This window comes from Streptomyces sp. NPDC058092 (assembly GCF_042884935.1).
GTDB lineage: Bacteria > Actinomycetota > Actinomycetes > Streptomycetales > Streptomycetaceae > Streptomyces.
Map to the genome: position 1 here is coordinate 115,344 of NZ_JBHVSY010000014.1, position 57,287 is coordinate 172,630.

Annotated in this window: 47 protein-coding genes and 4 pseudogenes (2 of these 51 cut by a window edge); 27 read left to right on the forward strand and 24 right to left on the reverse strand. The window is 69.7% G+C overall.

All coding sequences use genetic code 11. From position 1 onward, the window contains the following. From ACFVV1_RS23485 to ACFVV1_RS23500, 4 genes are all read right to left on the reverse strand, one after another. Positions 1-587, reverse strand: the 5' portion of a protein-coding gene (locus tag ACFVV1_RS23485) for a hypothetical protein (RefSeq protein ID WP_389992362.1). 223 nt of this gene lie to the left of the window's left edge; the window shows 587 of its 810 coding nt (coding positions 1-587); the start codon lies at positions 585-587; the stop codon falls past the left edge of the window. A 398-nt stretch (positions 588-985) separates the two neighbouring features. Next, positions 986-1,546: a cysteine hydrolase family protein gene (locus tag ACFVV1_RS23490; protein WP_389992365.1), complete on the reverse strand. Its 561-nt coding sequence runs from the start codon at positions 1,544-1,546 to the stop codon at positions 986-988. Continuing rightward, positions 1,543-1,761 (reverse strand): alpha/beta fold hydrolase, encoded by a 219-nt coding sequence (locus ACFVV1_RS23495; protein WP_389992368.1) that lies wholly within the window; start codon positions 1,759-1,761, stop codon positions 1,543-1,545. The genes ACFVV1_RS23490 and ACFVV1_RS23495 overlap by 4 nt, the downstream gene beginning before the upstream one ends. A gap of 150 nt (positions 1,762-1,911) precedes the next feature. Further along, positions 1,912-2,595: a hypothetical protein gene (locus ACFVV1_RS23500; protein ID WP_389992371.1), complete on the reverse strand. Its 684-nt coding sequence runs from the start codon at positions 2,593-2,595 to the stop codon at positions 1,912-1,914. 215 nt (positions 2,596-2,810) lie between these two features. On the opposite strand from ACFVV1_RS23500, the gene ACFVV1_RS23505 reads away from it, so the two are divergent. Together ACFVV1_RS23505 and ACFVV1_RS23510 are read left to right on the forward strand one after the other, a co-directional pair. Continuing rightward, positions 2,811-3,122: a hypothetical protein gene (locus ACFVV1_RS23505; protein ID WP_389992374.1), complete on the forward strand. Its 312-nt coding sequence runs from the start codon at positions 2,811-2,813 to the stop codon at positions 3,120-3,122. A 268-nt stretch (positions 3,123-3,390) separates the two neighbouring features. Then, a complete protein-coding gene (locus ACFVV1_RS23510; RefSeq protein ID WP_389992377.1) occupies positions 3,391-7,200 on the forward strand; it encodes a S8 family serine peptidase in 3,810 nt (1,269 codons plus the stop codon). A 65-nt stretch (positions 7,201-7,265) separates the two neighbouring features. Here the strand turns inward: ACFVV1_RS23510 and ACFVV1_RS23515 are convergent, their stop codons facing one another. Then, the gene (locus ACFVV1_RS23515) at positions 7,266-8,282 is read right to left on the reverse strand and encodes a helix-turn-helix domain-containing protein (protein WP_389992380.1); all 1,017 of its coding nucleotides are present in this window, start codon (positions 8,280-8,282) and stop codon (positions 7,266-7,268) included. Between the two features lie 263 nt (positions 8,283-8,545). Here ACFVV1_RS23515 and ACFVV1_RS23520 point away from each other — a divergent pair, with 263 nt between their 5' ends. Beyond that, a complete protein-coding gene (locus ACFVV1_RS23520; RefSeq protein WP_389992383.1) occupies positions 8,546-12,247 on the forward strand; it encodes a S8 family serine peptidase in 3,702 nt (1,233 codons plus the stop codon). Between the two features lie 306 nt (positions 12,248-12,553). Here the strand turns inward: ACFVV1_RS23520 and ACFVV1_RS23525 are convergent, their stop codons facing one another. Beyond that, on the reverse strand, positions 12,554-12,751 hold the full coding sequence (locus ACFVV1_RS23525) for a hypothetical protein (protein ID WP_389992569.1): 198 nt from the start codon (positions 12,749-12,751) through the stop codon (positions 12,554-12,556). Positions 12,752-12,857: 106 nt separating this feature from the next. Here ACFVV1_RS23525 and ggt point away from each other — a divergent pair, with 106 nt between their 5' ends. Beyond that, positions 12,858-14,666, forward strand: a complete 1,809-nt coding sequence (gene ggt / locus ACFVV1_RS23530; protein WP_389992386.1) for a gamma-glutamyltransferase — start codon at positions 12,858-12,860, stop codon at positions 14,664-14,666. A gap of 74 nt (positions 14,667-14,740) precedes the next feature. Then, a pseudogene (locus ACFVV1_RS23535) lies at positions 14,741-15,172 on the forward strand (glycoside hydrolase family 75 protein); the annotation flags it as partial. 21 nt (positions 15,173-15,193) lie between these two features. On the opposite strand, the gene map reads toward ACFVV1_RS23535, so the two are convergent. Continuing rightward, positions 15,194-15,961, reverse strand: coding sequence for a type I methionyl aminopeptidase (gene map / locus ACFVV1_RS23540; RefSeq protein WP_389992389.1), 768 nt, complete (start codon positions 15,959-15,961; stop codon positions 15,194-15,196). 41 nt (positions 15,962-16,002) lie between these two features. Between map and ACFVV1_RS23545 the strand changes: the two genes are divergently transcribed. Beyond that, positions 16,003-16,272 carry a helix-turn-helix domain-containing protein gene (locus ACFVV1_RS23545; protein WP_266749864.1) on the forward strand — a complete coding sequence of 90 codons (270 nt, stop codon included), beginning with the start codon at positions 16,003-16,005 and terminating at the stop codon, positions 16,270-16,272. Between the two features lie 64 nt (positions 16,273-16,336). After that, a complete protein-coding gene (locus ACFVV1_RS23550; RefSeq protein WP_389992393.1) occupies positions 16,337-16,768 on the forward strand; it encodes a Tn3 family transposase in 432 nt (143 codons plus the stop codon). Here the strand turns inward: ACFVV1_RS23550 and ACFVV1_RS23555 are convergent. Beyond that, positions 16,723-17,691, reverse strand: a complete 969-nt coding sequence (locus tag ACFVV1_RS23555; RefSeq protein WP_389992396.1) for a LysR family transcriptional regulator — start codon at positions 17,689-17,691, stop codon at positions 16,723-16,725. The two genes, ACFVV1_RS23550 and ACFVV1_RS23555, sit on opposite strands and share 46 nt — an antisense overlap. A 356-nt stretch (positions 17,692-18,047) precedes the next feature. On the opposite strand from ACFVV1_RS23555, the gene dnaE reads away from it, so the two are divergent. The 3 genes and pseudogenes from dnaE to ACFVV1_RS23570 form a co-directional block, all read left to right on the forward strand. Beyond that, a complete protein-coding gene (gene dnaE / locus ACFVV1_RS23560) occupies positions 18,048-21,644 on the forward strand; it encodes a DNA polymerase III subunit alpha (RefSeq protein WP_389992399.1) in 3,597 nt (1,198 codons plus the stop codon). Beyond that, positions 21,644-22,000, forward strand: a complete 357-nt coding sequence (locus ACFVV1_RS23565; RefSeq protein ID WP_389992547.1) for a DUF6300 family protein — start codon at positions 21,644-21,646, stop codon at positions 21,998-22,000. Before dnaE ends, ACFVV1_RS23565 begins: the two co-directional genes overlap by 1 nt. A gap of 75 nt (positions 22,001-22,075) precedes the next feature. After that, positions 22,076-22,456: pseudogene (locus tag ACFVV1_RS23570) on the forward strand (hypothetical protein); the annotation flags it as partial. A 113-nt stretch (positions 22,457-22,569) separates the two neighbouring features. Here ACFVV1_RS23570 and ACFVV1_RS23575 read toward each other — a convergent pair. Next, complete coding sequence (locus ACFVV1_RS23575; RefSeq protein WP_389992402.1) at positions 22,570-23,697, reverse strand: Rieske 2Fe-2S domain-containing protein; 1,128 nt, start codon at positions 23,695-23,697, stop codon at positions 22,570-22,572. 316 nt (positions 23,698-24,013) lie between these two features. Between ACFVV1_RS23575 and ACFVV1_RS23580 the strand changes: the two genes are divergently transcribed. The 3 genes from ACFVV1_RS23580 to ACFVV1_RS23590 all read left to right on the forward strand — a co-directional run bounded on the left by ACFVV1_RS23580 (position 24,014) and on the right by ACFVV1_RS23590 (position 27,176). Beyond that, on the forward strand, positions 24,014-24,724 hold the full coding sequence (locus tag ACFVV1_RS23580; protein WP_389992405.1) for an alpha/beta fold hydrolase: 711 nt from the start codon (positions 24,014-24,016) through the stop codon (positions 24,722-24,724). Positions 24,725-25,053: 329 nt separating this feature from the next. Beyond that, a complete protein-coding gene (locus tag ACFVV1_RS23585; protein ID WP_389992408.1) occupies positions 25,054-25,896 on the forward strand; it encodes a nitrilase-related carbon-nitrogen hydrolase in 843 nt (280 codons plus the stop codon). Continuing rightward, positions 25,893-27,176, forward strand: coding sequence for an aspartate aminotransferase family protein (locus ACFVV1_RS23590; RefSeq protein WP_389992410.1), 1,284 nt, complete (start codon positions 25,893-25,895; stop codon positions 27,174-27,176). Before ACFVV1_RS23585 ends, ACFVV1_RS23590 begins: the two co-directional genes overlap by 4 nt. Before the next feature lie 68 nt (positions 27,177-27,244). On the opposite strand, the gene ACFVV1_RS23595 is transcribed toward ACFVV1_RS23590, so the two are convergent. After that, positions 27,245-27,508 carry a hypothetical protein gene (locus ACFVV1_RS23595; protein WP_389992413.1) on the reverse strand — a complete coding sequence of 88 codons (264 nt, stop codon included), beginning with the start codon at positions 27,506-27,508 and terminating at the stop codon, positions 27,245-27,247. A gap of 302 nt (positions 27,509-27,810) precedes the next feature. On the opposite strand from ACFVV1_RS23595, the gene ACFVV1_RS23600 reads away from it, so the two are divergent. Then, positions 27,811-27,960, forward strand: a complete 150-nt coding sequence (locus ACFVV1_RS23600) for a hypothetical protein (protein WP_389992416.1) — start codon at positions 27,811-27,813, stop codon at positions 27,958-27,960. Between the two features lie 207 nt (positions 27,961-28,167). Further along, entirely contained in the window at positions 28,168-29,568 is a 1,401-nt protein-coding gene (hydA, locus tag ACFVV1_RS23605; RefSeq protein WP_389992418.1) for a dihydropyrimidinase, read from the forward strand. An 804-nt stretch (positions 29,569-30,372) separates the two neighbouring features. On the opposite strand, the gene ACFVV1_RS23610 is transcribed toward hydA, so the two are convergent. The 5 genes and pseudogenes from ACFVV1_RS23610 to fxsT all read right to left on the reverse strand — a co-directional run bounded on the left by ACFVV1_RS23610 (position 30,373) and on the right by fxsT (position 35,294). Beyond that, positions 30,373-31,521, reverse strand: a complete 1,149-nt coding sequence (locus tag ACFVV1_RS23610; RefSeq protein ID WP_389992550.1) for a vanadium-dependent haloperoxidase — start codon at positions 31,519-31,521, stop codon at positions 30,373-30,375. Positions 31,522-32,157: 636 nt separating this feature from the next. Then, positions 32,158-32,394, reverse strand: a complete 237-nt coding sequence (locus ACFVV1_RS23615; protein ID WP_389992420.1) for a hypothetical protein — start codon at positions 32,392-32,394, stop codon at positions 32,158-32,160. Positions 32,395-32,424: 30 nt separating this feature from the next. After that, positions 32,425-32,592, reverse strand: a pseudogene (locus ACFVV1_RS23620) (hypothetical protein); the annotation flags it as partial. Positions 32,593-32,625: 33 nt separating this feature from the next. Then, positions 32,626-32,910 carry a hypothetical protein gene (locus tag ACFVV1_RS23625; RefSeq protein ID WP_389992423.1) on the reverse strand — a complete coding sequence of 95 codons (285 nt, stop codon included), beginning with the start codon at positions 32,908-32,910 and terminating at the stop codon, positions 32,626-32,628. Positions 32,911-33,017: 107 nt separating this feature from the next. Then, positions 33,018-35,294, reverse strand: a complete 2,277-nt coding sequence (gene fxsT, locus ACFVV1_RS23630) for an FxSxx-COOH system tetratricopeptide repeat protein (RefSeq protein ID WP_389992426.1) — start codon at positions 35,292-35,294, stop codon at positions 33,018-33,020. A gap of 539 nt (positions 35,295-35,833) precedes the next feature. Here fxsT and ACFVV1_RS23635 point away from each other — a divergent pair. From ACFVV1_RS23635 to ACFVV1_RS23650, 4 genes are all read left to right on the forward strand, one after another. Continuing rightward, the gene (locus ACFVV1_RS23635; protein ID WP_176740187.1) at positions 35,834-36,304 is read left to right on the forward strand and encodes an RICIN domain-containing protein; all 471 of its coding nucleotides are present in this window, start codon (positions 35,834-35,836) and stop codon (positions 36,302-36,304) included. A gap of 295 nt (positions 36,305-36,599) precedes the next feature. Continuing rightward, the gene (locus ACFVV1_RS23640; protein ID WP_389992429.1) at positions 36,600-37,103 is read left to right on the forward strand and encodes a hypothetical protein; all 504 of its coding nucleotides are present in this window, start codon (positions 36,600-36,602) and stop codon (positions 37,101-37,103) included. Next, a complete protein-coding gene (locus tag ACFVV1_RS23645) occupies positions 37,100-38,338 on the forward strand; it encodes an MFS transporter (protein ID WP_389992432.1) in 1,239 nt (412 codons plus the stop codon). Before ACFVV1_RS23640 ends, ACFVV1_RS23645 begins: the two co-directional genes overlap by 4 nt. Positions 38,339-38,621: 283 nt before the next feature. Further along, a complete protein-coding gene (locus ACFVV1_RS23650) occupies positions 38,622-38,885 on the forward strand; it encodes a hypothetical protein (protein WP_389992572.1) in 264 nt (87 codons plus the stop codon). On the opposite strand, the gene ACFVV1_RS23655 is transcribed toward ACFVV1_RS23650, so the two are convergent. The 6 genes from ACFVV1_RS23655 to ACFVV1_RS23680 form a co-directional block, all read right to left on the reverse strand. Then, on the reverse strand, positions 38,839-39,237 hold the full coding sequence (locus ACFVV1_RS23655) for a DUF397 domain-containing protein (protein WP_389992552.1): 399 nt from the start codon (positions 39,235-39,237) through the stop codon (positions 38,839-38,841). The two genes, ACFVV1_RS23650 and ACFVV1_RS23655, sit on opposite strands and share 47 nt — an antisense overlap. A 20-nt stretch (positions 39,238-39,257) precedes the next feature. Next, positions 39,258-39,800, reverse strand: coding sequence for a hypothetical protein (locus tag ACFVV1_RS23660; protein WP_389992434.1), 543 nt, complete (start codon positions 39,798-39,800; stop codon positions 39,258-39,260). Between the two features lie 64 nt (positions 39,801-39,864). Further along, positions 39,865-41,295, reverse strand: a complete 1,431-nt coding sequence (locus ACFVV1_RS23665; protein ID WP_389992437.1) for a serine/threonine-protein kinase — start codon at positions 41,293-41,295, stop codon at positions 39,865-39,867. Positions 41,296-42,347: 1,052 nt separating this feature from the next. Further along, on the reverse strand, positions 42,348-42,590 hold the full coding sequence (locus tag ACFVV1_RS23670; RefSeq protein ID WP_389992440.1) for a hypothetical protein: 243 nt from the start codon (positions 42,588-42,590) through the stop codon (positions 42,348-42,350). A 170-nt stretch (positions 42,591-42,760) separates the two neighbouring features. Continuing rightward, positions 42,761-42,991, reverse strand: a complete 231-nt coding sequence (locus ACFVV1_RS23675; RefSeq protein ID WP_389992443.1) for a MazG nucleotide pyrophosphohydrolase domain-containing protein — start codon at positions 42,989-42,991, stop codon at positions 42,761-42,763. Beyond that, positions 42,958-43,524 carry a restriction endonuclease gene (locus ACFVV1_RS23680; RefSeq protein ID WP_389992446.1) on the reverse strand — a complete coding sequence of 189 codons (567 nt, stop codon included), beginning with the start codon at positions 43,522-43,524 and terminating at the stop codon, positions 42,958-42,960. The genes ACFVV1_RS23675 and ACFVV1_RS23680 overlap by 34 nt, the downstream gene beginning before the upstream one ends. An 817-nt stretch (positions 43,525-44,341) precedes the next feature. Between ACFVV1_RS23680 and ACFVV1_RS23685 the strand changes: the two are divergent. The 3 genes and pseudogenes from ACFVV1_RS23685 to ACFVV1_RS23695 form a co-directional block, all read left to right on the forward strand. Further along, positions 44,342-45,283: pseudogene (locus tag ACFVV1_RS23685) on the forward strand (amidohydrolase family protein); the annotation flags it as partial. A 10-nt stretch (positions 45,284-45,293) separates the two neighbouring features. Then, entirely contained in the window at positions 45,294-46,295 is a 1,002-nt protein-coding gene (locus ACFVV1_RS23690) for a TIGR03842 family LLM class F420-dependent oxidoreductase (protein ID WP_389992449.1), read from the forward strand. Positions 46,296-46,437: 142 nt separating this feature from the next. Then, entirely contained in the window at positions 46,438-47,997 is a 1,560-nt protein-coding gene (locus tag ACFVV1_RS23695) for an NCS1 family nucleobase:cation symporter-1 (RefSeq protein ID WP_389992452.1), read from the forward strand. On the opposite strand, the gene ACFVV1_RS23700 is transcribed toward ACFVV1_RS23695, so the two are convergent. Beyond that, positions 47,960-48,736, reverse strand: a complete 777-nt coding sequence (locus tag ACFVV1_RS23700) for a hypothetical protein (RefSeq protein ID WP_389992455.1) — start codon at positions 48,734-48,736, stop codon at positions 47,960-47,962. The two genes, ACFVV1_RS23695 and ACFVV1_RS23700, sit on opposite strands and share 38 nt — an antisense overlap. A gap of 208 nt (positions 48,737-48,944) precedes the next feature. Here ACFVV1_RS23700 and ACFVV1_RS23705 point away from each other — a divergent pair, with 208 nt between their 5' ends. Continuing rightward, positions 48,945-49,298, forward strand: a complete 354-nt coding sequence (locus ACFVV1_RS23705) for a hypothetical protein (RefSeq protein ID WP_389992554.1) — start codon at positions 48,945-48,947, stop codon at positions 49,296-49,298. Positions 49,299-49,468: 170 nt separating this feature from the next. Then, complete coding sequence (locus ACFVV1_RS23710; protein WP_389992458.1) at positions 49,469-50,944, forward strand: amidase; 1,476 nt, start codon at positions 49,469-49,471, stop codon at positions 50,942-50,944. Here the strand turns inward: ACFVV1_RS23710 and ACFVV1_RS23715 are convergent. Further along, positions 50,922-51,731 carry a class I SAM-dependent methyltransferase gene (locus ACFVV1_RS23715; RefSeq protein ID WP_389992461.1) on the reverse strand — a complete coding sequence of 270 codons (810 nt, stop codon included), beginning with the start codon at positions 51,729-51,731 and terminating at the stop codon, positions 50,922-50,924. The two genes, ACFVV1_RS23710 and ACFVV1_RS23715, sit on opposite strands and share 23 nt — an antisense overlap. Further along, complete coding sequence (locus tag ACFVV1_RS23720) at positions 51,728-52,711, reverse strand: carboxymuconolactone decarboxylase family protein (protein ID WP_389992463.1); 984 nt, start codon at positions 52,709-52,711, stop codon at positions 51,728-51,730. The genes ACFVV1_RS23715 and ACFVV1_RS23720 overlap by 4 nt, the downstream gene beginning before the upstream one ends. Before the next feature lie 168 nt (positions 52,712-52,879). Here ACFVV1_RS23720 and ACFVV1_RS23725 point away from each other — a divergent pair, with 168 nt between their 5' ends. From ACFVV1_RS23725 to ACFVV1_RS23735, 3 genes are all read left to right on the forward strand, one after another. Further along, entirely contained in the window at positions 52,880-54,028 is a 1,149-nt protein-coding gene (locus ACFVV1_RS23725) for a sensor histidine kinase (protein ID WP_389992466.1), read from the forward strand. Then, on the forward strand, positions 54,025-54,714 hold the full coding sequence (locus ACFVV1_RS23730) for a response regulator (RefSeq protein ID WP_389992469.1): 690 nt from the start codon (positions 54,025-54,027) through the stop codon (positions 54,712-54,714). Before ACFVV1_RS23725 ends, ACFVV1_RS23730 begins: the two co-directional genes overlap by 4 nt. Positions 54,715-54,821: 107 nt before the next feature. After that, on the forward strand, positions 54,822-57,287 hold the 5' portion of the coding sequence (locus tag ACFVV1_RS23735; RefSeq protein ID WP_389992557.1) for a SpoIIE family protein phosphatase. 78 nt of this gene lie beyond the right edge of the window; 2,466 of the gene's 2,544 nt are visible here — the first part of the coding sequence; the start codon lies at positions 54,822-54,824; its stop codon lies beyond the right edge, outside the window.

Here is a 57,287-nt window from a genome sequence, read left to right on the forward strand (position 1 = left end):
TAGGAGCCGGTGCGCAGCACGAACGCAGCGACCCATACCGGGCCGTGAACGCTGTCCAGGAGGGGCTGGAAGGTGCGTGGTGACAGAAAGCTGGCTCCGCCGGTGACGGTGATCAGGCGGGTGTGGTGTGCGGCCTGGCGCAGGGCCGGGCTGGCCGGTGCGGTCTCCAGGTTTTCGGCGAACGCCTCGTCCAGCAGGCCCACGGCGCGAGCGTAGGAGACGGCGTGGGGGGCGGCATCGAGCCCGATGACGCGGACCGCATCAGGGCGTCGATGAGCCGCGTAGAACGCCCTGTCCCACTCGATCAGCTCGGTGTTGCTCAGAGCGGTGGCGTGCGGGGATGTGTAGTGGGCGTACAGGTCGTTCCACGTGAGGTGGTGGTTGAGCAGCGCGGCGTTGAAGCCGTACGAGCAGCAGATGTCCAGCACCGTCGCCGGGCCCGACGCGTCCTTCGAGGAACTGCACATGCTGAGCATGCGCCGGAAGATGCCCTGCCCATGGTGGGGGGTCTGGTACTCCCAGGGGCCCAACGCACGGAAGTATGCGCGTGGGTCCGGCTGGTTGTACGTGTCGTGGAACGGGGTCATGCCTCCGGCAGCTGACGCGGCCCCACCTGGGGAGTTGCCGACCGCGGGAAGTCCTGAGCCGTTCGACTGTGCAGGGGTCATCTGATTCCTCCGTGGATACTCCGCCCTTCGGGGCGGAGAGGAAGCGGACTCCTGCGGAGCAGGGCAAGGGCTGCGATTCGCCGCCAGGGCGGATCACGGTGCTCTGACCCGCAGATTTGGCGCCAGCCAGCCGGCTCGCACGCCGCGACGATCGCCCGTTCGGCCAGCGCCGCTGCCCCGCCCGGCTCGTCGAAGGCGGTATCGCTGCCTACACGGATTCTCCTTGCCGTGACGGAGCGTCATGGCAAGGTCATGCCCGAAGCAGCAGCGATGCGCCGACGTGCGCCACCACACATCAGTCCCTCCCTCATCTGCCGCTAACGGGGTGTGGTGGCATTGAGCCAGTCGTCGACGGTGACGACGTCCGCCCACTGCGGGAACAGCTTCTCGGTGAGGAACCGGTGAACCTCGGTGTCGGTGTCCAGGCAGGCGTCGGCGAGGACGCTGAGGTCGAAGTCCAGGTCGTTGGCCTGGCACAGGGTGTGCAGCACCACGGCGCTGGTGGCGATGCCGGTGAGGACGAGGCTGTCGATGCCGCGCGCCCTGAGCACCACGTCGAGGTCGCTGCCCGAGAACGCGCTCGCCCGTCTCTTGGTGACCACCACCTCGCCCGGCCGGGGCGCGACCTCGGGGTGGATTTCGGTGCCGGGGTCGCCCTCGATATGGAGCCCGGCTCGCGCGACGGCGGTGAGTGCCTTGTTGTGCGGGCCGACTTCCGGAAAGCCCGGGCGTAATGCGATGACCACGTAGATGACAGGAATGTCTGCCGCCCGGGCACCATCGATCGCCCTGCGCAGGCGCGGTAGGTATCCGGAGCCGTCGTCGGCAATGTCCACGACGGCTCGCTGGACGTCCATCACGAGAAGGGCGCTGCTCATACGGTCTCCAGGAACGACGTCAGTTCGGCGCTGAAGCGGGCCGGGTTCTCCATGTTCGGGTAGTGCGCGGCCGCCGGTACCGTGGCAGTGTGCCCGCAGGGGACGAGTTTCGCCAGGCGGCCTGCCATGGAGCGGTGGTCCGGTGCGTCCAGGGCGCCGTTGATCGCGCACACGGGGACGGCGATCCCCGGCGCGCGCTCCCAGGTGGCCGTCACCGGTATCCGATGGTCCGCTTCGCTGGGTGCGTGCTTGCCGAGCGCGGATCTGTTCGTGGGCGGATTGGACGTGGGTGTCCTGCGGTGTCCCCCGTCACCGGACAGCAGCCGGCATGGGCTCCTCCCTGGGTGCCCTCGCCGTTTCGCGTCTCAGAGCTGCGGGACCGGCAGCAGGACGAGCGGAAGCGCTCCGGCTTCCACCGCGGCACGGTCGATCGCGAGGCCGCAGTAGTCGCCTACGCCGGCGAACACGCAGGCCGGGATGTCGCGGTGGTGCTCCTCGAAGTACCGCGACGCCTCCTCCTGGGTGTGCACGCCGTCGTAGGCGGTGGGGAAGACGGCCCCGGCAGCATGCAGGGCGGTGTCGAGCTTCGAGTTCCGGCTGGTGCTCTCGGCGAACTCGGCCTGCCAGGTGCGGCCGTCGTCGCCCGGGGCATGCAGGATCCGGGAGGGGCCCGGTCCGAGATTCAGGGTGAGACAGATGATCTCCTCGCCGACGAGGGGATCCATCTCCGGTACCTCGCGGTAGCCGAGGGACCAGGTGGCGGCCCATGCGTCCTCCAGGACGTACAGCCAGCCGCCGCATGTGCCGTACATGGCGCGGCTGAAGTACCCCATGTCTGGGGGTATGGCGAGCTCGTGGCGCTCCTTGTACAGGTCCCCGCATTCGAGCTGCTCACGATCTGCGCCGAGCCGGACGAGGAACTCTTCCGTGTCCACGCCGCTGGCAGCCGTCAGGGAAATGCCGCGGAGCATCCCCGGCATACGGCCTTTCGCGTCCTTGTAGGCGTGCTCGCCGATCCACCGTAGACCTGAACCGTGTTGATCGCTCATTCGATCAATCTATAAGCAGTCGCCCACGTCAGGTCTTGCGGTGCCGTCCCCGGCCCGGAGCCATCGGCGACCGGCCGGGAACAGGCGCGGAGGCCCTGGAGTCTTGCCGCTGCCTCATCCCGTCTCGCGAATTGCGTTGGCCAGGCCGACGCAGTGCGGGTGTGCAGAACTCAGCACCTTCGGATGCATTCCGAGAGCCCCACCTTGAGTCCTCGATGGTCTTGGTTCGGGCGGTCAGGGCCTGGACGCGCGAGGGCCCCGGCAACGGGCTGATGGTCTCGGTCGATGCCCACACCGACTTCCACCGGTTCAACCGGGCCGGCTGGAACCATCCGCTGCCGGCCGGACTCATCGACGTCGGCGGCTGCCCGGTGCTCGGCCTCGGCTGGGACCCAGGCGACCACTCCGTGCGCCACAACGGCGAGCGGGGCACCGGCCAGGTCTATCCCGGCACGCTCGAATCCCGGGCAGGCGAGACCGTACTGCGCTGGACCATCCCGCCGTACACCCCGGACGAGGACGACTGACGTGAACCGACGGCGGCGATATTCAGCGGCAGTTCAGCCACTCCACTGATCCGACCACTGGAACTCAAGCCCCATCCGGGGCCCAATCAGCCGCTACGCGCGCACCGTTCCGGCCGCGGTTCCCCAAAGGGCCAACCCAGCTCCCCTTGTCGTAGAGACGACATGTCGCAATCACGGCACCCGCAACAGGTGACACACGGGCCTCGGAAGCCGGAGTCTTGATCCGAACCACGCGCTCCACGCCCGCACCTTCTCGAAGAGGCCCCCGATGCACTTACGGCTCCGCCCCGCCGCGCTCATAGCCGCAGGTGCCCTCATCGCCGGCCTGGCCCCTGTCCTGGCCCCCTCCTCCCACGCGGCCGCCGCCACCGCCCGCCCGGCGGCCTCCGCCTCCCGGACCTCCACCGTCACCCTCGTGACCGGAGACCGGGTGCACCTGGAGCGCTTCCCCGACGGCCGCCAGGCCGTCTCCGTCGAGCCGGGCGGGGAAGGCGCGGGGGGCAGCTACGAGCAGGTGGAGATCGACGGCGACCTCTACGTACTCCCCGGCCGGGCACTGCCGTATCTGGCCACCGGCGCACTCGACCGCCAGCTGTTCAACATCACCGGCCTGGTGGAGCAGGGCTACGACGACGCCCGCACCAAGAGCATCCCGCTGATCGCCCGCTACCGCTCCGGCGTCCGGCTCGACTCCGCCGAGGAGCCTGTCGGTTCCGAGGCGGTACGCACGCTCGGCAGCCTGCGGGGCCGCGCGCTGAAGGCCGAGAAGCGACAGGCCCACCGCTTCTGGGAAGCCGTCGGCACCGAAGCCCCTAAGACTTCGCAGACCTCGAAGACTCCGAAGACCCCGCAGCTCGGCGCCGGTATCGACCGCCTCTGGCTCGATGCGAGGGTCCGCACCTCCCTGGACAAGAGCGTCCCGCAGATCGGCGCCCCCGAGGCCTGGAGCGCGGGATACGACGGGACGGGCGTCACCGTCGCCGTCCTGGACACCGGCGTCGACGACGCCCACCCCGACCTCGCCGGCCGGATCGCCGGGACCCGCAACTTCACCGACAGCCCCACCACCCAGGACGCCTTCGGCCACGGCACCCACGTCGCCTCCACCGTCGCCGGCACCGGCGCCGCCTCCCAGGGCTCCCGCAAGGGCGTCGCGCCCGGCGCGAAGCTGCTGATCGGCAAGGTCCTCGGCGACAACGGCATCGGTTCCCTCTCCTCCGTCCTCGACGGCATGGAATGGGCCGCCTCCTCGGGCGCCGACGTCGTCAACATGAGCCTGGGCAGCGACACGGCCGGCGACGGTACGGACCCGCTCAGCCTCGGCCTCGACGAGCTGACCGAGACCACCGGCACGCTCTTCGTCGCCTCGGCCGGCAACAGCGGCCCCGGCGAGTACACCGTGGGCACCCCCGGCGCCGCGGACGAGGCACTGACCGTGGGAGCGGTGGACGGCGAGGAGCACCTCGCCGAGTTCTCCAGCCGCGGCCCGCGCACCGACGAGGCGCAGAAGCCCGACATCACCGCCCCCGGCGTCGGTATCGTCGCCGCCCGCGCGGCGGGCACCTCGATGGGCGAGCCGGTCGACGACGCGTACACCGCCTCCTCCGGAACGTCGATGGCGGCCCCCCACGTCGCTGGCGCCGCGGCGATCCTGGCCGCGCAGCATCCCGACTGGCAGGCACGGCAGTTGAAGGACGCCCTGATCAGCACTTCCCGCCTCTCCCCGGACTACACCGTCTATGAGCAGGGCGGCGGCCGGGTGGACCTGGCACGGGCGGTGAAGCAGCCCGTACACGCCACCGGCACCGTCGGCTTCGGCGAACTCACCCCCGACTCCGGCCCGCAGAGCGCGCGGCTCACCTACACCAACACCGGCCCCACCCCGCTCACCCTGAACCTCACCGCCGAGCTGCGTGACGCCGCCGGCCACCCGGCACCCGCCGGCGCGGTGCGCCTGCCCGACGGCGCGACGGTCACCGTCCCCGCCGGCGGCCAGGCCCACATCGACGTCACCCTCGACGCGAAGTCCCTGCCCGCCGGCCGCTACGGCGGCAGCCTCACCGCGACGAGCGGCGACGGGAAGGCCGTCGCGCATACCGTGCTGGCGGCGGCGAAGGGAGCCCCCAGGCACAAGCTCACCCTGACCGCCGTCGACCGCGCCGGCCGCCCCGCCTGGGTCACCCCGCTGGTGCTCGTCGGCCCCCACTCCCGCGACGACGTCGTCACCGCCCTGCGGCCGGGGGAGACCCTCACCGTGACGGTGCCCGAGGGGTCCTACTTCCTGCACGGCGTGATCTCCGACCGCGTCGAGAACGGCAGCGTGGAAAGTGTCGTCGTCGACCCCGAGCTGACGGTCGACCGCGACAGGCACGTGGTCCTCGACGCCCGCAAGGCCGTCCAGGTCCGGATCGAGACACCCAGACCGGCCGTCCAGGAAGCCGTCGTCAGCTTCTACACCCACCGCGCCGTCGGCGGGCGCAGCATCTCCAACGGCCACATGGACTTCAGCGCCGACGCCCGCCGCCTCTACGTCACCCCGACGAAGGAAGTCACCGACGGCGTCTTCGAGTTCAACTCCCGCTGGCAGTTGACCGCCCCGCAGCTGACCGCCCGCGCGCTGCGGGCAGGCCGCGCGATCGACCTCGAAGGCGGCCTGCTGGACAACTCGCCCACGGTGGACGGCCGCCGCAGCATGCGCCTGCTCGACGCGGGCACCGGCCGCCCCGAGGACTACGCGGCACTGCGCGCACGCGGCGTGGACCCGGCCGGCGCCGCGGTACTCGTGGACGCCACGGAGGCCCGCTACGAGGAGCAGGCCGCCGCGGCCTCGGCCGCCGGAGCGTCCACCGTCGTTCTGACCGAAGGGGAGGGCGGCGTCGCCTGGACGCACTGGAACCCCCGGGGCGAACGCCTGCCCCTCCCCGCCGTCCTGACCCGCTACGACATCGGGGAGCGGCTGCGCGAGCGACTGCGCTCCGGGACCACCGCACTGGAGCTGCACGGCATCCCCGACAGCCCCTACCTGTACGACGTGATGCAGGTTTCCCGCCGGCGGGTGCCCGAGCGGGTGGTGCACCGGGTGACGGCCGCCAACACCGCTACGATCACTTCGCGTTACCACCACACGGGCGGCGTCCCGTATGCCACGGAGCAGCGCTTCGGCTGGCGCCCCTGGATGAACTCCGCGATCAATCAGTACCGGCGCCACGTGGCCACCCCGCTGACCCGCACCGAGTACGTGAGCTCCGGCGACACCCTCTGGCTCCACCGCGTGCACCACCGCCTCACCTGGGACGACAGCAGCCCCCTGACCGCCGGCATGCTCCAGCCGACGCGGACCTACCGGCCCGGCGAGCGGCTGACGGAGAGCTGGTTCGCCCCCGTTGTACGCCCCGCCATCCCGCGCGGCGTCAAGGGCACGGCCTCCTACCGCAAGGAGGACGAACTGATCGTGCGCATACCGGAGTTCGCCGACGCCACCGCAGGCCACTACAGCAGGCCCGACGGCGGCGACTGGGACGACACCCCCGCCGACGAGGTGCGAGCCGCCCTCTACCGCGACGGGAAGCTCCTCGCCGAAGCACCCACCGCCTGGGAGGACTTCCCGGCAGCCGGCACGGACGGCCGCTACCGCCTGGACCTGGACGTCAAGCGCACCACCCCCGAGTGGTCGCTGTCGACCGCCACCCGCACCAGCTGGTCGTTCACAGCCCCGCGCCCACCCGCGGGCGAGACCCCGCTGCTGCCCCTGCTGCAACTCGACTACGACATCCCCACCGACCTCACCGGCACCGCACCGCGACGCGCCCGCACCCTCGACTTCGGGGTGAAGGCACGCCACCAGGACGGCCTCACCGGCCCGAAGGCGGCGGGCATGGAGGTCTCCGTCTCCTACGACGACGGCGTCCACTGGAGCCCGGCGACGACCACCCCCGAGGGCAACGGGAGTTACGACGTACGGGCCCGCCGCCCGGCCGACTCCCGGACCGACGGCTACGTGTCCCTGCGCGTACGCGCCTGGGACGACCGGGGCAACGAGGTGACACAGGAAGTACGCCGTGCGTTCGCCACGAACTGAGCGGCACACCAATCGTGTTCATGTTCGCCAAAACGATGTGTCTGCCCAGCAGTTGGGAACCCTTCTCACGACAGCCACCCCCGCCGCGCCGCCTGCCACACCAACTGCGTCCGCGTCGCGGCGCCGGCGCGCTGCATCAGCACCTGGATCCGGCGCTGCACCGTGCGCTGGCTGACCCGTAGCTGCGAGGCGATCGCCTTGTCCGCGACCCCGGCGACGACCAGGGACAGCAGATACCGCTCGTCGTCGGCGACGTTCGCACCGGGCCGCGGACTGCCGCCGAAGTCGGCCAGCTCACCGGAGTCCGTGACGTGCAGCGGCGACGCCGCCGCCCACTGGCTCTCGAACAGCGCGATCAGCGCGTCGAGCAGGCTGCTGCCGTGTACCACGGCGGCCGTCGGCTCACCCAGCGAACCACCCGAACCGCCGTGCATCAGCGGGCAGATGGCGATCGAACCGTCCGCGATCACCATCCGCACCGGCAGCGTCCCGGTAGCCCGCGCCTGCTCACCCGCGCGGATGCTCCGGGCAACGTTGTCGACCATGCCGGGCTCCTCCAGCAGCGCGCGCTCGTAGACAGCCTCGTACCGCACCCCACGGGCGAGCAGCTCCCACTCCTCGTCGTTCTCCGCCGCAGGCATGGCCACATGGCCGGCCTTGCAGAGCCACCGCATCTCACTGGCCCCGTACGCCATATGACGCAGCCGCTGCCGGATCACACTCGCCCCCGTGATCACCTCGACAAGCTGCCCCGCGTCATGCCGCCGCCCCCCGGCCCGGTACTCCTCGGTGAGCTGCTCCACCCCCCGCCGCGCCAACTCCAGCGCCTCATGCCCACGCAGCAGCAGCGGACGCAGCGCCGCATCGGGCGCCACCGGCACATAGCGCACCGCTCCCCCCGCCGGCGAAACGGCCACCCGCCCCACCAGCCCCTTGTCGTGGAGCGAAGCCAACAGCCTGTGTGCCTGCACCACTTCGAGCCCCAGCTGCTCCGCGATCACCGCGGCATCAGCCTCACGCACCCCGACGAGGAAGCGGTACACCCGCTCCTCCCCCGCCCCGATCCCCGCAGCCTCCAGCATGTGTCCGCCTCTCACGACGCCCCCACCCACCCCAACCGATGTACCACCCACCGGACACAGCGTGATCTAACCACACCCGCACTCAGGGACGATGTCCGCACTATCACGCACGACGACCATCCGACTTCGATACGCGCAAAGTGGCGGCGAGCGGACATGTCACTTCTTCGTCAGGCGCGGCCGTAGCGTCGGTGCCCCCTCCTGCCGAGGCTTGACCCGCCGGTCGCGGAATCCTCCCTGCCGGCGGAAGGAGAGCGTTCAGCATGCGTTTCAGGCGAAGAGCCGCACTGCTCAGCTTCACCTTGGCGACCACCATGGCCACCACCGTGGCCGGCGGCGGCCTGGTGTACGGTGCCACCCCCGCACCGAAGACCGGAGTGGACGCGGTAACCACCCCGTCCCAAGCAGAAGTCCGCACCGCGAAGGTCACCCTCGTCACCGGAGACCAGGTGACGGTGGCCACGAGGGCGGGCAAGACCCTCGCCGTCAACATCACCCCGTACCACCGCAGTGCGGCCGAGCTGCGGACGTACACCGTCGGTACCGATGTGTACGTGATCCCGCGCGACGCCGAAGCACTGGTGCACAACGGCCAGGTGGACGGCCGGCTGTTCAACGTCACCCAGCTCATCGCCCAGGGGTACGACGATGCCCACCACGCGTCGACCCCGATGATCGTGCGCTACGCGTCCGGCGCCACGGACACCGCACCCGGCGGAGCCCGCCTCACACGGAAACTCCCCGGCGTACGCGGAGCCGCCGTCAGCGCCGACAAGCGCAAGGGCGCCACGTTCTGGGAGGCCGTCGACGACGACAGCGCCCGCGCAGGAACCCGCAAGGCCCGCCTGTCGGGCGGCGTCCAGCGCCTCTGGCTGGACGGGAAGGTCAAGGCGCTCCTCGACAGGAGCGTCCCGCAGATCGGCGCCCCGGAGGCGTGGAAGGACGGTTTCGACGGCACCGGCGTGAAGGTCGCGGTGCTGGACACCGGTGTCGACGCCACCCACCCCGACCTCGCCGACCGCATCGTGGAAAGCCGCAGCTTCGTCCCTGGCGAGACGGCGCGCGACGGCCACGGCCACGGCACCCACGTCGCCTCCACCATCGTGGGAAGCGGAGCCGCCTCCGGCGGGAAGTACCGGGGCGTGGCACCGGGCGCCGGGCTGATCGTGGGCAAGGTGCTCGACGACGGCGGCAGCGGCTCGGAATCCTCGATCATCGACGGGATGGACTGGGCCGCGCACTCGGGGGCGAAGGTCATCTCCATGAGTCTGGGCGGCGGGGAAGGCGCCGACGGCACCGACCCCATGGCGATGGCGGTCAACGAACTGACGGCGCAGACCGGCGTGCTGTTCACCATCGCGGCGGGCAACAGTGGCCCCGCGGCGACGTCCGTCGGCTCACCCGGAGCCGCCGACGCGGCCCTGACGGTCGGCGCCGTGGACTCCACCGACGCGGTCACCGACTTCTCCAGCCGGGGCCCACGAGGCGGTAACGGCGGGCTCAAGCCGGAGATCACCGCGCCGGGCTCGCGGATCGCCGCCGCCCGCGCCGCCGGCACGACGATGGGCACACCGGTGGACGGCTCGTACACCACCGCGAGTGGCACCTCCATGGCCACGCCGCACGTGGCCGGCGCCGCCGCGATCCTCGCGCAGCGCCACCCCGACTGGACGGCGGCCCGTTTGAAGAGCCAGCTGATCAGTACGGCCAAGACCACCGCAGCCACCTCCGTCTACGCCCAGGGCGCCGGCCGCGTGGACGTGGCACGCGCACTCCGGCAGCCCGTATCGGCCAGCGGCACGGCCGACTTCGGACTGCGGGACTGGGACGCCACCGCCCCGGTCGGGAAGAAGATCGAGTACGTCAACGACGGCGACCAGCCGGTCACCCTCGCCCTGAAGGTCGAGAACGCGGGCGAGGAACTGCCGGCCGGAGTGCTCAGCCTGGGAGCCGACTCGGTGACCGTGCCGGCGCACGGCACCGCCGAGGTCGACCTCACCCTCGACACCGTCGGCGTGACGACCGGATCCCACGGCGCGCACGTCACCGCGGTCTCCGCCGACGGGCGGACGGCGGCGGTGACGGCGGTCGGCTTCGGCCGGGACGTACAGCGCTTCGACGTCACGCTGAAGGTGCTCGACCGCGACGGCAAGCCGACGAGCGGCATCGCCGCGGTCACCGCCTGGCAGTTGGGCCGCTACGGACTGCCCGAGACGTACCCGGTCGCAGCGGACGGGACCGTCGTGGTGCGGGTACCGCGCGGCGAGCACGCCTTCATCTCGGAGATCTTCCACTACACCTCCGACTGGAGCCGGCTGGAGGAGTACACCTACGCCGCCCAGCCGGGCACGATGATCGACTCCGATCGGACCTTCACCCTGGACGGCGCCAAGGCCGGCCCGGTCACCATGACCACCTCCCGGCCGACGGAGACCAACCGCGCCCGCATCGGTCTGAACTTCCAGGCCGTGGACGGCGACCTCATCCACGACCGCGAGATGTGGCTGGACGGCGAGACGGCCGTGTACTCCATCCCGTCGCAGACCGCGAACGAGCGCTTCGAATCGCGCACCGGCTGGTCGCTCGGCGCACCCGCACTCGACGCCCGCCTCGTCGGGCACGGCAACCGGACCCTGGACGCGGCCTACCTCGAGGGCTGGACGGGCTCCGCACGTATCGACGGCACCCGCGTCCTGCGCGTGGCGAAGGCCGGCGAGGACGTCCGGGGCAAGCTCGCCCTGGTGAAGCGGAGCGCCGAGCGCACGGTGGGAGAGCAGGTCGACGACGCCGCGAGCGCCGGTGCGCTCGCCATCCTCATCTACAACGACATCCCCGAGAACTGGCTCGCAGGCAACTGGGGCCGTACGGCCACCAAGATCCCGACGATGACCCTCTCCGGTACCCAGGGCGAAGAGCTGGCGGCCCTGGACAACGCCATGATCAGGATCTCCGGTACGGCGGTGAGCCCGTACTCCTACGAGCTGCTGAAGTACCGCAAGGGCGGCATCCCCGCCGACCAGCGCTACCGGGTACGCGACGAGGAACTGGCCACCGTGGACTCCTCGTTCCACGCCTCGACGCCGGCCACCGAAGGCGGATACGCCCGGCTGACGCGCTCGCCGATGCAGCCGACGGCGTACTTCGGCTTCGACCGGGTGGTCCTGCCGCGCTCCCGGACCGAGTACGTCTCCGCGGACGTGCCCACCTGGGAAGCGGTGGAGGCAGGTCCCGTGTGGACGTCGGACAGCTCCTGGAAGATGACGAACACCTCGACGCTCAAGGCCGGACAGCGCGTGCACCGCGACTGGAACAAGGCCGTGGTCCGCACCGCGCTGCCGGACGGACAGTCCAACTCGGCCGTCCGGCTGGGCGATGTCGGTGTGGTGATGTCGGGCGGTCTGCTCGACACCGCGTCGGACCTGTCCTTCTCCGCCGAAGCCGGCAGCGACAAGGCGCTGTCCACCGTCTACCGGGACGGCGAGCTCCTCGGCAGCATCCGTTCGGCGCCCGTCGCCTTCCCGATGACGGCACAGCGCGCCGAATACCGCGTGGTCACCGACGTGCAGCGGGACGCCCCCGGCTGGACGACCTCCACCAAGGTGCGCACCGACTGGCGCTTCCACTCCGAGCGGAAGGAAGGAATGACCCTGCTCCCCGTCCTGTCGGTCGACTACCGACTCGACGTCGACCAGGCCAACAGCGCCCGGCCGCACTCCAGCACCCGCATCGGACTGGGCGTGCGCCATCCCAAGGGCCTGAACGGTCTGAAGCTCGCCGGGGCGAAGCTGTGGGCCTCGTACGACGACGGCACCAACTGGCGGCAGGTCCGCCTCGACGGCGGCCTCGACGGCACGATCGACAACCCCGCGAACGCGGGCTTCGTGTCGCTGCGCGTGCAGGCCACCGATGCCGATGGCAACACCATCGAGCAGACGGTGACCCGCGCCTACCAGATCCGCCGCTGACCGATGCCGGGGCGCCTGCACCGCAGGCGCCCCGGCGTGCGCGTCCACCCAGCGACGGTGACATGGGCGGGCCACACGTGGTATCCGGCCACTGCTGGGCGACCCGATGCGTCGAACCCACGCGGCGCGCCCAGCAGGGGGATCAGCATCATTCAGGTGCCGACCGAGGGCCCCGGCCTCCGATCCGCCCGTATCGGCTCCGGGCGTGCCCCTCAACGGGACATGACCACCCAGGACGTGTGCCCCGGTGCGGAGCCGGAGCCCTGCATACGCCCCACTCACCACCCCGGTCGTCGACATCGGCCGTCAGCAGCCGGAGCGCCCTGCTACGCCGTTGCGCGCAGAGCTCGGCGGCGCCGGGGCCTGCGTGGTCCGGGTGCTGGTCCCGGACGAGCAGGCGCAGGGCGTCGTCGCGATGACGGAGGTGCGGGTGATCCAGCCCGGCGCGGCGCTGATGCCGGCGGCTATCACGCCCAGCACGATGTTGCGTACGTCGTCGGTCATGGGCGGGCATGTCAGCGGGCGATCGGCGCCGGGTTCACGGTTGGTCCTGACGGGGCGGGGGGTGCGGCGTTACCCTGCGGCGGACAATCCTTCACTGGAGGTGCGCATGCGACGTCCCGTCGCGCGGTATGTGTCGTTGCCGGTCGTTCTCGCCGCTGTCGTCACGATGGGGGCAGCGGCCCCGTCCTCGTCCGCACCACCGTCCCAGCCACCGCCCAAGTCGCCTGTGGCGGCGGGGTACGGAGGGGCGGTCGCCAGCGTCGACGCGGATGCGTCGGCCGCCGGCATCGAGGTCCTCCGCAAGGGCGGCAACGCGGTGGACGCGGCGGTGGCGACCGCGGCGGCGCTCGGGGTGACCGAGCCCTACTCGTCAGGTCTCGGGGGTGGCGGCTATTTCGTCCACTACGACGCCAGGACGCACACCGTGGAGACGCTCGACGGCCGCGAGACCGCGCCGCGCAGTGCGGACTCCTCGCTGTTCCTGGAGAACGGCAAGCCGCTCGCCTTCGAGGACGCCGTCACCAGCGGACTGGGTGTGGGCACCCCGGGTACCCCGGCCACCTGGGCCACCGCGCTCGACACCTGGGGCAGCAAATCGCTGCGGCAGGTGCTGAAACCGGCCGAGCGGCTCGCCAGGGACGGCTTCGTCGTCGACAGCACGTTCCGCTCGCAGACCGAGGGGAACCAGGCCAGGTTCGCCGACTTCCCGGCGAGCCGGAAACTCTTCCTGCCGGGTGGCCAACTGCCAGTGGTCGGCTCGGTGTTCAAGAACCCCGATCTGGCGCGTACGTACGAACAGGTGGGCCGCGAGGGCATCGACGGGCTGTACAAGGGCGAGCTGGCCGACGATGTCGTACGGACCGTACGCAACCCGCCCGTGGACCCGAAGGCCGGCCGGGTCGTACATCCCGGCGACCTCACGGCCAAGGACCTGCGGTCCTACCGGGTGCTGCGGCAGGCACCGACGAAGGTCGGCTACCGCGGCCTCGACGTGTACGGCATGGCACCCTCCTCGTCCGGCGGCACGAGCGTCGGTGAGGCGCTCAACATCCTTGAGTCCACGGACCTTTCGAAGCTGAGCGAGGCGCAGTACCTGCACCGCTACATCGAGGCGAGCCGGATCGCGTTCGCGGACCGCGGGCGGTGGGTCGGCGACCCGGCGTTCGAGGACGTACCGACGCAGGGGCTGCTCAGCCAGCGGTTCGCCGACTCGCGGGAGTGCCTGATCAAGGACGACGCGGTGCTGACGAGCCCGCTGGCGCCGGGGGACCCCAGCCACCCGGCCGACTGCGCGGCCGGTGGCACGGCCGCCCCGACGACGTACGAGGGGGAGAACACCACCCATCTGACGACCGCCGACAAGTGGGGCAACGTCGTCGCGTACACCCTCACGATCGAGCAGACGGGCGGCAGCGGCATCACCGTGCCGGGGCGCGGCTATCTGCTCAACAACGAGCTGACGGACTTCTCGTTCGCGCCCGCCAGCCCGGCGGTCCACGACCCGAACCTGCCCGGTCCGGGCAAGCGCCCGCGCTCGTCCATCTCGCCGACGATCGTGCTGAAGCACGGTGAGCCGGTGCTGGCCCTCGGGTCGCCGGGTGGTGCCACGATCATCACGACCGTGCTGCAGTCGCTCATCGGCACGGTCGACCGCGGGCTGCCCCTGGTCGACGCCATCGCGGCGCCGCGCGCCAGCCAGCGCAACTCGGCGACCACGGAACTCGAACCGGGGCTGTGGAACAGCCCGGTGCGGGCGCAACTGGAGTCGCTGGGGCATGCCTTCAAGCTGAACCCGGAGATCGGCGCGGCGACAGGTGTGCAGCGGCTGCCGGACGGACGGTGGCTGGCGGCCGCCGAGAAGGTGCGCCGGGGCGGGGGCTCCGCGATGGTCGTGAAGCCGAGCGGCCGTCCCTGAAGTTCGGTCAATAATCGTCTGTACGGGGATGGTTCCTCGCGATGTTTAGCGAGGAACCATCCCCGCGGTCCGGCAACGAGAACACCGGCCCGTGGTTCCAGGACGACACGGCGTTCCACACCGCCGGCGACAAGCCGCTGAACGCCGGGAAGCTGCCGTACGTCGTCGTGCCGAGCAGCAGCATCCGGAACTACAGCAACGCGGGGATCAAGGGCAGTGGCGTCGTCGCCGTCATCTACAACAACAAGGTCGGGTACGCCGTCGTCGGCGACACCGGCCCGAACAAGATCATCGGTGAGGTCTCGTACGCCACCGCCGAGGCGCGCGGCATCGATCCCGACCCGGAGACCGGCGGCGCCGAATCCGGCGTCACCTACATCCTGTTCAAGAACTCCAAGGCGTCTGCATCCTGTTTCAAGAACTCCAAGGCGTCGCCGATCGAGAGCCGCAGCGCCGCCGTCACCGCCGGTGAAGCGCTCGCCAAGCAGTTCATACAGAACAACTAGGCATGGCTGAACGGGGGTTGATCACAACGCGGTCAGGATCCGCGGACCGTCGTCGGTGATCGCCACCGTGTGCTCGGCGTGCGCGGCCCGGCTGCCGTCGGACGTACGCAGCGTCCAGCCGTCCCGGTCCGGATGGAACGCGTCCTTGCCGCTGCCGATCAGCATCGGCTCGATCGCCAGCACCATCCCGTGCCGCAACGGCATGCCGCGACCCGGTCGTCCCTCGTTGGGGACGGCCGGGTCCTCGTGCATCGACCGGCCCACGCCGTGGCCGCCGAACCCCTCCGGAATGCCGTAACCGGCCCTGCGGCACACCGTGCCGATCGCATGCGCGATGTCGCCGATCCGATTCCCGACGACCGCCGCCGCGATTCCCGCCTCCAGTGCCGCGAACGCCGTGTCGATCAGCCGGGTGTCCGCCGGCCGGGCGCGCCCGACGGTGAAACTGATCGCCGAATCGCCCGCCCAGCCGCCGAGCGTCGCGCCCGCGTCGATGCTCACCAGATCGCCGTCGCGCAGCCGCTGATCGGTCGGGATGCCGTGCACGATCGCGTCGTTGACCGACGCGCAGATCACGGCGGGGAACGGAGTGGGAGCGAAATGCGGCCGGTAGTTCAGGAACGGCGATCCGGCGCCCGCCTCGCGGAGAACCCCACGGGCCACCTCGTCGAGTTCGCGCAACGAGACGCCGACCGCCGCCGCTTCCTGTACGGCCGTCAGCAGCTGCGCCACGATCCGGCCGGTCTCGCGCATCGCTTCGATGGATGTGTCTGTCTTGAGTTGCACCATGCCAATTACTATACCGGTCGAGGCGGTATTAGAATGACGGCATGGTACGAACGCCCCTGACCCCGGAAGAGCGCCGCCGCGGCGAACGCCTCGGAGCGCTGCTCCGCGAGGCGCGCGGCGGGCGCAGCATGGTCGAGATCGCGGCGAGCGCCGGAATCTCCGCCGAGACGCTCCGCAAGATCGAGACGGGCCGCGCCCCGACCCCCGCGTTCTTCACCGTCGCGGCGCTGGCCGGGGCGCTCGGACTCTCGATGGACGAACTGCTCACGCGTTGCGCCCCGGAGCCGGATGCGGTGCCGCTGGCCGGGTAGGGGCGCGGGGTTCCACGCAAATCCGTTCGCGTCGGCCCTCGCCGCCCAGCCCGAGGTGCTGATCGTGCGGTACTGGGGCGACGGGCTGCGGTTCGTGGTGCCGGTGCGGAACATCAGCTCGGCTCCTTCGCCGAAGTGCTTCGGGTTCAAGCGCGGCATCATCCGGCTCAATGCCGTCAACGACCGGGTCGCAGGGATCGGACAGATGGCGGTGCCCGGCACCCCGCGCGACTCTCTGCACATCCTGGATGCGCTGAACATCCTGGATGCGCTGATGAATGGTGGCGGGGTGAAGCCGGAGATGCCGGCTACCGGCAACGCCTCGTACTCGACATCGTGTTCGGCGTCTTCAAGATCCTGGGCTACACGTTCAGCCCCCGGTTCAAAGATCTGGACGCGCCGGAGGTTCTGGCGGGCGACGATGCCCGACATCTCCCCTGGCCCGTCGGCTTATGGCGTTGTCGTCGCCGGGCCGGCTCGGCGGTCGGAGTGCTGAGCCCACTTCGGTGTCCAGGTCTTGCCGTCGGGGCGGCCGGGGTATGTGGAGGTGAGGTGGGTGCGGAGTGCGGTGAGGGCGGGGTGCGGGTTGTCGGTGTGCCAGAGCAGTGAGTGCGGGTAGACCGGGGTCGGGTCGTGCAGGGGGATGCGCCGCAGGTCGTGGGCAGCGGGCCAGACGAGAGGGGTCTGCTCGCTGACGAAGGTGGCAAGCGTTGAGGAGTTCGCAATCGTGTCGAGGAGGGGCTCGATACCGAAGTCGGGGCCGATCGAGTCGATGGTGAGCCCGAACGCGGCGGCGAGTTCGTCGTAGTAGGCGGCCCACTCGGTTCCGGACGCGTTGCCGGGCATCCAGATCCGGCGCCCGGCGAGCCGGGCGGGTGTGACCTCGCGGGCGGCAGCGAACTCGTGGGCCGGTCCGGTGAACAGATGAAGGGGCTCGTCGAAGACTGGAGTGGCCTCGATGTCATCGGGGAGCTGCCGCCCGGGCATGGTGACGGCGCGGAAGGTCGCGTCGATCGTTCCGGACCGGATGGCGGCGATGGCCGCGTCGGAGTCGAAGAGGGTCACGACATCGAGATCGACATCAGGATGCGCGCGGTGGAAGTCACGCAGCAGACCTGCCAGCGAGAGCTGTCGGCCGATCACGTCGACGCGCAGCGGGCGGCTGCCTGGCCGTACGGAAGCGGCTGCCCGCTCCTCGGCTTGAAGGAGAGCGCGGGCGTGGGGGAGGAGCGCCTGCCCGTCGATGGTGAGCCGGGCTCCGCGCGCAGTGCGGCTGAAAAGCTGCACACCGAGGTCCTTCTCCAACGCGGCGATGCGCTTGGAGACGGCCTGTGGGGTGATCGACAAGTTGGTGGCGGCTTCTTGGAACTGTCCCGCGTCCACGGCGGTGACGAAGGTGTGTACGGCGGTGAGATCCACGGCGGCCATCATAGGCACTCAACCAATCGTTGAGTCTTAGAGGTAAATGGTTGTTTGATTCCAGTACGCGATGCTCGCTTTGATGTCTCTGGTCAACGTGTGGTTTAGCAGGCGGTGTGGCAGGAGGAGTGCTGCCCGGAGGCCAGGTGGTCGCAGGGCCGGCACATCAGGGGTTCGATCCGATCGCTTGCACAGGCCTGTGCGACCCGGTGGTCGCTCCGGCCGGCGTGACTGCACCGCGACGGACCGAGTCGTCCACCCATCTGTCGAAGCCGGTGTGGTCGGTCGGTAACAAGGTCGCCATCGCGTCTCTGGCCGGGGTGGGGCTTCCTACTCGCCTCGGAGGTGACTCACCCGTGCCGGATTCCTTCGTTCACCTGCATAATCACACCGAATATTCGATGCTGGACGGTGCGCAAAGACTGCAGCCGATGTTCGGCGAGGTGGCCCGGCAGGAGATGCCGGCGATCGCCATGAGCGACCACGGCAACATGTTCGGTGCCTATGAGTTCGCACAGGTCGCGAAGGGCTTCGAGGGCGTCACGCCGATCATCGGTATTGAGGCGTATGTGGCGCCGTCCTCTCGTTTTGCACGGAAGCAGGAGTTTTGGGGACCAGGGGGCCGCCGTGCCATGAACGATGACGGTGAGGGATCGAAGGACGTCTCCGGTGGCGGCCGCTTCACCCACATGACCATGTGGGCGCGGAACGTGCAGGGCCTGCGGAACCTGTTCTGGCTCAGCACGCAGGCCAGCTACGAGGGCCAGTTCCCGGCCGGGAAGCCGCGTATGGACCGCGAGCTGATCGCTGAGCGGCCGGAGGGCATCATCGCCACCACCGGCTGTCCCTCCGGTGAGATCCAGACCCGCCTGCGGCTGAATCAGTACGACGAGGCGAGGGCGGCCGCCGCGGCCTACCAGGAGATCTTCGGCCGCGAGAACTACTTCCTGGAGCTGATGGACCACGGCCTGGATATCGAGCGCAATGTCCGCGGGGGTCTGTTGCGCCTGGCCAAGGAACTGAGCATCCCGCTCCTGGCCACCAACGACGCGCACTACGTCACCGAGGACCAGGCCGACGCCCACGACAGCCTGCTGTGCATCGGCGTCGGCAAGAACAAGGGCGACCCGGGCCGCTTCCGCTTCAACGGCTCCGGCTACTACCTCAAGACCGCTGCCGAGATGCGCAGCCTTTTCTCGGAGCTTCCGGAAGCCTGCGACAACACGCTGCTGATCGCCGAGTGCATTGAGTCCTACGACGAGGTCTTCGACCACGTCGACGAGATGCCGCAGTTCCCGGACGTGCCCGAGGGCGAGACCCAGGAGTCCTGGCTGCGCAAAGAAGTCCTCACGGGCCTGGCGATGCGCTACGGGAACCCGATCCCCCAGCACGTCGTGGACCGCTTCGAGACCGAGATGACAGTCATCGGCCCCATGGGCTTCAGCTCCTACTTCCTCGTTGTGGCGGACATCTGCCGCCACGCCCGGGACAACAAGATCCCCCTTGGCCCCGGCCGTGGCTCGGCCACGGGCTCCATCGTGGCCTACGCCACCCGCATCACCGAACTGTGCCCCCTGGAACACGGTCTGCTGTTCGAACGGTTCCTCAATCCCGAGCGCATCAACCCGCCGGATGTGGACCTCGACTTCGACGACCGCCAGCGCGACCGGATGGTCCGCTACGTCACCGAGAAGTACGGCGACGAGTACACCGCCATGGTGAACACGTTCGGCAAGATCAAGGCCAAGAACGCGATCAAGGACTCCTCGCGCATCCTGGGATACCCCTATTCCCACGGCGAGCGGATCACCAAGGCGCTCCCGCCGGACCAGAACGGCAAGTCCGCCCCGCTGGCAGCCGTCTTCGACCCCTCTCACGATCGGTACGCCGAGGCCGGCGAGATCCGGCAGATGTACGACAGCGAACCGGACGTGAAGCGGGTCATGGACACTGCTCGCGGGGTGGAGGGCCTGACCCGCGGTACCGGTGTGCACGCCGCTGCGGTGATCCTGTCCAAGACGAAGCTGACCGACCGGATCCCGCTGCACATGCGTGCCGCGGACGGCGTGAAAATCACCGGGTTCGACTACCCGTCGTGCGAGGCCATGGGCTTGATCAAGATGGATTTCCTGGGGCTGCGGAACCTGGGCGTCATCGATCAGGCCATCGAGAACATCCGCGAGAACCGGGGCATCCACCTGACCACCGTGGACCCCCTGGACAGCGGCCCCTCCACCGTCGTGATCCCGCTGGACGACGCCAGGACGTACCGGCTGCTCGCCGAGGGCAATACGTTCGGTGTCTTCCAGCTCGACGGCGGCGGCATGCGGGTCCTGCTGAGGCAGATGGAACCCACCCGGTTCGAAGACATCGCGGCCGTCAACGCCCTCTACCGGCCCGGCCCCATGGCGGCAAACGCGCACACCAACTACGCGCACCGTAAGACCGGCCGCCAGGAAATCACACCGATCCACCCCGAGCTGCACGACGCATTGGAGCCGATCCTCGGAAACACTTTCCACCTGCTCGTCTACCAGGAGCAGATCATGGCCATCGCCCGCGAACTGGCCGGGTACACCCTCGGCGGCGCAGACCTGCTGCGCCGCGCGATGGGCAAGAAGAAGCCGGACGTGCTGGCTGCGGAATGGGACAAGTTCCACCACGGCATGCAGGGAAACGGCTACAGCCAGGAAGCCATCAAGGCCCTGTGGGATGTCATGCTCCCGTTCTCCGGCTACGCGTTCAACAAGTCCCACACGGCCGGCTACGGCCTTGTCTCCTACTGGACCGCCTACCTCAAGGCGAACTACCCCGCCGAGTACATGGCAGCCCTGCTCACCTCGGTCGGCGACGACAAGGACAAGGCCGCGATCTACCTTGCCGACGCACGCAAGAACGGCGTCCGAGTCCTCCAGCCCGACGTGAACGAGTCCGTCGCGGAGTTCACCGCCGTCGGCGACGACGTGCGGTTCGGGCTGCGGTCCGTACGTAATGTCGGCGACAACGTCATCGAGGCCGTCGTCAGCGCCCGTCACGGTAAGGGGAAATTCGCTTCATTCTCTGATTTTCTGGACAAGGTCGACCTGCCCGCACTGAACAAAAGAGCCGTCGAGTCCCTCATCAAGGCCGGCACCTTTGATTCCCTGGGACATTCGCGCAAGGGACTGGCCGCCATCCACGAGGACGCCATCGACGCGATCATTCCCGTGAAGAAAGCGGCCGGCTTCGGGCAGGACGACCTCTTCGCCGATCTCGACGGAGAAGGAAGCGACGGACGGGCTTTCGGCCTGGACATTCCCATCGACAACGCGGAGTGGCCTCGCCGCCAGCTCCTGGCGACCGAACGCGAGATGCTGGGCCTGTACGTCTCCGCCCACCCACTGGACGGCGCCGAGTACATCCTCTCCGGCGCGCGGGACTGCTCCATGGCCGAACTGCTCACCTCCGGCCGCACCACCGGGGACGTCCAGCTCTCCGGGCTGATCACCGGCATCCAGCTCAAGATGACCAAGCAGGGCAACGCGTGGGCCATCGTGAACCTCGCGGACCGGGACGCCGGCATCGAGGTTCTGTTCTTCCCCGCCTCCTACCAGCTCGTGCAGCACGTGCTGGCCGAGGACAACGTCATCTTCGTCAAGGGCAAGATCGAAGACCGGGACGGAACCCTGACCGTCTTCGGCAGGGAAGTCGGGGTGCTGGACGTGTCCTCTGCCGAGCGCGGCGGGAGACCTCCCGTGCGACTTGCCCTTCCCGCCCACCGGATCACCGAGCAGTCCGTGGGCGTGCTGAAAAGAATCCTCACCGACCACCCTGGCGACAGCCCCGTTCACGTCAGTGTCCGCGGCGTGCGGAAAACCACCGTATACGCCCTGCACGTCACGGTGAATGCCACCACCATCGCCTCCGATGTGAAGGCCACGTTCGGGGCCGAAGCGTGGGTGGGCATCACATGATGCCGAGGGCCCGCCGGATCGAGGCCATCGAACTGCGGCTGTCCGAGACCCCTCCCTGCCCGCGCTGCGAGGCTCCGGTGCTGCTGGTGGCGCGGTACCCACACGCCTGGTGCAACCGGGTCGGAGAACGGATCGATGGTCTCAAGGAGGCAGTGCTCTGCCGGTCTTGCGACACCCGTGACCTTGAGGCGGGAGGGCTACTGGCCCTGTTTGCCGGAGGGGGGCAACTGGATGCAGCAAATCTTGAGGCGTTCGGCAGGCTCGTTCATGACTGGCTGAACGTCGTGCGCGACCGCGTACCGAACCGCGCGGATCTGGAAGCGGAGGAGACTCGGTGGAGAGCCGGCGAACTGTAGGGATGACCGGAACGAGAACCGGCGTCACACTCCGCCAGGTCGACCTGCCGCGATCGTGTCGCTGCGACCAGAGATGCCGCGGACTGGGCGACGCTGCTGTGGGAGGTCTCCTCACTGCCGCCCGCCGAACTCGCCGCGGTCGCCGGCGCGCTGGCCGCCGCAGGACGCTCGGACGACTGCGATCAGGTGCTGCGTCAGGGGGTGGCCCGGCGGCCGGCTGCCGAGATCGCCGACGCGGTGGCGGCGTTGGACCGGGCGGGCCGGGGGCCGCAGGCGCAGGCGTTGCCCGGTGCCTTCATCCGCGTACGGACCCCGCAGGACGTGGCCCGGGTCGCGGAGGGCGATCCCCACCGCCTCGTACCGCAACTACGGGCCGCGGCCCGTGCGGTGTCACCGGCGCGGGAGTGGGACGTCTTCCATGCGCTACGAGTGGCGGGCATGGTGGATGAGGGGTAGGCATGCCCTTGCGATCAGCGGGTGAGCGGTGACCACGAGGGGGCGCGAGGCCGGCCCGGTCGGAGCGGTGCGTCTCGGAGTGAGTCCGTAGCGCTGAAGCGAATCCGTATCGCTCACGGCACTTCAGCTCCATCGCGGCGCTCGCCCCGTTCGCCCCGCCCGTCTCGTTCGCCGAGGTCGCCGAGGTCGAGCGGCGTCCCCATGCCTTCCTCCGGCGACGGGTAGAACCGCCGGGCCCAGCGCCGGAACGGGCCGATCGGACCGTCGCCGGGCGCGAGCCGGGGCGGCTGCTGGTACTGCTTGTGATTCCAGATCGGAAAATCAGCGGCGGTGAATTCGCAACTCGAGCGGAAGATGGCGCGGTCCAGCACCCGGGCCGCGGTCCGGCTCACCATCCGCGCGAGCGGCGCCGGCAGCCGGGCCGGTTCCGTGAACGCGACGCGGTTCCGCTGCCGGAACTGCATCCGGTTGGGGGCGATCGCCGTCGGCAGTACCATCGTGCACATCCGCAGGCCGAGCCGGGGCGTGTGCACATCGGCGTGCAGGCAGCCCAGCCCGTAGCCGTCCACCTCCACCTCGACGACGAAGTTTCCCAGGAGCGGCGCCGACTCATGGGCCCGCATGGACACGTGGAAGGTGGCTTCGTCGTAGACGACGGGCCCGCCGATCTCGGCCTTGGCCCAGCCGTGCAGGGTGGCGAAGTGCCCGAGGTCCACCGAGTTCTCGATGACTTCCTGGACATTGCCGGCCAGCTCCCAGGCGGCGTGACGGGCGGGCCGGTGACCGATCTCGTGCCAGTCGGGAATGAACCAGTCCGGTGCCCGGCCGTCGTGGTGCCGCCAGACGAAGACGGCACCGTTGACCTCGTGCACCGGCAGCTGAGCCAACGGCGACCTCGGCGGCCTGGTGTCGTACCCCGTCCGCACACACGTGCCGTCGGGGCCGAACGCGAAGAAGTGGAAGGGGCATACGAGATCGTCTCCGTCGACCTTCGCCAGACCGAGATGGGCGCCGAGGTGCGGACAGTACGGACGGATGGCGCGGACCGCCCCCGTACCGAGCCGGTACAGCACCACGTCCTGGCCCGCCAGAGGCCGGGTGAGGACAGTCCCGGGCCGGAGCTCGTCGGAGAAGGCCAGCGCGGACCAGCCGCTCGGACAGGGCAGGGCAGGCGTCCCCGCGGCATCGGCAGGCGTCGGTCCCTCGCTGATGGCGCGCTCGTACTCGCGTGACAGCCCCACGGCATCCCCTCTCGGAATCGGTCGCCTGGAGACTGCCCAGACCGTTCCGAGATCCTCCCGGCACGCCGTACATCACCCGAACGGGAAGAAACCCGGCGGACCTTGACGACGCACGCGAAAGCGGACGGCACTGCGGCCGAAGACCGCCGGCGCGCGGCCGCCGAAGGAGCGGGGAGCTGTCTGCCGACCACGGCCGTGATCTCGTTGTCCCCGCGGCCGACGGCACCGTCGTCCTCCCGTCCCGCGTACGGTGGACGTCACGACCGTGGAGATCACCGGGTTCGCACCGACCGCATCAACCGACCGAGGGCCCCGCATGACCTGGACCGAGCGCACCGTCGTGCGCGACGGTGTCCGTGTCTCCTGCCGCGACCGGGGCGGTTCGGGACCGCCCGTGCTCCTGTTGCACGGGCTGGCCGGCCATGCCGGCGAATGGGACACTGTCGCGCGGGAACTGAGCACCCGGTACCGGGTCGTCGCCGTCGACCAGCGCGGCCACGGCGCGAGCGAGCACCGGCCGCGCGACCTCTCCCGTGCCGCTCACGTCGCCGATGTCGTGGCCGTGATCGAGCGGCTCCAACTCCGGCGGCCCGTCCTGATCGGCCAGTCGCTGGGTGGCCACACGGCCATGCTCACCGCTGCCGCGCACCCCGGCCTGCTCGGCGCGCTGGTCCTCGTCGAGGCGGGCCCCGGCGGGCCGAACCCGAAGGTGACGGCAGAGATCGGTGGGTGGCTCGACGCCTGGCCCAGGCCGTTTCCCTCGCGCCGTGCCGCCGTCGAGTTCTTCGGCGGCGGGCCGGTCGGTGAGGGCTGGACGGCCGGGCTGGAGGAGCGCGACGGCGGAGGGTGGCCGCGCTTCGACCGGGACGTGATGGTCGGCTCGCCGGAGGAGAACGCCCGGTGCTCCTTCTGGGACGACTGGTCGACGTCACCTCCCCGACCCTGGTCGTCCTGGCCCGGTCGGGCATCATCCCGCCGCGCGACGTGGACGACATGCTCCGGCGGCGACCGGAGGCGGTCGCCGTGAGCATGCCCGGGACGGGGGCACGATCTGCATCTGGAGGAGCCCGCGGTACTCCGGCGACTGATCCAGGACTTCCTCGGCGGAATTCCCGCAGGTGCGGCGCGGTGACCACCCGTACGCGGGGGTGCGCGAGCGCCTGAACCGGGGGACCGGCCCACCGGCTACGGCGGAAACGATGTGGACCGCACGGGTGTGAAACATGATCGACTCCGTCGGTTCACGGCGATGGTCTTGCCCCGCTGTGTGACGGGGCTTACGTTCTCCTCTACGCACGTGTCTACGGGCGTAGAAACGCGTAGAGGCTCTCTGACGCCGCGTCGAAGGAGCAGCTCATGTCCCAAGTCGTACGCGCCGCACTCGTCCAGGCGACCTGGACCGGCGACACGGAATCCATGATCGCCAAGCATGAGGAGCATGCGCGGGAGGCCGCCCGCCGGGGCGCGAAGATCATCGGCTTCCAGGAGGTGTTCAACGCCCCCTACTTCTGCCAGGTACAGGAACCCGAGCACTACCGCTGGGCCGAGGCCGTCCCGGAGGGGCCCACTGTCCGGCGGATGCAGGAACTCGCCCGTGAGACCGGCATGGTGATCGTCGTGCCGGTCTTCGAGATCGAGCAGTCCGGCTTCTACTACAACACCGCCGCCGTCATCGATGCCGACGGCTCTTATCTCGGCAAGTACCGCAAGCACCACATTCCCCAGGTCAAGGGATTCTGGGAGAAGTACTACTTCAAGCCCGGAAACGTCGGCTGGCCGGTCTTCGACACCGCCGTCGGCAAGGTCGGCGTCTACATCTGCTATGACCGGCACTTCCCGGAGGGATGGCGTCAACTCGGGCTCAACGGAGCACAGTTGGTGTACAACCCGTCCGCCACCTCGCGCGGCCTCTCCAGCTATCTCTGGCAGCTGGAACAGCCCGCGTCCGCCGTCGCCAACGAATACTTCGTCGCCGCGATCAACCGCGTCGGCCAGGAGGAGTACGGCGACAACGACTTCTACGGAACCAGCTACTTCGTCGACCCGCGCGGCCAGTTCGTCGGCGAGGTCGCCAGCGACAAGGAAGAGGAACTCGTCGTCCGCGACCTCGACTTCGGCCTCATCGACGAGGTCCGTCAGCAGTGGGCGTTCTACCGGGACCGCCGACCCGACGCATACGAAGGACTGGTGGAGCCGTGAGCAGCCTGCACGAACGCCATCTGGCCGTCAGCCCCGACTGGCTGGCGCTCTACTACAAACACCCGCTGGAGATCACCCACGGCGAGGGCCGCCACGTCTGGGACGCCGACGGCAGGCGCTACCTCGACTTCTTCGGCGGCATCCTCACCACCATGACCGCGCACGCACTGCCCGAGGTGACCAAGGCGGTCAGCGAGCAGGCCGGGCGGATCATCCACTCCTCCACGCTCTACCTCAACCGGCCGATGGTCGAGCTGGCCGAACGCATCGCCACGCTCTCCGGCATCCCGGACGCCCGGGTCTTCTTCACCACCTCCGGCACCGAGGCCAACGACACGGCCCTGCTTCTCGCCACCGCGTACCGCAGGTCCAACCAGATCCTCGCGATGCGCAACAGCTACCACGGCAGGTCCTTCTCCGCGGTCTCCATCACCGGCAACAACGCGTGGTCGCCCACGAGTCTGTCGCCGCTGCAGACGCTGTACGTGCACGGTGGCGTCCGCACCCGGGGACCGTACGCGCACCTCGGCGACGCCGACTTCATCGAGGCCTGCGTCGCCGACCTGGAGGACCTGCTCGGCCACATCCGCGAGCCCGCCGCACTGATCGCCGAACCCATCCAGGGCGTCGGCGGGTTCACCTCACCGCCCGACGGTCTGTACGCGGCCTTCCGCCGGGTCCTCGACCGCCACGGCGTCCTGTGGATCTCCGACGAGGTGCAGACCGGCTGGGGCCGCTCCGGGGAACACTTCTGGGGCTGGCAGGCACACGGCGAGAACGGGCCGCCGGACATCCTCACCTTCGCCAAGGGCATCGGCAACGGCATGTCGATCGGCGGTGTCGTGGCCCGCGCCGACGTCATGAACTGCCTCGACGCCAACTCCATTTCGACCTTCGGCGGCTCCCCGGTCACCATGGCGGCCGGCCTCGCCAACCTCTCGTACCTCCTCGAACACGATCTGCAGGGCAACGCCCGGCGCGTCGGCGGGCTGCTGATCGAGCGGCTGCGTGCGGTCGGGGCGGCTTTTGCGTGTGTGCGGGAGGTGCGCGGCCGGGGCCTGATGATCGGCATCGAGCTGGTGAAGCCCGGCACCGACGAGGCGCACCCGCAGGCGGCCGCCACAGTGCTCGAAGCGGCCCGGGAGGGTGGCCTGCTCATCGGGAAGGGCGGCGGTCACAACACCAGTGTGCTGCGGATCGCACCGCCGCTCTCGCTGACCATCCCGGAGGCGGAGGAGGGCGCGGCGATCCTGGCCGAGGCCCTGCGGTCGGTGGAATGAGAAGCGGCGGCTGAGCGACGGGGGTGTGGGCGGCGGCCGGTGCGCGTGACTGTGCTGACCGGCCGCCGTCACGTCCCCGTGCGGCTGTCACTTGATGCGGCGTCCCACTCGTCGGAGTCGGCGACGGCGAACACCTTGCGGGCGCGGACGTTCGTCTCACGGCCCTGGCCGCGTTCGGCGTTGGTCCAGAACTCGTCGGTGGCGAAGGACCAGCCGCACCATTCGGTGACGCCACCGGCCGGCCTCTTCGAGTTGTCGATGGACCAGCCCTCGGGCGCGGTGTTCGTCCACCCCTTGGTACCGGCCGGAAGCCCGGTCTCGTCGACGGACATACGGAGCGAGCCGCGCAGCGCGTCGAAGGCATCCGGCCTCGGCTCGGCGAGCGCGGTGCCGTCGAGGTGGACGAAGGCGGAGTCGGGGTCGCCGTGCGCGAGGTAGTCCGCAGCCTTGGCGGTGGTGCCCTCGTCGTTGCCGCCCGCTATCCGCAGATCGGTCTTCGCGCCGAAGATGATCTGCGGGACCGGGCTCCAGGTACCGACGACCAGGGTGGACGTCGCCGGGGCGGCGGTCTCCAGCCGGGTCGCGTAGTCCGGGTACTGGCCGTAGTTCGGAGCCGTGAAGTTGTTGTCACGGTGTGTTCGACGGTTCGCCGTGGAGCGTCGCGGTGTTCTACGCGGTGCTGATCGCCCTGACGATCTGGGGCGTGGTGGGTCTGAACCGCCGGCTGAGCGCGGTACAGCAGCAGTCCGCCGCCCCGGTTCCGGAGGCGACCCTCACCAAGTGACCCGGACGCGGCCCGGTACCCGCGGACGGTACGTATACGCCGCGTCGCGTCGCGCTGTGGGCCGGTGGAGTGCCGGACGGGGGAAACAGAAACGTCTTCAGCGGTTAGCCGCAGCGGTATTGCCACAGTGGGTAACCCACTTCTACGTTCTTCACACGCACTGTGTCTACGTGCGTAGACCCGTTCCGCCACAGTGAGGAGGGGTACATGAACCGCACCGTCATCCGCGGTGGTCTCGTCATCACCGCGTCCGACGAAATGCATGCCGACGTACTCATCGAGGGTGGCCGCATCGCCGCCCTCGCAGCACCTGACACCGACGCGGCCCAGAGTTGGAGCGCCGACCGGAGGATCGACGCCACCGGCAAATACGTCATCCCGGGCGGTGTCGACGCGCATACGCACATGGAGATGCCGTTCGGCGGCACGTTCGCTTCCGACACCTTCGAGACCGGCACCCGGGCCGCGGCCTGGGGCGGCACAACGACCATCATCGATTTCGCCATTCAGCCCAAGGGCGGTTCGCTCGGTGAAGGGCTCGATGCGTGGCATGAGAAAGCGGATGGCAAGTGCGCGATCGACTACGGGTTCCACATGATCATGTCCGACGTGAACGAATCCTCGCTCAAGGAAATGGACGGGCTCGTCTCGGCCGGCGTTACTTCGTTCAAGCTCTTCACTGCATACCCGGGGGTCTTTCTTTCCGACGACGGTCAGATTCTCCGGGCTATGCAGCGCGCTGGCTCGAACGGCGGGCTGGTGATGACGCACGCGGAAAATGGTCTCGCCATCGATGTGCTGGTGGAGCAGGCTCTGGCACGTGGGGAGAGGGATCCGCGCTATCACGGTGAGGTCCGGAGGGCCCTCCTTGAGGCGGAGGCGACGCATCGGGTGATCAAGCTGAGCCAGGTGGCGGGTGCTCCTCTCTACGTGGTGCACGTGTCGGCGCAAGAGGCCGTCGCTGAATTGGCGCGGGCTCGGGACGAGGGCCTTCCGGTATTTGGCGAGACCTGCCCGCAGTACCTCTTCTTGTCGACCGACAACCTGGCCGAGCCTGAATTCGAAGGCGCGAAGTATGTCTGTTCCACCCCGCTGCGTCCGAAGGAGCATCAGACGGCGCTGTGGCGTGGGCTGCGGACGAATGATCTGCAGGTGGTTTCCACGGACCATTGCCCGTTCTGCTTCAAGGGGCAGAAGGAGATGGGCCGTGGGGATTTCTCGAAGATTCCGAATGGCATGCCGGGTGTCGAGAATCGCATGGACCTGCTGCACCAGGCTGTGGTGGACGGGCATATCAGCCGGCGTCGTTGGATCGAGATCGCCTGCGCGGCGCCGGCCCGGATGTTCGGCGTCTATCCGAAGAAGGGCACGATCGCTCCGGGGGCCGACGCCGACATCGTCGTCTACGATCCGCATGCCGAGCAGATCATGTCCGCCGAGACGCATCACATGAACGTCGACTACTCGGCCTACGAGGGCAAGCACGTGACGGGACGGGTAGAGACGGTGCTGTCACGTGGTGTTCCGGTGATCGACAAACGCGCCTATGTGGGCCACGCGGGGCACGGGGGGTATCTGCCGCGAGGAACCTGTCAGCTTGCGAACTGAGCTGTCTCGCGGCGAAAGCCCGCGTTCTCCCGTCCGGGTGGCATCTCGGCAGAGAGTCCCTCAGGGCTGATAGGCGTCATCGGCCCTGGAGGACTCGCAACCAGCGCTACCAGCGCCGCACACCCCGCCTGGCGTCCCGGATCGGCGCGGTGGTACGGGAGTTAGGGGCGCAAACACCACCTCAGTCGGACCCGTCGATCGCATGACGCAGGCGGGCGCGACCGAGCGCCGTACGCCCGGATCCAGCCAGCCCGCAGCCGCCGGAGTGAAGTTCTCCAGGGCACGCGGGAAACGTGACGAAGCCCTTCCCCGGTGGGGGAAGGGCTTCGTGAGTGAGCGCTGGGCAGGCCTTGCACCTGCATTTCCCCGCAGGAAGCGGGGCGTCTTTCCTTGGACCATCAACGCAGTGTCAGTCGCCGTGAGTTGCGGCGAACTTTCAAGATCAACTATAGTGCATGCGGCCGTCGGTCGGCCCCGGCCATCACGGAGGCGGCTGAGTGGCAGACCCGTGCGATGCGCGCTTGGTGCCAAGGCGTTCCCCGATGCGGAGACGGTGCTCGACAATGCGTTGTCCCCGATCGCGGCGATCCGCGCCCAGCACCGTGCACGAGCCGATGAGCTGTTCCGAGTTTCGTAGCATCCAGCCTCGCTCGACTCCCGGTATTTCTGGCAGTGCTTCAACCGCCCCGCGACGTCTGGGGTGGCCGTAGCACAATGTTCGGGCCAGCTGTACCCGATAGGCAGGGTACAGCTGGCTCTTGGCCACAGCCATGCGGTGCGTTGACGCTGCACGGGTGCGGGCAGTCAGATGTGTTGCGCCACGAAATCGGCGACCTGCGTGCCGAGTTGCCGGCCTGCCCGGTTGTCGATGGAGGTGTGCTGGCCGGACCATATCCGGCTGAGCCACGCTTCAGTGGCGGCGCTTTGGAAGCTGGCGAAGGTTCGGGTGACGCCCTTCGACGTCACCACGAGGTGGTGCTGCGCACCGTAGAACCTGGTGAGCGTCGTTGCCGCCGCCTGGCTGAGAGCGCCGTGGGCGGCGGGGTAGGACGGATCCGGGGCGGTCGGCAGCAGGGGGGTCCAGTTGGGATCGCCAACGATGCGCGGGTTGTAGTGCGTACCACCGAGCCGGAGGGCGGTCACGGGCCGCCATACGCGGTAGGTGTACTTGGCGTCGTACATCGCGATCGCGGTGTCGGCGAGGGACAGGTTGAGCTGGGCGAAGACCTTCACCGCCTTCTCCAGGCTTGCGTGCTGGGAGGTGACGAGGCCCTGCGCGATCTGATTCCAGACGTTCCAGACGGGCGCTGCCGCCCAGAACTTCCCGGCTGCGGTCTGATCGGGGGTGCGGGTGGTACTGGTCTTTCTCCCCAGGCTCTTGACCTCATTCAAGGCTGTGGCGTATTCGGCAGTGCTGACGGCCGGCGGCGGCGCCGGGCGGAACTGGCTTCCTTTGGCCAGCACGAACGGCTTGACCGAGCCCCAGTTGGTGAACACCGGTGTGGGGAAGTCGGGCGGTGTGGGCCGGTAGCCGCCGGCCACGTTGCGGGGACTGAACGGCGGCGGCTTGGTCGAGGACCCATCATGGGATCGCAGGCTGATCAGCCGGCGGGCGACCTCGGCTCCCACGCGAATGCCCGCCTGCTTTCCGGGGCCGTTGGGAATCGCGGACAACTGGCTGCTCAGCCGTCGGTCCACGCTGGCGCGCTTGGCCGGGTACAGGGCCACCAGCACATCGTGGGCTGCTTGGTCCGCTGCGGCGTCTGCACGGGCGCCTCGCGGCGCCGACACCGAGAACAAGTAGGCAGGGCCGGCCCGGGTGACCGATACCACCGCGTCGTACTCGGCGGCCTGAAGGAGCGCGAAGCTGCGCGTGGGGTGGATGGTGGGCGGTTGGGCCTTCGGATCGCTCAGGACGGTGATGAGCTCACGGTTCCACTCCACGACCGACATCCCAGAGGGCCCGGCGGCGGCGCGCAGGGTTGGGGAGTGAGCAGGTGTGGTGGCGGTGGGCCCGAGGGCCAGGCCAGTGAGTCCGGCTGTCAGCGCAGTGCCGGTCAGTGCGGCGAGTATCTTGTGCTTTCCGTCCATATGCTGTGGCTCCCTGTGGTGGGTGGTGGGGTGGGGCAACCGGTCTCCATACACTTCGACCACGTGGGTCACTTCGGGCCAGACGGTCAACGGGCACCACTGAGCGAGAGGGGAGTCCGCAGCGTGTGCCGCAAAGAAGTACTCCGGGCGCCTGCCCCGGAGTTCGACTGGGACGTGAAGCCAGTTCCGTCTGCCTGAGTCCCGTGCTGGGGCGGTCGTTGGAGTATCGCGACTGAACCCACCGGGGTACCGGCCCTTGAGGCGGCACGCATCACCCGCACCCATGTTTCGAGGGGTTGACCGGGCGCGAGTGGTCCTGCAACCTGATCACCCTTTTGCGTCATCAAGGTCGCTTGCCAGATACAGCCTGCGGGTTCCCGAAGCACGCCGCAACTCCGGCCTGTGGTCATCTGCCTACAGTCGGCTGCGCGGGTTGCTGGTCGGTGCCCGACGAGCCCCACCTTTCGCACTGGTACGACGGCGAGGTCAAAGCGCCGCCTACGGCCGCTTCCACTCGGGCACGAGCCAGCGGCCGGTTGCCCGCAGAGCGCGCAGCGGAGAAACGCTTGGGTCGGAGACGGGCATGGTTGGTCCGTAGGCCCTTCGCAGAAGCTTGCCTCCGGGGTGGTGGCCGTAGACGAAGCAGATGACCACCCCGGCAGCGGCCGCGGCCACGATTGTGCTGAGCAGGCTGACGATGCGGCGGTCTCCCTGCTTGCCGTCGCATGTCGCCACGTCGAAGCGGCGTGACCGACACCGACTCCGTTATACGGCTCCGCCGGAGTACACGTCGTACTCCAGGGGCAGCGTCTCGGTGATCGCCGTTCGGTGCTGCGTCTTCGGGGGTTGTGCGGCGAGGCCGTAGCCGCCTCCTGGTGCCTTGCCGGGCAGGTGCCGCTTCTCGATCCCCGTGCGAGGGGCGCGGATCGGTCCGCCGTTGTCACGGTCGCCCCGAACCGAAAAACCTCAGTAGCCGGGCACGGGTACTACGTACTCGTCCCCAACCTCTTCTACCGGCACGGCCCATGTGAGGCCGAGTAGGGTGAGTGGTCGGTGGGCGTCACGGGCGTTGTGCCGCAGTGCGGAGGCGAGGTTCGTATCGCCGGCCAGGCGGAGGGCGCCGATGGCGAGATTGCGCCAGGTGGCCATGGCGCGAGGCGCCGTACCGGTTCGCAGCTGGGAAGCATCCTCTGCGAACGTCACATCCCTGACACGGTGCAGGGCCTCGACCTGCCAGTGGTCGCGGATCAAGCTCGCGAGCTCGGCGGGTGTGGCTTGCTTTCGGCGTCTGGGTCAGACCACCGCTGGGCGTGCGGTTCCAGCGTGCCGGTCAACAGATTCCGCAGCTCTGTGACGGCTCAAATCATTACCCTCGGCGTCCGTGACTGATGCGTGATCCTGATCGGTGCGGCCTTCGTGTCGTAAGCCTCGCCGACCGCAACGACCTCGCCGTGCCCCTGGCAGCTGTCGCGTTTCAGTAGACAGTTGGCTAGAGCGAAGGCATCCTCGGTTTTGGGGTGGGTCTTGCCCAGCCGGGTGTTCAGGATCAGCGCGCCCCTGCGCGCGAGGTTCGCTGCGGTTGGGTCGTTCAACGCGTGCACGGCTCGGGCCTTGAGTAGCAGGGCGTACCCGATGTACAGGTGGTCCGGCGCGTAACTGGCCTCGCGGATCCGTAGCGCCCGAGAGATCAGCGGCACGGCCACGGCGTGGTCGTCCAGGTCGAGGTGGACACTCGCCAGTGCTAGCAAGTCGAAGCTCACGTACGGGTCGTCCGGCCCGTACGCCGCCTCGTCGATCCGCAGCGCCCGCTCGGCCAATGGCACCGCCGCCTCGTGATCACCGAGAAGGTGTTGGATTCGCGCCAGGGTGGCCAAGTCCGTCGCGATGGCGGGACTGTCCGCCGGCAGACAGGACTCGTGCAGGCTCAGAGCACGTTCCGCCATTGGACGCGCTCGCTCCGGCGCGCCGCGGTCCCGGTGGATCTGCGCCAAGGTAATCAGGTCGAAGCCGATTTCCGCATCCCTCTGTTCGAGCGATTCGTCGATCGCGAAGGCACGCTCACACAGGGGCAGTGCCACCGGGTGGTCCCCGATCGAAAGGAGGAACGCCGACGCCAGCCTCAGCAGCATCGCCGTCTCCGCAGCGCACTCGGTCGGCGGCTCGTCCTTAGTCACCACGAGCGCGTGCGGGAGCAGTTCTTGCCATCGCGATCGCGCATCCGGGTCACCGTGGATGTCGTGTGGCACGGCCGCGAGCAGCGCCCGGCACAGTCGCACCCGAGCGTCGGTGCGCACGTCGTCCGGCATCGCGGCGCGGATGGCGGCCTGCACCAGCCGGTGCAGCACCAGGGAGGAGGCTCCGCGCCTCGCGAGCCCCAGGCCGGCCAGAGCACCGACCGTCGTGTCCCACGCCACCGGGTCGGCCGCGGCTGCATTCAGTGTTTCCGCGCTGCCGCTGAACAGGTCCAGCGGGATCGGCTCCGGCGCCAGCAGGGCACACAGCTCCAGCAGCCGCATCGCTTGCGGCTGCTCGATCTCCAGCTTTCGCACGCTGAGCTGCCACAGGGTCGCGACCACTACCGTCGGCCGGTCCGCCAGCTCGCCCAGCGCGATCATGTCCTCCAGCCGCGACGTCAGCAGAGCCAGGTACTCCTCAGGCGCAGTGTGGTTGTAGTCCATGTACCCGGCCGCCTGCTCCAGCGCCAGCGGCAGGTCCCCCAGGTGCTCAGCAATCCGGTCCGCCACCACTGTGGTCATGCCGCACACCCGCCGGGCCAGCAGCTCCACCGCCTCCCGCCTGGTGAACACGTCCAGGTCGATGACGCCGGCTCTGCTCGACCAGCCGCGTAACCTGGTCGTGACGATGACGTGACCGTTGCTCCCCAGGTCACCCGACGGCAGCGCGTCCACGAGCGTGCCAGGTCTCTCCCCGTTGTCGAAGATGATCAGCCAGGGACTGTGGTCCAGTAATTTGCCGTACACCCGTGGGATGACCTGCTCGGAGCTCACCTCCGCCAGTCCCAGCTCCCTGGCCAGCGACGCGAACTGCGGCGCCACCAGATCGGGATCCTCGGCGTCCACGAATGCCACGAACCGGTATTTCGACCGGTAGAGGTAGGCGTACTCAACCGCAAGCTGCGTCTTGCCGACACCACCCAGCCCGTGCACGACCTGCATCGCGCCATCGTTGCCCGAGGTGAGGCGCTGCCGTAACTCCCGCAATGTGGCGTCGCGGCCGGTGAAGTTGGTGTTGCGCGGCGGCAGCCGATAGGTCGCCGGACGGGGCCGCGAGCCCGAAGAACGGGCCGCCGGTGCGCGGACCTCCCTGACAGCGGTCTCGACCAGGTCGGTGAGCGTGGCATGGTCACCCCGCAGTCGCGCGAGTTCTTCCTCGGAGGAGAGGTCGATCTGACCGGCGTGCGCGGCGCGGACACAGGCGGTCACGTAGGCCGCGACCCGCTCCCACGGGGGCGGCTTGGTGAACTTGCCTGCCAGCAGGTCCGACAGCGACGACCGGGAGAGGACCTTGTTCTCGTCGTAGGCCAGCAGCTGCGCCTGGGTGGGTGACCCCGAGGACGTGCGCAACCGCTGCAGCCGGTTGACAAACCAGCTTTGTGGTGAGCTCGGTCCCCTCATATACGCCGCTTTCCCTCGTCTCGCTCTCCGGAATCGTCCGGACTTCGGAGTCCAAAAATGTAGCTCATCCAGCGGGGGAGCCCAGCGGATCCGGGCTCCTCCGAGACCGCCGCACCCGAGCGGCGCCACCCCTCAACGTAGACGGCGGCACAGGTGCCGCAGCACATCCCGACTATCGAAGGAGTACTGCTCACGTCCTGTCGCTCAATCTCGGACTACGACACCAACGGGACAACGGCGAACAAGAACCCTGCAAGGCTTCCCACGCGTCTCGGTCGCCGTTGCAGGCAGTGACGAACGCGAGCGTCGTCCTGACCAATCCCGACAAGCCGTTCGCCGGAGGCATCCGTGCAGCGACGAAAACCGGTGCCTAAGCCCTGGAACCACTATCTCGGGCCGGCCAAGGACATCCGTCTGTGGTTCGTCGGCTTCGGCTGTCAGTTCCGCGCAACACCCTTCTCGTCACATATCAGGGAACCTGAATGACCGGGCGGCGCCACAGGCGGCGCGCCAATAGTCTGAACTCGAGGGGATCAATCATGGAACTCAAGGGAAACCTCATTCGACTCGCCGGTGCGGGCGCGGCGATCGCATTCGGCTCGACGCTGCTGGTCGGCGCCGCAACCTCGGCGCAGGCGGCGCCGGTGAACTACCAGGTGATCAACGGCAACAGCAGCAACTCCTGCCTCCAGGTGAACATCTCGGGAGGCAAGGGAAACCTCGTCCTCGGCAACTGTGACCGCAGCGCGAAGCAGGTGTGGCAGATCAGCGGCGGCATCTTCAGGAACCCGGCATCAGGCCACTGCCTCGACGGAAACGGCGCGGATGTCTACACATTCCCGTGCAACGGTGGCGAGTTTCAGAAGTGGACGACCACGTCCGGCAGTCCGAAGTCCATCAGGCACACCCAGAGCGGCAAGTACTTGGACGCGAACGGAAAGGTCGGGGCCCAGGTCGTCTTCCAGTCCACCATCGGGACGGCGTCCCGCTGGGTGATCGACCCGGTGTGATGAGTCGGCTGACCCCGTGAATGCGGCGGGCCGTCCCCTCTGGCGGCCCGCCGTCCCGGAAGACACCGTCCAGCTCAAGCGCCGCCGCGTGGACCGCAAGACCGGCAGGATCAGCATCAAGACCGTCTACGCGGATCGCCGAGGTCCTCGTGCTGTTTCGGCTCACCACCGGGGCGGTGTCGTCTTCGTCGGGCGAGGCAGGGTTCCGGCCGAAGTCCCGCGTTCAGGCATGGGTGTCCGCGCTCCTGGCTAGCGCGATCGTCGCCTGCATGCCGTACGACGAGAGGACTTGCTGGTGCCCGACCTGCCCACCCCGATGCGGCTGTCACCGATCCGCGATGACCACGCCTGGCACTTCCCGGACATCAACGGCCACCGCACGCGCGTGCGGCTGCGGGCGTGGCCGACCAAGGACGGCGGGCACCTGGTGATCGCCACCGACCTTCAGCTGGGCGCCGGGCTGATCAACACGGCCGAAAGCCTGGTGCGGGCCCGCGTGCGGGAGTTCGGCGAGCCGGTGACGGTGGTGCGGCACCACCCGCCGGACTTCCCTTGGAGCCTGTGGCACGGTGTGGCGCCCAACAATGGCGGCAACGTGCGCAAGTCGGTGATCCTGCGGTTCGGCCAACTGTGGATCAGGCCGAACGACCACGATCGGATGGCCGAGCACACCGTCGCCAGGATGACCAGGCGGCAGCGGCGCATCTGCGGGCACTTCGGTAGGCGGCCCGACCCCATGGACTGGTACTTTCCGACTGACCAGGCCACCATCATGGGCCGGGAGCTGGCAACCAGATGACTTCTTCAGGCACATCAACGGCTGCGGCACGGCGAGCGCTTGGCGCTGTCCTGGCAGCCGAGGCGGTGTCGGTCGCGGGAAACCGGATCGCCCTGATCGCGATTCCCTGGTTCGTGCTGGACACCACCGGTGATCCCGCACGGGCCGGGCTGAGCGGGGTCGCCTACTTCGTTCCCGTGGTGCTGGCCGGGCTCTTCGGCGGCCCCTTGGTGGACCGCATGGGGTTCATCCGCAGCAGTGTCCTGGCCGACCTGGCCAGCGGCGTGACGGTGGCTGCGATCCCGGTCCTGTACATGCTGGGCCACCTGTCGTTCTGGCTGTTGCTGGTCCTCACGTTCGCCGGCTCGATGCTCGACGTTCCAGGCACAACAGGCCGCCGCTCCCTCATGCCCGACCTGGCCGAAGCCTGCGGTATGCGGCTGGAACGGGCGATGAGCGCGCACGAGACAGTGATGCGTGTCGCCCAGCTCACCGGCGGATTACTCGGCGGCGTGCTCGTCGCAGCTCTCGGGCCAGTCCTTGTGCTGTACGTGGATGCGGCCAGCTTCCTGGTGTCGGCCCTGGTGGTGGGGCTGACTGTGCCCCGAGCGTCGCCTCGCAAGGCTCCGCACCTGTCGAAAGGCACGTCGCGGTATTTCGCGGAGCTCAGGGAAGGGCTGCGGTTCATCCGCGAGGACACGTTGCTGCCCCGGATCCTCGTGGTGTTCATGTTCGCCAACATGGCCGACAACGCCCTGTTCACCGTGCTGCTGCCCACCTTGGCCGAGCAGGTGCTCGACAACCCGCTCGCCCTGGGGCTTTCGGTCGCTGCCTTCGGCGCCGGCGCCCTGGCGGGCGCGGTCCTGTTCGGTGCAGTTGGGCATCGGTTCCCCCGGCACGTAATCCTGACCGGCGCGTTGCTGATTTCCGGGGCCCCGAAGTTCTTCGTCATCGCTGCGATGCCCGGAACTCCCACGCTTGTCGTCACCATGGCTCTCGCCGGCATCGCTGCTGGACCAGTGAACCCGCTGTTGACCGCTGTCCAGTTCAGCCTTATTCCCTCGGAGCTCCGGGGACGCGTGTCCGGCGCGATCATGGCCGCGGTTGTGGCCGCGGTGCCGGTGGGCATTTTCGGCGCTGGCCTACTGGTCGCCATGACCAGCCTCACCACGGCTTTGCTTGTGATCGCGGCCGGCTATCTCCTGGTCAGCCTCTATCCCGCATTGCATCCCGCGTGGCGAGCCGCCATCCCATGACCTCCAGATCGATCGACCTGCCAGATCGGCGGTGGCCGGGCCGCCGCCGGCCGCCACCACAAGCCGCCCGCGTACAGATCGAACAGGCTGCCGGGACCACCGCCCGCCGGGGCGGCATGCGCGAACACCTCCACCAGCGCACCGCCGCCTCGTTCCTCCGCCGCAGAACGCCTTCTGGCCGGGACCCCCCCTGCGCTCGCCCGCCGGAAAGCTCACGGGGACCGAGCTGATCGCCGAGTGCGGGCTACGGCGCGACGTCGTCTACGGCGATCACAAAGAGCTTGTGGACGGGTTCCGGGCGCGGGCCAGGGCACAGAACTTCACTCCGCAGGTCGTTCAGAGCATGGCCGAGGAGAACATCGTGCTGCGCGAAACCCTAGCGAAGATCAAGAGGGAACTCGCGGCAGAGCGAGAACGGGTTCACGCCCTCGTGCGCGCCGCCACCGAGCTGTCCCTGGAGCTGGAGCAGCCCCGCGAAGAACTCGCAGCGGCTCAGCAGGTCACCCGGCTTCCGGGGCCGCGAGGAACTGGACGAGTGCCCGGCTGAAGATGGGCACATCCCATCCCATGGTGGCGCGTGGGTGTGACGACGGGCTGTCGGCGGGGTAGGGCTGACATACTGCGGCGCCTGCTTTCCCGCGGTTGGTTCGGGGGAAAGCAGGCGCCGTTCGTGCAGTGGGTGCTGGTCGGAGCTCTCCGGCAATCACGCCTTGGCGGAAGGCCGCCCACTCGGTAACGGTGTAACGCAGGGGTTCACGCTCGGGGTGCTTGGAGTCGCGCACGGCCCGGGCCCCGCCGGGCAGGACGGCGATCTCCACGCAGTCGTTCTCTCCGCCGCTGAAGGAGGACTTGCTCCAGGCGGCGTTGGAGAGGTCGAGGGCGATCGTCGACGCCGCCACCCGGGTCAACCGGCCACTCCTCAGCTACGGGGCTTGCTCGCCAGATCCGCCACGAAGTCCAGGCAGGCCATGCTCGGGCTGTGATTCAGACCGCGGTCCAGGTCCACCTTCGCCCAGTCCCCCTTCGACTGGTAGAGGTCCACTTCCTTCTCCAGGTCGGCGGCCTGCTGCCGCAGGGCGGACTTGATCGGTGCGGGGATGTGCGGCTGCTCCAACTCCTTGTCGGTCAGCGTCTTCAGCTGCTTCAGCAACGGAACCACGGGGGTGTCGCCGCCATACCCGGAGGACCCGATGGGATTCTCCTTGGCCAACTTGTCGTTGAGATCCATCATCTGTTTCGAGTGCTGGCATCCGGCTACATGGTTGATACCGCACATGCCCGTACGCTCATCCCAGCTCCCGGCGCCGCCCGTGCAGAAGGCAGGCCCGTCCGCTGCCGCCTTCCCGCTGTCGCCCTCCCCCTTCTCGCCGCCGCCGCTGAGCCCTACGGTCACTCCCACGCCGATCGCTACCGCGGCGGCCACGCCAGTGACGATCAGGCCGAGCTTCTTCTGCTGCGTCATTTCCACCCTTATCTGTGTGCCTACGAGATCAATGACATGGACAGCGGGCCTCGACCGGAGACGCTCACTTCCAGCAGAGGTCCTTCAAATCCCCCGCGTCCTTCTGCAGTTGCTTCGACGCCAGGTCGGTGGCCTTGGTGTTGATGAGGCGGCCGGCCTCGATTCCGGGGAGCTGGGCGTCGAGCCCGGCGGCCTGGGTGTTCAGATCGCCGGCCATGTTGCGCAGCTTCGCCTTGACCGCGGGCACGCTGGCGTGGTCGGCCAGCTCCGAGATCTGCTCGGCCCCGTCGCGCAGGGCCGCGCTGCCGTCATGCGCCTTGTCGGCCGTCGAGCGGTTGGGATCGCTCAGCGCGATACCCGAGAGCTGCAGGGCGTTGCCGGCGGTGCTCACCGCGGCGGTGCACGCACTCGCATCCGGCCCCGGGGTGAGGCTTCTGGAGGCCGAGGGGGTGGGAGTCGGGGAGGGCGTGGGCGACGAGGTCCTGGTGTCCGCCGTACTCGCCGTCGACGGTGCCGCCTTGTCGGACGGGTGGTCCTGCCCACGGAACTGCGAGGCGATGGCGAAAGCCAGCAGCCCGGCCGCCGCGACGCCGATCAACGACAGCACCGGCCGGAGCCAGGGGGGCCGCGGGCCGGTCTCCGTCGTCGGCAGCAGCTTCGTCTTCCCGGGCGCCGGCGCGCCGTCCAGCATGCGCAGCACGGCATCGATACCGGGCCGCGCCTCCGGGTCCTTGTCCAGCAACGCCATGACGACCGGAGCCAGACGGCCGGCGCGCTCCGGCTCGGCGGGCTCCTCGTGGGTGACGGCATGGATCGTCGACAAGATGGTGTCCCGGTCGAACGGGGAGACCCCGGTGGCCGCGTGATACAGGGTCACGCCCAATGACCACAGGTCCCCCGCCGGGCTCTCCACGCCTTTCAGCCGCTCCGGGGCGACATACGCGGCCGTGCCGACGACCGCCCCCGTCGTGGTGATCCTCGTGTCGGCCTGGTGCTTGGCGATGCCGAAGTCCGTGACGAGAACGTCGCCCCCGTCGGTGACCATGATGTTCGCCGGCTTGATGTCCCGATGGGCGATGCCGGCCCCGTGCGCCGCCGCGAGTGCGGCGAGCACGCCCCGGGCGACGTTCTCCATCAACTCGACGGCGAGCCCGTCGGGTTCGGCGGCCAGCAGCTCGGCAACCGACCGCCCCCGCACGAGCCGCATCACCGTCCACGGCAGCCCCTCGTGCTCCACCACGTCATGGACGGCGACGATGTTCGGATGGTCGCGCAGCGCTGCGGCGTGCTGCGCCTCCTTGCGGGCGTACGCGAGGACGGAGCGCCGCGGCTCGGTGGGGTCCTGCGCGTTCATCCGGATGGACTTGACGGCCACATCGACGTTCAGGCTCAGGTCCCGGGCCTGCCACACCTCACCCATGCCTCCGCGGCCCAGCCGCTCGACCAGTTCATACCGGTCGGCGATGACCGTGCCAGGTACAGCCTCCGTCGCCAAATTCTCAGCCCCGCCCCGAGATCCGACACCGCCCGTTATCATCGATGGCACATTGTAAGCGTGGGGATACACACCCGGAAGCGACAATGGTCATGCCCGCCGAATCCACGAGGCGACTGTCGGCCGCCCCACCCCCAACGACCAGCTCGGACCGGCGCCCGGCCCACCCGCCCCGACGCACGCCTCACCATCAGCTGGTGACGACGGGCTGAGCGCGTTCGAGCGGCCCGGACAGAGCGCAGTGCTCGACCAGACAACGAAGTCCCTGTCGCGACACAGCGGCGAGTCGGGCAAGCGAATGCAGCCTGCAGGAGGTCGAGCGGCGCTTGGACGGTCTCCGCCACTACGACAGGCTCTTGCGATGGAACATCCTCTGGCTCTGGATTTGCCGTCGATATAGTTCCCTCAACCACCATCAACGCGGCAGTGCGCCGTCTTCGGCCAGCACCACGGCCGCTGCTGCGCCCCCAGCCCGGCAACAGAAAGCAGCCACCACACGTGTCCCAGGAGACCCCGATTTACAGCCGCATGGTCGCAGAGCGGGGCGATATCCCCGCCCTGGTCCGCGGCGAGGCTCAGCGGATACAGCGAGACCTGGAAAGGGTCATACCACATCGTCCCGCGTCCGCTGGGCTGGCCCAGCGCAGCGATACCTTTCGGCCAGGAGTTTGAGTTCACGAGGCTCGGCCCACACCCTGCGGCACGCGGCAGGGTGTGGAGAGATGGCGCCGCGCCTTCAGCCTGCTCAGTAGGGGCCCGTCAGGTACCCGCTGAGGCCGCCCGGCCACGGCGTCGGCCGCGATATCGAGTCGAATTCCCCAGGGAAGATCTGCGGGGTCGATGGTGCGTCGCGTCCAGGGCGGCGGTGACGAGCAGCCCGCGGACCGGTCCGCTCTGGTTGGTCACGACGGAGAGCGCGCAGCGGGGCGGCGATGGCGGACTGGAGGACCAACTCGTCGGGGCGGGAGGGGAGTGGCGGGGCTCGCTGAGGGTGCCGTCACGGTCGAGGAACACCGCCCGCGGCCGAGGTGAGTGCCGACGGCACGGCCGGTTCACGTCGCACGGCTGCGGAAGGTCTTGAACAGCTCGGCGGCGCGGGCTTCGACGGACGCGATCGAGACGGTCGGCCTCTCAGGGAGGACCTTGTCGAGCGCGGTCACGTCCGCGCAGGTGAAGTACTGGTAGATGCCGGTGACCGGGTTCGGCACGAGCTCGACGAGCAGCGGACGGCCGGTGGCCTCGCGGTGCAGGCGGGCGCACCACTGCATGACGTCGGCCACGCGGCTGAAGAACACGGTGGAGTTCCCTCAGCATGGCGACGCGGTCACGGACGTCAGCGGGGCAGGACTCGCGTCCGGAACGTCTCCAAACTGCCTCGCCCCAACGTCACCGGCCGTACGGGTGGAGCCCCGCGGGAGCAGAATCGGGCACGCCGAACGATGGCGGTGCCGGAAGGCTCCGAGGCTCACGTGACAGGGTCGCCTCCCTGAGAAAGCCGAGCGCTGATCCTCTCGTCGAGTTCCGCCATGGTGCGGTGGAAGACGCGTTCGAGGTCCACGTTGTAGCGGTGAGCCAGGATGAGTACCGACCAGAGGCAGTCGGCGAGCTCGTGCTCCAGGGCAGCCCGGCCGACCGGGTTCTCTCTCGCGCCTTCCTCCGCCATCACGAGCTTGGCCAGGTCGCCGACGTCTCCCATGAAGCCGAGCATGAATTCGCTGCGTGTCCAGAGTTGACGGGCCGGCTGAGCTGCTTGCACTGGACCACGACGGTGAGGCCGTCGGGGTCGCTGGCGATGACGTCGGCGCCGAGGTCGCCTGAGCCGCCCACTCGCCGGGTACGGAGGAACCCGTCCCGGGCGAGGAGTTCGGCGCAGGCGTGCTCGGACCCGGTCGGGCTCATGGCTTCGAACTGCTTCATCCGGTAGGTGAGCAGGGCCGGCTCCGGCTCGACGGGTGTCGCATCCACGCTGACCGCGACGGCGCGTGTGGTGAGAAGGCCGAGGGCGGCGCAGGCGAGCCGGGCGAGGAGCAGCAGTGCGGTGAGGGAGCCGAGCACGACGAGCGTGGTCCACCAGGGGTGCTCGGTGACCGCGCCCCACAGGTCCACGGTGATCCAGTCGATGACGGTGCCGGTCAGCCACTCCCAGAGCATCTTCCCGGCGGCCAGGACCAGTACGGCATACAGCAGGACCTTCAGGAACGGGTCGAGGGAGCCGTCTTCATCGAACACCGTTCGTCCTCCCCTCTGGGTCCGTCCGTACGTACGTATGGAGCGGGGAACGGTTGTCGCGTGCCGGGGAGCCGTCGGCGCGCGAGGGTGTGCAGTCGCAGGATCTGATGGAGTGGGACGCCCAGCTCTGCCCACGATCGCAGTCACACGGGCGGAACCTGCCCTGGCCGACCTACTGATCACGGAGGGGATGTGCGAACCACTGACGGAATATCGTCCTCGGGCTATACCGGTCTGGTCACGCCCGTGACCTACTCCAAGCAGCCGCCGACCTCGGCGTATCACGCCTCGACACCGCGTCCAACTACCTCAACCATCGCTCCCACGAAGTGCTGAAGACGACGGCCGGCGACCTCCTGCCGAAATTCTTGGTCTCCACCAAGGTCGGGTATTTCCCCGAGGGCCACAGCCTCATGCCCGCCCGGCTGCGCGCAGCCGCCGAGCAAGCCATATGTGTGTAGTGGACCTCTTCCCAAGGCCCAAAAAGCAGTCCAGGATTGTCCCCCCGCGACTCGCGTTCGAGGCGTCGTTGCACAAGGTTCGGCACGGCCTGATGTGGAAGGATCTCCCGCAGCACGTCACCCACGGGCAGCGCCCCCCAGGGCCTCTACCAGCGTGCGCTTGAGTACCTGAAGACCGGAGTTTGGGAGAGGGCGGTATGCGCACGCGGCGACTACGACGGCACCTCGGTTCCGCCTTTGTACGGGCTGCCGGACCTCCACATCACCGGAACCTTCGACCCGCGCCTCAGCGGTCCCGCGAGGCACGAGGCAGCCGGCGAGGACCTCACTACGCGGGAGGGCGCACCCCACCACGTTTCAAGCTGTTCATGGCGTACCCCGGTGTCTTCTACAGCGAGGACGGCCAGATCCTGCGCGCCATGCAACGGGCCTCCCACAACGGCGGCCTGATCATGATGCACGCGGAGAACGGCATCGCCATCGATGTCCTCGTCGAGCAGGCACTGGCCGAGGGCCGCACCGACCCGCGCTACCACGGCGACGTCCGAAAGGTGGCGCTGGAGGCCGAGGCCACCCACCGCGCCATCCAGCTCGCCCGCGTCGCCGGATCCCCGCTCCATGTCGTGCACGTCTCCGCCGACGAGGCCGTCGCCGAGGTCGCCGCCGCCCGCCACAAGGGCCTTCCCGTCTTCGGCGAGACCTGCCCGCAGTATTTCATTCTCTCCACCGACAACCTCGCCGAGCCGGACTTCGAGGGCGCGACATACGTCTGCTCCACCCCCCTGCGACCCGCGGAACACCAGAAAGCACTCTGGCGGGGCCTCAGGAACAACGAACTCCAGGTCGTCTCCACCGACCACTGCCCCTTCTGCTTCTCCGGCCAGAAGGAGATGGGCCGCGGCGACTTCTCGAAGATCCCCAACGGCATGCCCGGCGTGGAGAACCGGATGGATCTCCTCCACCAGGCGGTCGTGGACGATCACATCTCGCGCCGCCGCTGGATCGAGATCGCCTGCGCCTCCCCGGCCCGGATGTTCGGCCTCTACCCGAAGAAGGGCACCATCGCGCCGGGCGCCGACGCCGATGTCGTCATCTACGACCCGGCATGCGAACAGACCCTTTCCGCCGAGACCCATCACATGAACGTCGACTACTCCGTGTGCGAAGGCAAGCGGATCACCGGCCAGGTCGACACCGTCCTCTCGCGCGGTGAAGTCGTCGTCGACGGCCGGAAGTTCACCGGCCGGGCCGGTCACGGCATGTACACCCCGCGCGCCACCTGTCAGTACCTGGACTAGGAGCACCGTCATGGAATTCGGACTCGTCCTCCAGACCGACCCGCCCGCCTCGGCCGTCGTCGGCCTGATGCGCCGCGCCGAACGCAACGGCTTCCGCCACGGCTGGACCTTCGACTCGGCGGTGCTCTGGCAGGAGCCGTTCGTCATCTACAGCCAGATCCTCGAACACACCGAACACCTCGTCGTCGGCCCCATGGTCACCAACCCGTCCACCCGCACCTGGGAGGTCACCGCCTCCACCTTCGCCACGCTCAACGACATGTTCGGCAACCGCACCGTCTGCGGCATCGGCCGGGGCGACTCGGCGATGCGCGTCGCCGGACGCAAACCCAACACCCTGGCCCGCCTCGGCGAGGCCATCGACGTCATCCGCGACCTCGCCGAGGGACGGGAGGCCACCGTCGACGGGCAGCCGGTTCAGATTCCCTGGGTGAAGAACGGCAGACTGCCGGTCTGGATGGCCGCGTACGGCCCGAAGGCGCTCGCCCTCGCCGGGCAGAAGGCCGACGGCTTCATCCTCCAGCTCGCCGACCCGTTCCTCACCGAGTGGATGATCAAGGCCGTACGGGACGCGGCGGCACAGGCGGGCCGCGACCCGGACTCCGTGACCATCTGCGTCGCCGCCCCCGCCTATGTGAGCGACGACCTCGACCACGCCCGCGAGCAGTGCCGCTGGTTCGGCGGCATGGTCGGCAACCATGTCGCGGATCTGGTCTCCCGGTACGGCGAGCACTCCGGACTCGTCCCCGAGGCCCTGACCGCGTACATCGCCGGACGGTCCGGCTACGACTACAGCCACCACGGCCGCGCCGGAAACCCCGACACGGCCTTCGTACCTGACGAGATCGTCGACCGGTTCTGCCTGCTGGGCCCCGCCGAGGCACACATCGAGAAGCTCCGGGTGCTGCGCGACCTGGGCGTCGACCAGTTCGCCGTCTACAACATGCACGACGCGCGCGAGGCGACGATCGATGCCTACGGCTCGCGGATCATCCCCGCGCTGACGACGTGACAGCCTGACCGCCGGACCCATCCGCCCCACGGTTGCCCGCACCCCCGCACCCCCGCACCCCCGCACCCCCGCACCCCCGCACCCCCGCACCCCCGCGCACCGCCCCGCACGGCACCGCTCCCATGCGAAGGGTCCAGCCGCCATGACATCGACCGTCCCACCCGTCCCACCCGGCCCACCGCAGGACCGGATATCCGACCCGTCGGGCCGCATCGAACTCGCCCCCGGCGCCGTCCCCACCGACAACCGTTTCGTCAACGAGGACCTGCTGCCTGTCCCGCTGGAACGGCGCCGCTGGACGACGTACAACTTCGCCGCGCTCTGGGTCGGCATGGCCCACAACATCCCGTCCTGGCTGCTCGCCTCCGGCCTGGTGGCCCTCGGCATGGACTGGAAACAGGCCGTCCTCACCATCGCGCTCGCCAACCTGATCGTGCTCGGCCCGATGCTGCTCACCGGGCACGCCGGACCCAAGTACGGCATCCCCTTCCCCGTTCTGGCCCGCGCCTCCTTCGGGCTGCGCGGCGCCAATCTGCCCGCGCTGATCCGGGCCGCGGTGGCCTGCGCCTGGTTCGGCATCCAGACCTGGATCGGCGGCGTCGGCATCTTCACCCTGCTCGGGAAGATCTTCGGCGGCTGGGCGAAGGCATCCGAGATCGGCGGGCAGCCGTGGACGCTCTGGCTCTGCTTCATCCTCTTCTGGGCGCTCGAACTCGCCATCATCTACCGGGGGATGGACGCCCTGCGCCGGTTCGAGAACTGGGCGGCCCCGTTCGTCATCGTCGGCGCCGTGGTGCTGCTGGTCTGGGTCGCCGTCAAGGCGGGCGGCTTCGGCCCGCTGCTCGACCAGCCGTCCCGGCTCGGCTGGGGCAAGGAGTTCTGGCCGGTCTTCTTCCCCTCCCTGATGGGCATGATCGCCTTCTGGGCCACGCTCTCCCTCAACATCCCCGACTTCACCCGCTTCGGGGCCGGCCAACGTGCCCAGATCCGGGGCCAGTCGCTCGGCCTGCCGACCACGATGACGCTCTTCGCCCTGCTCTCGGTCCTGGTGACCTCCGGCTCGCAGGCCGTGTACGGGGAGGCGATCTGGGACCCGGTCCAGCTCGTCGCCCGGACCGACAACGTCTTCGGGCTGCTCTACGCCCTGGTCACGGTGCTGGTCGCGACGGTCTCCGTGAACATCGCGGCCAACGTCGTGTCACCCGCGTACGACCTGGCGAACCTTGCCCCCAAGCTCATCAACTTCCGTACGGGCGCCCTGATCACGGGTGTCGTCGGCGTCCTCATCATGCCGTGGAAACTCACCGAGACCCCCGAGCTGTACATCTTCACCTGGCTCGGACTGGTCGGCGGACTGCTCGGTACGGTCGCGGGCATCCTGATCGCCGACTACTGGATCGTCCGCCGCACCGTGCTCGACCTGGCGGACCTCTACCGTCCCGGCGGCCGCTACTGGTACGTCAACGGCTGGAACTGGCGGGCGGTCGTCGCATTCGTCGTCGGCGGCGTCCTGGCGATCGGCGGCTCCCACTCGGCCCCCGGCACCGGCCCGTTCCCGGCCGACGGCCTGATCCCGTTCCTGAAGCCGCTCGCGGACTACGGCTGGGCGGTCGGACTGGCCTCGTCGCTGGTGTTGTACGCGGTGCTGAGCGGGCGCTCCGGCGTCACAGCGGCGCGGTCCGACGGGTCAGCAGCGCATTGATGTCGTACGTCTGATCCGGCGGCGGCGTGGCCGTGGGCACCGGCTTGTCGAAGGCCGAGAGGCCCACGACCGCGTTCGCCCCGCCGCCCCGCACCGTGATCCTCAGCGGGTACGGCTTGCCCGTGGCCGCGACGTACAGCGTCTGCGTCCTGCCGTCCCTGAGCCTGGTCACCGGCACCACGGGAGCCCCGTCGAGCGTGGTCTTCCGGCCCTTGTTCAGCGTGCCCCGGTCGTTGTCCGCGTGATCCCTGACCAGCTTCTGGAAGGTGTCCAGATCGCATCCGTCCGTCACGTCGCGCAGCCTCGGGTCGGTGGCCGAACCCTTCATGTAACGCCCGTTGAGGATCGCGGCGAAGGCCGCGCCGCCGTTCGGCACCTGGTTCTTCCAGAAGTCCGCGTCCGGCTTGACCCAGATGTCGTTGCCGCGCTTCACGATCCGGACCGACCCCTGACTCCTGCCGAGGTCCACCGAACCGGTGCAGTTGCCGTCCCGGTCGAGGGTGAGATCCAGGGTCGTCGACGGGCTGCCCCTGCCGAGGGTGCCGCGCGCGCTGAGGTGCAAGGAGCGGGCGCTCAGGAGCGCGTCACGTGAGCGGTCGGCGATCTGCTGGGCGGAGAGCTTGTCGATGCCGTTGTCCGCCCGGGCCACACCGCCGCCGATGACACCGCCGCTCGTGAGTCCCAGCACGAGGACCGCCGCCCAGGCGGCCTGGCGTGTGCCGATGAGATGGCCGGTCACGGCGCCTCCCTCGAAGAGCCCGTCGGGCCTGTTCAGGTGTGCGATCCGATCCTTTTGAGGGTACGCCGGGCAGGGGCGGGTCGCGCGACGGCGGACCACCCACCGTGCGCATACACACGGTGATGTTTTGCCTCGTTTTGTGTCGTGGGTGGCGGGGGACGGTTGCCGACGCACCGAGTTCGTCACCGACGAGGAGGAACAGGAAGACATGAAGCTGTCGATGGGGAGCGTGTCCAGGACCGTGCTCCGGGGCGTCGTTGTCGCAGGGGCGGCCGCGGCGCTCGCGGTACCCGCGGCCGTCGCCACCGCCGTGACACCCGGGGCGACGCCGCCCGGTCTGTCCTGCGAGACGGGAAAGCACGAGATCGACGACTACACCGGCTACGCGCTGTGCCGCAACGACGGAAGCACGGCCCGGACCTTCTGGGTACATCTGGTCTGCGGCTGGTCCCCGGACGTGGACGGTGAGCACGTCACCCTCGACCCGGGGCAGTCAGGACAGTCCACCGCGCACTGCGCGGGCCTCGGGACCGGGATCGGCGAGATCAGCGTCCAGCCGTAGGCGGTACGCGGGTGGTGGGCGGTGGGGCGGGGCGGGCGGTTTCCTCCTCCGCTCAACCCTCCTCCGAACGGTTGAGCGGACCGCCCATGACTCGTTACCCTCCGGTAAGTTCGTTCGGGCGTACAGGTGCGGGCGTGCGCACCTGCCGAGGCGAGGAAGGCGGGCAGCCCATGTCGTCAACGGAAGCCGTCGAAACCACCGAACCGGCCGGCCCGACCGGACTGGCCGACAGTGCACGGGAGCTGGCCGAAGGCCGTACCACCTCGACCGAGCAGGTGTCCGCGGTCCTGCGCCGCATCGAGGCGAGCCAGGGCACCCTGAACGCCTTCCGGCACCTGCGCGCCGAGGCCGCGCTCGCCGAGGCCGCCGAGGCCGACCGCAGGCTCGCCGCGGGGGAGCGGCTGCCCCTGCTCGGCGTGCCGGTCGCCGTCAAGGACGACACCGATGTCCTCGGCATGCCGACCTACTTCGGCTGCGACGGCGATCTGCCCGCCGCCATCGCCGACAGCGAGGCCGTACGCAGGCTGCGGGCCGCCGGGGCCGTGATCGTCGGGAAGACCAACTCCTGCGAGCTGGGCCAGTGGCCGTTCACCGAGGGCCCCGCCTTCGGCGCCACCCGCAACCCCTGGAACACCGGACACACCCCCGGCGGATCGTCCGGCGGGTCCGCGGCCGCCGTCGCCGCCGGGCTCGTACCTGCCGCGCTCGGTTCGGACGGCGCCGGGTCCGTCCGGATCCCCGCGGCCTGGACCCACCTCGTCGGCATCAAACCACAGCGCGGCCGGATCTCCGTCCACCCGCAGAGCGACGCCTTCCAGGGCCTGACCGTCAACGGACCGCTGGCCAGGACCGTCGCCGATGCCGCCCTGCTGCTCGACGCCGTAGCCGGACCCCACCCCGACGACCCGCACCGCCCGCCCCCCGTCGCGGCCTCGGCCGCCGCCCGCCGCGACCCGGGCAGACTGCGCATCGCCCTCGCCTGGCGCCCCCCGCTCACCCTCACCGGCTCCGCACCCCACCCCGAAGTGCGGCGGGCCGTCACCGCACTGGCCGAGGCCCTCGCCCGCCTGGGCCACGACGTCGAGGAGGCCAGGCCCCGCTACGGGCTGATCGGCCTCGGCTTCGTCCCCCGCGCCACCGCCGGGATCGCCGAACTCGCCGCCCGCCACCCCGACCCCGCCCTCCTCGACCCGCGCACCCGCAGCGCCCTGCGCACCGGCACCCGGCTCGGCGGCCGGGTGGTGCGCGCGGCCAGGGAGCGGGAGGCCCGTCAGCACCACAGGATCGGTGCGTTCTTCCGTACGTCCCGGGCCCGGGACGGCTACGACGTGCTGCTCACCCCGACGACCGCCCTGCCACCGCCCCCGATCGGCCGGTTCGACGGGCTGAGCGCCTGGCGCACCGATGTGGCGATGACCGAGGCCTGCCCGTACGCCTGGCCCTGGAACGTACTGGGCTGGCCCGGCATCAACGTACCGGCCGGGTTCACCGCCGACGGGCTGCCCGTCGGCGCCCAGCTGCTCGGCCCCTCCCGCAGCGAGGAACGGCTGATCTCCCTCGCCGCCCAGCTGGAGGCCGACCGCCGCTGGTACGAGCACCGGCCGCCCGCACCGCCCCCCTCGGTCAGCCCGGCCGGCGGGCGCTGACCACCCACACCCCCGCCCGCAGCAGCACACCGTCCGGGGTCTCGTGCGGCAGCAGCACCTCCGTCATCGCGGCCCGGGTGGCAGCGGAGACGGCGAGCCCCGGCGTCCGGGACACGAAGAACTCCACCGCGTCCGCCGCGTCCCGGCCCCAGCGGGTGGCCGCGTCCACGGCGGCCGCGGAGATCTCCGTGAACCCGGCCGCGCCCAGCACCTCGTGGAGGCGTTTTGGATCCGACAAGGAGGCCATCGCCGTCGCCACCGTGTTCTCCGAGGCGTGGTCCCGGCCCAGCAGCGAGGCCAGCAGGCCCAGCGCCTTGCTCTCCTCGCCGTCGGCCCGGGCGGGCTGCGGGCAGATGAAAGCCAGTCTGCCGCCGGGCCGCAGCGCACCGGCGACATGCGTGAAGGCGGCGATGTGGTCGGCGAAGAACATCACACCGCCCCTGCTGATCGCCACGTCGTAGCCGCCCGGCTCGAACGGATGTGTCTGCGCGTCCCCCGACTCGTAGGAAACGGACGGGTATTCCTCTGCCGGGGTGAGGGACCGGGCCCGCTCCAGGAGCGGCTCCGAGATGTCCACGCCGGTGACCCGTCCCCGCGGCGCGCGCCGCGCGGCCGTCCGGGTCGTGTGGCCGCTGCCGCAGCCGATGTCGAGAACCCGGTCGGCCGCAGCGATCACCGCCGCGTCGAACAGCGGCGCGTCGAACCCCGCCAGCATGGCGTTGTAGCGGTCCGGATGGTCGGCCCAGTGCCGGCCGATCGGCCCGTTCCAGGCGTCGGTGACGCTCATGCGCGCTCCTTCGTGGTGGTGGTGAGGGTGGCCTCGACGCGCTCGACGGCGCAGATCGCGCCGAACGCGATCAGATGGACCAGGCAGTGATCGGTGCGCGGCGGTACGCGCCAGGCGGCCACGTCGTCGTCGGTGATCCGGTACGGCGCACGGGCCGCGAGCAGCGCCAGCCGGGCACCCGGCAGCGCGTCCCGGTCCGGCAGCCGCGTGCCGTGCAGCGGCAGGGGAGTGACTCCGTCCCAGGCCGCCACCGACTCCCGTACGAGAGCCAGTTCCTCGTCGCTCAGCAGCCCCGCGCCGAGCTGTGCCGCCGTACGCAGCGCGCCGAACGCCGTACCGATCGCCGTGCCCGCCGCCCACCACGGTGGCTCGCCCTCCGTTTCGAGCAGCGCCAGACTCTCCCCGGGCGTCAGCTCACGGCGCACGGTGCCGGCCAGGGAGCGGCCCGCCACGGTCCGTACGAGGCGGTACTTCTGCGCGCCGCAGGGCAGCACGTCCTCGGTCAGCAGCGACGACACGATCCGGTTGATGAAGTGGAAGGCGAGCGCCGTCCCGATCTGCTCCGCCGCCTGCTCGGCCGGGAACGGCTGCGCGGTGCTCATGTCCTTTCCCCAGGCGAGCAGTTGACGGTGCCCGAGGTCCTTCGGCTGTTCGCCGCGCGCGATCGTCTCGGCCAGCCGGTGGTCGCCGGTGGCGTGCAGCAGCATGATGTGCGCGTTCACGCAGAACGGACAGCGGTTGGCGAGCGACACCCCGGCCGCCACCACCTCCTTGTCCGTGCGCGGCGCCCGCCCGGCCAGCAGGGACTCCCGCAGCACGGCCCAGGCACCGGCCAGCAGGGGTGGCGCGGCGGACAGGACGACGAAGGTCGGGGCACGTTCGATGCCGAAATCGGTGCCCAGTTGGGCGTACACATCGGCGACCGTGCCGGTCGCCGACTTCGGAGGTACGGGTGAGGTGTAACGGAAAGGTCCGGTCATGGCGACGATGCTCGCCCGCACACCCGCCCCAGGTCGTCGTACCCCCGGAGACAGTCGCCACTGATCCCGCGCGGCCCACCGTCGCCGTCACTACTCCCCCTGGAGTAGTCACGCACCCGTCCCCGGGGGTGATGCCGCCGCGGCCGTACGGAAGTTAGGGTGCCGCACATGCGGGGGGAAACGAAGGACACCGACCGGCGGACTCGCCTGCTGGACACGGCACTTGCCGTCGTCATCGCCGTAGCGGTCGCTGCCGCGGCCGTCGTCGCCTCGGCGCCCGACGCCCTCGATCTGCTGCTCGTCGCGGTCGGCGCACTCGCACTCGCGGGGCATCGCGATGCCCCGCGCGCGGTCCTCGCCGTCACCACGCTCTGCATGCTCGGATACGTGGTTCACGCGCACCCGGGAAGCTGGGCGGCGTTCCCCGTACTGGCCGCCGTGCACGCCGCCGCCCGCAGCGGACACCGCGCCTGGGGCGTCGCCGTGAGCGCCCTGTTCCTCACCGGCTACTTCACGGTCCTCGCCATCGGTGCACCGGGCCCTCGGGAGACCGTCGAACGGACCCTGCTGCTGCTCGGCTGGTTCCTCTGCGCGGGCGTCACCGGGCTGATCGACAAGAACTGGCAGGCGTATCTGCGCCAGACCGAACAACGGGCCCTGGACGCCGAACGCAGCCGGGACGAGGCCGCGCTGCGCCGGGCGGGGGAGGAGCGGCTGCGGATCGCCCGCGAGCTGCACGACTCGCTCACCCACTCCATCTCGATCGTCAAGCTCCAGGCGGGAGTCGCCGTGCACCTCGCCCGTAAACGGGGCACCGAGGTGGAACCCGCGCTGCTCGCCATCCAGGAGGCGAGCGGCGAGGCGATGCGCGAACTGCGGGCGACACTGGAAGTGCTCCGGACCGACGTCGTCGAGCCCGGCACCGGCCTCGACCGCATCGACGAGCTGGCCGAGCGGGCCCGAACCGCGGGCATCCCACTCGACGTCACGGTCAGCGGCGACGAACGCCCCCTGCCCCCGGCCGTCGACCGGGCCGCGTACCGCATCGTGCAGGAGGCCCTCACCAATGTCGCCCGGCACGCCGGCCGCGCCACCACGACCGTCCGCCTCACCTACACCGAACGGGCCCTGACCGTGTGCATCGACGACCAGGGACCCCGCACCGCGGGTGACACCGTCACCGCGGGCACCGGACTCACCGGCATGCGCGAGCGCGTCACGGCACTCGGCGGCACCCTCGAAGCCGCACCCCGCCCGGCCGGCGGCTTCTCCGTATGCGCGGAGCTCCCCCTCGACACCGCCGGATCCCTCGGATGACCGCCTCGCAGGCGCCGCCGGTCCGGGTGCTGATCGTCGACGACCAGGCGCTGATGCGGGCCGGATTCCGGGCGCTGCTCGACGCGGAGGACGGCATCGAGGTGATCGGTGAGGCCGTCGACGGCCGCCACGGCCTGGAGCTGGCCCGGCTGCACACCCCGGACGTCGCCCTCGTCGACGTGCAGATGCCGGTGATGGGAGGCATCGAGACCACCCGCGAGATCGCCGCCGACCCCCGGCTGGCCGCCGTCCACGTCGTGATCCTCACCAATTACGGCCTCGACGAGTACGTCTTCGACGCGCTGCGCGCCGGAGCCGCCGGGTTCCTCCTGAAGGACACCGAACCGGCCGAACTCCTCCGTGCGATCCGCGTAGCGGCCGGCGGTGACGCGCTGCTCTCGCCCGCGATCACCCGTCGGCTGATCGGCGAATTCGTCGCGCGACCACCCGACCGGACCACCGCCCCCGGTTTCGAGAACCTCACCCGCCGGGAACGCGAAGTCAGCGCACTGGCCGCCCGTGGTCTCACCAACGAGGAGATTGCCGCACACATGGTGATCAGCCCGTTCACCGCGAAGACCCACGTCAGCCGCGCCATGACCAAGCTGGGCGCCCGGGACCGGGCGCAGCTCGTCGTCTTCGCGTACGAATCGGGCCTGGTCGCACCCCGCGAACCCCGCCGCTGACCCCCGCATCGCGGCAGCCCGCCCCCGAGCCACGGCCGCGGACATTCGCACCCGAGCGCCGTAGGCGGGAGCATGGAACCGAACGGAGTGGATGGGTGGTGACCAGTATGGCGTCCGCAGGCCCGCAGTCGGCGCCCGGAGCCGAACCGTCGCAGCCCAGCAACCCTCAGCACTCCTTCGACGCGGCGAACGACGCGACCGCGGTGGTCGCCGGGACCGGAACGGTCATCGGCTGGACGCACAGCGCACAGGATCTGCTCGGCTACCGCGCCGCGGAGGTGGTCGGGCGCCCCGCCGGCGTCCTCCTCGCCATGCCCGGGGACCCGGTACGGGTGGCAGGCATCGCCGAGCGGTGCCGCGTGGGCGTGGGGTGGAGCGGTGTCGCCGCCGTGCGGCGGCGCGACGGGCAGCGGATCGAAGTGGATCTGCGGGTCTCGGCCGCGTTCCACCTGGACGGCCGGGAGTGCTTCCTGGTCTCCGGGCGTGAACGGAGGCCGGAGTGGACCGTCGGGCAGTCCGTGGTCGACGCCTTCCTGACCAGCTCACCGATCGGCGTGGCGGTGCTGAACCCGCAGCTGCGCTACGTCTGGCTGAACGACACCCTGGAACGCATCGGCGGCGTCCCGCGGGAACAGCGGGTGGGCCGCGGACTGAGTGAAGTGCTCCCGGGAATGGCGGCCGACGCCATAGAGACCCTGATGCGGCGGGTGCTGGACACCGGGGTCCCCGTCATCGACTACGAGTACCGGGGCTGGAGCTGGGCCGATCCGCACCGGGAGCGCGCCTACTCCACCTCGTTCTTCCCCCTGACCGAAGGCGACGGCACCGTCACCGGCATCTGCTACATGGTCCTGGACGTCACCGACCGGTGGAAGGCCCAGCAGCGCCTGGCCCTGGTCAACGACGCCGGAGCCAGCATCGGCTCCACCCTGGACGTCCTGCGCACGGCTCAGGAACTGGCCGACTTCGCGGTGCCGCGGTTCGCCGACTTCGTCGTCGTCGATCTGCTGGAACCGGTCGCCAGCCCGGAGGAGCCCGGCCCGTGGCCCCTGGGCACAGGGCCTGCCGGTACGGGGCCTGCCGGTACGGGGCCTGCCGGCGGGGGAGCCGCCCGCCCGGGTGCGGGTGGCGCGTCGGCCCGGCCGATGCTGCGCCGCGCGGGAATGAGCTCGGTGCGGGAGGGCTGCCCGGAGGCGGTCCACCGGGTCGGGGACACGGTGGACTCCGTTCCCCCGTCCCACGACGTCCGGTTCCTCAGGGAGGGTGAACCCCTCCTGATCCCGGTCCTCGACTCCGTCAGGCGGCTGTGGGATGTCGAACAGCCCGCCAGGGCGGCGACCATCCGCGAGTTCGGTTTCCACTCCCTCATCGCCGTACCCATGCGGGCCCGGGACACGGTGCTCGGCCTGACCACTTTCGTGCGATCGGTGAACCTGGCCCCTTTCGAACCCGACGACGTCCTGCCGGCCCGCGAAGTGGTGGCGCGGGCGGCGGTGTGCGTGGACAACGCCCGCCGCTACACCCGCGAGCACGCCGCGGCGCTGACCCTCCAGCGCAGTCTGCTTCCGCACACGCTGCCCGGAGGGATGGCCCTGGACGTGGCATCCTCGTACCTCCCGGCGGACGCCAAGGACGGTGTCGGGGGCGACTGGTTCGATGTGATCCCGCTGTCCGGCGCCCGGGTCGCCCTGGTCGTCGGCGATGTCGTCGGCCACGGCATCAGCGCCGCCGCGACCATGGGCAGGCTCCGCACCGCCGTGCACACCCTCGCCGACATGGACCTTCCCCCCGACGAACTGCTGGCCCACCTCGACGACCTCGTGCTCCGGCTGAGCGACGAGGAACCCGACGGCGGGGCGAGCGGCACGACCGTGCTCGGCGCCACCTGTCTGTACGCGGTCTACGACCCGGTCACCCAGCTCTGCACGATGGCCCGCGCCGGCCACCCGCCCCCCGTCGTCGTCTTCCCGGACGGGCGCGTCAGCTTCCCCGAACTGCCCGCGGGGCCCCCGCTCGGCCTGGGCGGGATGCCCTTCGAGACGGCGGAGGTCATGCTGCCGGAAGGCAGCCTGATCGGCCTCTACACCAACGGCCTCATCGAAGGCAGGGACCGGGACGTCGATATCGGCATGTCCCACCTCGGCGCCGCCCTGTCGCAGTGCGGACTCTCCCTCGACGCACTGTGCGCGACGGTCGTCGATCAGCTGCTCCCCGTACCGCAGCCCGACGACGTCGCCCTGCTGCTCGCCCGTACGCACGAGCTGAGCGCCGACCACGTCGTCTCCTGGGAGGTGCCCTCCGACCCGGCCGCCGTCGCGGGCGTCCGGGCCCGCACGGCGCGCGTGCTGAGGACCTGGGGCCTGGAGGAACTGGAGATGACGACCGAGCTGATCGTCAGCGAACTGGTCACCAACGCGGTGCGCTACGCCACCGGCCCGATCAGGCTGCGGCTGCTGCGCCAGTCCGTCCTGATCTGCGAGGTCTCCGACACCAGCAGCACCTCTCCCCGGCTGCGGCACGCCAGGACGACCGACGAGGGCGGTCGCGGCCTCTTCCTCGTCGCCCAGCTGACC

What these genes read in the sequence shown, in the direction of transcription:
- ACFVV1_RS23490 (WP_389992365.1), bottom strand. Translation starts at nt 1,546, where the DNA reads ATGAGCAGCGCCCTTCTCGTGATGGACGTCCAGCGAGCCGTCGTGGAC.
- ACFVV1_RS23500 (WP_389992371.1), bottom strand. Translation starts at nt 2,595, where the DNA reads ATGAGCGATCAACACGGTTCAGGTCTACGGTGGATCGGCGAGCACGCC.
- ACFVV1_RS23505 (WP_389992374.1), top strand. Translation starts at nt 2,811, where the DNA reads ATGGTCTTGGTTCGGGCGGTCAGGGCCTGGACGCGCGAGGGCCCCGGC.
- ACFVV1_RS23510 (WP_389992377.1), top strand. Translation starts at nt 3,391, where the DNA reads ATGCACTTACGGCTCCGCCCCGCCGCGCTCATAGCCGCAGGTGCCCTC.
- ACFVV1_RS23515 (WP_389992380.1), bottom strand. Translation starts at nt 8,282, where the DNA reads ATGCTGGAGGCTGCGGGGATCGGGGCGGGGGAGGAGCGGGTGTACCGC.
- ACFVV1_RS23520 (WP_389992383.1), top strand. Translation starts at nt 8,546, where the DNA reads ATGCGTTTCAGGCGAAGAGCCGCACTGCTCAGCTTCACCTTGGCGACC.
- ACFVV1_RS23525 (WP_389992569.1), bottom strand. Translation starts at nt 12,751, where the DNA reads ATGACCGACGACGTACGCAACATCGTGCTGGGCGTGATAGCCGCCGGC.
- ggt (WP_389992386.1), top strand. Translation starts at nt 12,858, where the DNA reads ATGCGACGTCCCGTCGCGCGGTATGTGTCGTTGCCGGTCGTTCTCGCC.
- map (WP_389992389.1), bottom strand. Translation starts at nt 15,961, where the DNA reads ATGGTGCAACTCAAGACAGACACATCCATCGAAGCGATGCGCGAGACC.
- ACFVV1_RS23545 (WP_266749864.1), top strand. Translation starts at nt 16,003, where the DNA reads ATGGTACGAACGCCCCTGACCCCGGAAGAGCGCCGCCGCGGCGAACGC.
- ACFVV1_RS23565 (WP_389992547.1), top strand. Translation starts at nt 21,644, where the DNA reads ATGCCGAGGGCCCGCCGGATCGAGGCCATCGAACTGCGGCTGTCCGAG.
- ACFVV1_RS23580 (WP_389992405.1), top strand. Translation starts at nt 24,014, where the DNA reads ATGACCTGGACCGAGCGCACCGTCGTGCGCGACGGTGTCCGTGTCTCC.
- ACFVV1_RS23585 (WP_389992408.1), top strand. Translation starts at nt 25,054, where the DNA reads ATGTCCCAAGTCGTACGCGCCGCACTCGTCCAGGCGACCTGGACCGGC.
- ACFVV1_RS23595 (WP_389992413.1), bottom strand. Translation starts at nt 27,508, where the DNA reads ATGTCCGTCGACGAGACCGGGCTTCCGGCCGGTACCAAGGGGTGGACG.
- hydA (WP_389992418.1), top strand. Translation starts at nt 28,168, where the DNA reads ATGAACCGCACCGTCATCCGCGGTGGTCTCGTCATCACCGCGTCCGAC.
- ACFVV1_RS23610 (WP_389992550.1), bottom strand. Translation starts at nt 31,521, where the DNA reads ATGTCGGTCGTGGAGTGGAACCGTGAGCTCATCACCGTCCTGAGCGAT.
- fxsT (WP_389992426.1), bottom strand. Translation starts at nt 35,294, where the DNA reads ATGAGGGGACCGAGCTCACCACAAAGCTGGTTTGTCAACCGGCTGCAG.
- ACFVV1_RS23635 (WP_176740187.1), top strand. Translation starts at nt 35,834, where the DNA reads ATGGAACTCAAGGGAAACCTCATTCGACTCGCCGGTGCGGGCGCGGCG.
- ACFVV1_RS23645 (WP_389992432.1), top strand. Translation starts at nt 37,100, where the DNA reads ATGACTTCTTCAGGCACATCAACGGCTGCGGCACGGCGAGCGCTTGGC.
- ACFVV1_RS23660 (WP_389992434.1), bottom strand. Translation starts at nt 39,800, where the DNA reads ATGACGCAGCAGAAGAAGCTCGGCCTGATCGTCACTGGCGTGGCCGCC.
- ACFVV1_RS23675 (WP_389992443.1), bottom strand. Translation starts at nt 42,991, where the DNA reads ATGGGAGACGTCGGCGACCTGGCCAAGCTCGTGATGGCGGAGGAAGGC.
- ACFVV1_RS23690 (WP_389992449.1), top strand. Translation starts at nt 45,294, where the DNA reads ATGGAATTCGGACTCGTCCTCCAGACCGACCCGCCCGCCTCGGCCGTC.
- ACFVV1_RS23695 (WP_389992452.1), top strand. Translation starts at nt 46,438, where the DNA reads ATGACATCGACCGTCCCACCCGTCCCACCCGGCCCACCGCAGGACCGG.
- ACFVV1_RS23705 (WP_389992554.1), top strand. Translation starts at nt 48,945, where the DNA reads ATGAAGCTGTCGATGGGGAGCGTGTCCAGGACCGTGCTCCGGGGCGTC.
- ACFVV1_RS23710 (WP_389992458.1), top strand. Translation starts at nt 49,469, where the DNA reads ATGTCGTCAACGGAAGCCGTCGAAACCACCGAACCGGCCGGCCCGACC.
- ACFVV1_RS23715 (WP_389992461.1), bottom strand. Translation starts at nt 51,731, where the DNA reads ATGAGCGTCACCGACGCCTGGAACGGGCCGATCGGCCGGCACTGGGCC.
- ACFVV1_RS23720 (WP_389992463.1), bottom strand. Translation starts at nt 52,711, where the DNA reads ATGACCGGACCTTTCCGTTACACCTCACCCGTACCTCCGAAGTCGGCG.
- ACFVV1_RS23725 (WP_389992466.1), top strand. Translation starts at nt 52,880, where the DNA reads ATGCGGGGGGAAACGAAGGACACCGACCGGCGGACTCGCCTGCTGGAC.
- ACFVV1_RS23730 (WP_389992469.1), top strand. Translation starts at nt 54,025, where the DNA reads ATGACCGCCTCGCAGGCGCCGCCGGTCCGGGTGCTGATCGTCGACGAC.